Source organism: Nonomuraea sp. SBT364, from assembly GCF_001083785.1.
Taxonomy (GTDB): Bacteria; Actinomycetota; Actinomycetes; order Streptosporangiales; family Streptosporangiaceae; genus Nonomuraea.
Map to the genome: position 1 here is coordinate 1 of NZ_LAVL01000070.1, position 40697 is coordinate 40697.

Below are 40697 nucleotides of genomic sequence, written 5' to 3' on the forward strand. Positions count from 1 at the left end.
CAACTCTGGCCTTGGACACACCACCCACGCTGTTGACCAAGGCGGTTGCCTATGTCCCGAGACACACTCTGTTGAAGTTTCCTATGTCTTGCGACATGAGTTTCCTATGTCCTGAACCAGGACACTGCCGGGGGCACTCATCTCCACCAGGCTTTCCGCAATCTGACCTGCGGTTTCTCAGCCGCAGGTCTTTTGCTTTCCAGGCCCGGATAGGTCACTGAGGACAGCTGCATGCAGCCGTAGGACCTTGATCACGGGACATACGCGGGATGATCTTGGGCGTATATTTTCAGGTCATCTGCCGACGTGCCTCCCGATTGCGCCGAGTTGCCCGGCACAGATCGAGAGGCCACCGTCGTCGTCGACCGACATAGCTACTGCAAGGCCGATCGGTCGATCGAGAGCTCAGCATCTCTACCAGCTATCACGCGATCGGGCTACTCGAGCTGCATGCGTCTGGACGCGACATAGCGAACTCTCCGGCCGTCTACGCAAAGATGCTGCACCTTGGCAGCCACTCAATACTCCTGACCAGGATGACGCCCGATGAACACGTGATCCTTGAGTAAGCGTCAGATTCCCGTCGAACGGACACTCGGCGTCATTACGTACAGATTTAGCATCGATGCGGCATTCACTACCGCCTTGCTACAGCCTGGTGGCAGATGGTAATGGTTACTCACACTTGCCCGGATGTCCATCGCCTGAAGGGAGAGTCAACATGGAGCAGGCGATTTTTGGCTTAGTCGGAGTCCTGCTGGGCTCTATGATCACAGCATTCGTAACGATTTACGCAGAACATCAAAAGAGCAAGCGCGAAGCAGCGCAGAGCGATCGACAGTACGAGCGCGAACGCCAGTCTGCACGCGACACGTTCCAGCGGGACAGCATCCTCACCCTTCAGAATTCGGTAATCGATCTGATCAAGTCAGCACACGCCGAGCTCGACAGGATCATCGCCACTGCAGAGGAAACCCAGAAGTGGCCGGCTCGGCAATGGGAAACACCTACAGCTGTTGGATGGTCCGCCGCTTTGCTTCTGCTGAAGTCATCTCGGGCTCGGGTCTTCGACGAAGAGATTCGCTCGCTGGCAACGGAGCTCGAGAAGGCAGCGGGGGACTCCATCTGGGCCAAGAGTCCAGATGAGGCAGAACAGCACAGCAAGCGCCTCGAGCCACTGCTCGATCGCTTCAACGATGCGGTCGCCCGGACACTTCCTTCGTTCTACCAAGGCTGAGGCCATACCTGACCGGCGACTCAGACATCAGCTGACACGCTGGGCCTACCATCCAATCCACTGCTGATGTAACCTCACCGGCGAGGCAGCCCGAACATAGCTCAGCTATCGTCCGGACAGGCTTCCGAACACCTCTTGGAGGTCAGTAGGACATGGCCCGCAGAAATGCGGGGGAAGGCGGTAGGCAGGCGTGGACTGACCTGCCCACCAAAATCTAAGGACAGCAAAGACTCGAGTGGCTTATACCGGACATGATCCAACAAGGCCGAGGCGAGTCAACTTGCGCGTCTTTCCATCCAATCGGTGATCATCTATCAATTAGAAAGGGCTCAAGCTCCAGTTTCGTGACCCGAAAGAGCGCCGAAGAGCAGAGGACCGAAGAGAAGAATTTTGCACGCGGGGCCTGAACGAGTAGAGCCTGAACGAGTAGACGTTTCGAAGAGTAGAGCACCGAGAATCATTTAGCCTGCGAGCGAAGCCTCCCCGAGCATAAAGGGTCGAACGAAGAGTAGACGGGTGGCAGCCTCTGACGGTCATGCCGAGCGAGAAGGAGGGAAATGCTTAGCCCTAAAACCCAGGGCTGAGATAGCAAGCCATGGGCACAAATCCGGGAGCCTGGCTCTCGGGCTTGGGCCCTACCAGCGCGATCATTTTCGTAGGTGTATGCCTTCTTGCAGTCCTGGCGATTCGCTCATTTCTTGCAGCGATCCACAAGTACGGCATACCCGAAGGAGAGATCCGCTTTGGTTTGTTGAGAATCTCAGTCCGATGGAGCCAAACACCACCAGACGAACCGAACCCTTCCGATCAACCGGAAGATGACGAGACAGTGGGGCAGTCCTCAACGCCTCAGTTGCAGGAAAAAGTGACCCCTCCTTCAGGAGGGGATGCCCGCTGAGCATGCTGACCCCCCTCAATGGAGGGGGGTCTTTGCATCTGCCTCAGCGTGGCCACGGCGATCGTGCGCAAGGCAAAGGACATGCGGTGAGTGAGTAGTTGCAAGCCCGCCCCATCAGGCAGCGCTCTTTGGCGCAGCGTCGTTGAACTTCACCAGCAGGCGGACACACGTTGGCACCCGACACCGATGAACCTCAAGAGCTGATCGGCAGGTTGCGAGCGCGGGCACGTGCCGAGGCGCGGAGACCGCTCAGGTAGGGATGGAAGGCGTGGTGGCGGTTCTGGTCGAGGTTGAGGGGGAGATCCAGCTTGGCGATCAGCTCGGACTCCCCGGTCCAAGGCTCGTCCTGCTGGATCCAACACACACGGGCATGGTCTGCCATCCAGGCTGTCAGAGCCTTCTCGCCGGCCTGCCCGAAGGTCAGCCGCCTCCCGCTGCCCACCCGGCGGAGTTCGAGTCCGAGCAGGCAGCCAAGACTGAGCCGCAAAGTGGACCCCTCGGCTATTGCCCCGGAAGTGATAGCGAACCCTGCTACGCAGGTTCTGCTTGCTGGCCCGGGTCACCATGCGGCGTGGGGCGATCCCCACATAGAGGAGACGGTCGGCGGCCAAGCTGGGATGCGGTGGCTGAGTGAAGTACCACCCATAGATGCCCGCAGCAGCCGGCACCGGACCCGGACGACCCAGAACGTCGGCAGCCTCCCACAGCTTGGTCGGCTCGAGCAGTTCGGCGGAGTTCATCCTTACCTCCAGACCAGTTGGTACAAGGAGGCTAGAGCACGCCACCGACAAACGAGCAGCCTAGGCGCGCTGCTCCAACAGCCCTGCAAGGAAGTCCTGCGTCGCCGGGTCAACCGAGTACAGAGCGGTGCCCATCATGCCGCGCGTCAGCAGCACCTTGTATGTGTTGCGGATCAGCCGGTCCGCCTGCTCGTCACTGACTCCCCTCCGCATTAGCGCTGGGTCCTTGCTGGCGCTCCGAACGGTGACCAGTTTCCCGTCCCGATACACCAAGTCCGGTCCGAAGATCACACCATTCCAGTCGTACTCGAAGCCCTGGGCGGTGTAGACGCATCCGACCTGCTCGAACCCACCATCTGCGGTGGCCCACAAGGCGCTGGCCGGAGCGTTCCCCACGGCCCTGTCCCCCTTGACGTTCCACGGCCGTGCCCAATCGCCGACCCGTACGTCCGCAACCAGGCTGTCACCCGCCGGGTCGCTCCAGGACCAGCAGAACCCGGCCGTCATCCGCGCTGAGAAACCCGCTTCCAGCCTGCTCCTCAGCAGGCCATCCAGCTCGTAGGGCGACTCGGTGAGGGAAACGCCGAAGTGGTCGTCACCCGTCCACGCCATCGGAGCACCGCCGTCCAGGCCCAGCAGCCGCAGAACCCACTCCTCGTACTTGCGGCTCCCGCCACAACGGAACTGCGCGTCGAGATCGACTTGGTGCACGGCAAGTCCGAGCGATTCGGCGTAGGTGGTGATGTCGGCAACACGCCCCATCTCGCCAGGCCGTACCACTTGATGCTCATCCAACAGGAACACCGGCACCCTCGCCGCGTCGATCAGCTCATCCAGTTGCGGCCGGCCCGTCCGTTGCGTCGCCTTGGTGAACCTGTTCTCCGAGGTCTCGCGGATACGGTGAGCCTCATCGCAGATCAGCACGTCCAGTTCGTTCGGCTTCGCCGTCATGAAGTTGTTGAAGTACTTGAACATCCCCTTCAACCGGGTCGAGCCCTTGGCGACGACTCGCCTCATCGTCTCGGTGAAGGAACGTGAACCGGTGGCGTGCAGCGCCGAGTATCCCCGGTCGGAGAGTTCCCCGAGCAGGGACAGTGCGATGACGCTCTTGCCGGAGCCTGGCCCGCCGGTGATGATCACGACCTGCTTCGAGTTGCCCGCCCGCGCCTTCTCCACCGCGTGCAGCACCATTTCGTAGGCCAGGCGCTGTTCGGCCAGCAGGACGAACTGGTCGCGGTTCTTAATCTCGCCGGCGGCGACCTTCAGCAACTGCTTGGACGGGCGGATGGCGCTGGACAGCAGGCGATCGGCCGCTGCGGCGCCGGGTTCGGGCGCGAACTGGGCCTTGAGGTAGTCGACGAACTGGCCGCGGCGTGTCTTGCTGAAGAGCCTGGTGCGCTCGTCCTCGACGTGGTCGTAGAGGTCGTGAATGTCCGGGTCGCTGGCGTTGTGCAGGTACGCCACCCCGCGCACCGCGTTCCGATGCTGCTCCAGCGCCCCGACGAAATCGGCCAGATATTCGCAATAGCCCCGCACCTGGACGACCGGGTGCAGCTTGGGCCGATCCCCCATGCCTGGCACCAGGACGAGTTCGGCGTCGTCCTCGTACAGTTCAGCCTGGCTCCACTGCTTCAGCTCGACGATCAGGTAGGAGTCGGCTCCCGTTCGCCGGTCGCGCCCCGCAAGGATGACGTCGGCCCGCTTGCTGGTTAACGGGAGCTGATACTCAATGAGCATCTCCACCCGACCGAGGCCGGCCTCGACCAGATCCCGGGCCAGAATCGGGATGCTTCGGTCCCAGGACTTGCGTTCGCCCTTGCCCGGATTGATGCCTTGCGTGGCACGCAGGTTGTCGGCGATCACGTCGCTGAGGACGCGTTCAGCCACAGACTCGGACACCAGTTGGACCAGGCTTTCCGCCGAATGCCGGAAGACGGCCACGGATCTACCCCCAGGCAGCACGAAAGATTCGTGCGGTATGGGGGCATGTCCACCATCAGAGCGGAAGCCCGTCGGGCCGCATCACCGATACGTCCTGAAGGTTACCGGGATCTTCACTCCATCCAATGCCCGATCAATCAGTTCCTCCGACGGCGCTCTGTTACCGGGGAGATCTTCGCGTCTATGGTGGCCAGGTGCAGCACCTCGCCCTCTTCGACCTGGATAGGACTCTTGTCGACCTCGATGCCGCGTTCCTGCAGTGGGCGCACGAATTCGCCGAGCATCGGCGACTAGGGCCGGAGGGGACTGACTGGCTCGCCTCCCTGGATCGAGAGATGCATCCGCATCGAGAGGCCTTCTTCGATAAGGTCCGTCAGCACTTCGCGCTGCACGAGACCGTCGACGAACTCTGGGCCAGCTACCGCAAGCGCATGCCGCACCTCGTACGTTGTTACCCGGGTGTGCCCGCGGCTTTGGCCGAGCTTCGCGCCGCAGGATGGCGAGTCGGGATCGTCACGAACGGCATGGCCGACAACCAACTCGGCAAGCTTCAGCGGACCGGCCTCGCCGACGCAGTGGACGGCTACGCCGTGTCGGGCGTCGAGGGCATCCGCAAGCCGGAGAGCCAGCTCTTCCACATCGCTGCCGAACGGTGTGGAGCCAGCCTCGCCGAGGGCGGTTGGATGGTCGGCGACAACCTCATCGCGGACGTCCAAGGCGCCCAGGCAGCCGGCCTGCGCGCGATCTGGATCGACCGAGGAAAGTGGCCCGGCCACGAGCACCGAGCCGACCACGTCGTCACCGACGTCATCCCAGGAATCGCCTACTTGCGTAGTACGCAGTAGCTGAGCAGTTCGTTGCCTTCCATGCCTCTTCAGTAGTTCCTCTCGACGAAGGCCCGTGCACCCTTTATCGTCACATTGATCCCAGGGATAGCCGTCTCAAAGATCCGAAGGATCCGAGGATGATGGCGACACAGGAACAGATCAACGCAGCTCGACGGATGATCGAGCAATTACGTGACCAGCACGCCAACGACGTGCGCAAGCTCGTCGGCTTGCTCGAAAGCGGCGCGATGAAGGGCAGGGCCGCGGACCGGCTCATCGAGGACTGCAAGGCATGGGACTTGGCGTATAGAAGCGTCTTCCAGCGAGCACTCGCGCTGGTCGACTCCACTCCCGCGAGCCCCGAACCGGCGAAGCCGATGGATTCGCTGGGCCAGTGGCCAGGGCGGTCACCGGTCTTTCCGCCTGGGGAGTCACGCTGATGAGCCCACCTCCGAACCAGGTTGGCATCGATCCCTCCCTGATGACGCAGTTGATCGGCGAGATCAAGCGCCTGCAGCAGGCATGGACGGCCGCGGATGCCCAGCTCGGCAGGGCACTGAGTTCGATCGGCACGAGCATGACCGGCCCGGGACTACTGAGGGATATCGGCTTCCGGATCGCCCAGGAGGTTCCCGACCTACAGCGTCGCCTGGATCTCATCGTCGCTATACAGAAGATCGGTCTCGACAAGGGCGTGATCTGGGCGGATGAGACGCTCTGGGCCTCGTACTCGCCGGCGAGCGGCGCGGCAGCGGCTAAGTCAGTTGCCGACCAGCTTCGAAAGGCGGGAAAGGATGCCGCCAGCGTCGACGGCCGACTGGTCCTCTCCCGCCAGACGCTCGACCTGCTGGAGAACCACCAGCGCGATCCCTACTTCGCCGTCGCCTTCGCCAAGGAGGTACCGCCCAAGGAACTCAAAGCCCTTCTAGGGGATCTCTACTTCTCGGAGCGGCGTTCTCTCGAAGACATCTGGAAGAAGGCACCCTCCTCGGAGGTGGACCGGTTGGCGATGGCTCTGAGCGTGACGCTCGGCACGGCCTCGCGAGGAGTCGGGGACATGAAGCTCCCCAAGAGCTACGCGGATGAACTGATCGCAAGAGACGGCGATGTGGCGAGTGGCCGCGTTGTCGACCAACTCCTGAGGTACGGCAGCTTCGATGACGCCTTCCTCCTCGACGTAGCCAACAAGGTCTTCGACAACGCTTCCAAGCCGCAAGCCGAGCAACAGGACATCGTGGGGTTCGGGCCGGGGTTGGCCGCCGCCTTGGCGAACAACGCCAGAGTGGCCCAGGATTTCTTCACCGACCCTGTACGGAAGCCGCTGGCCTTCTTGATGAGGGAGAACTACTGGGGCAGTGGCAGTCGGGAACTCGGCAGAGCCATCGAGGCAGCAGCGACGACGTTCCGCGACAACGGTCAGCCTCCAGACACTTCGAGAGGGTACAAGTCAGCTCTGATCGCATCCTGGGCCGTCCACTTCTGGGCCGACCCCGAGGCGCAAGCGGCGCTTCCGGACACTCGACAGAGCGCTGCTCGCGTTTTCACCGCCTACATGAGCGATGTGAACCGGATCTCCCGCGAGACCGAAGAGGCCCCCGGCGTCACCCCGCTTCAAGACACAGACCCGGTGCTGCCGGGCAAACAGCCGTACGGAGCCCTGTTCGGCTACGAAACTGCGAAGAGCGCCATGACTTGGGCGTTCAAGGACACCGAAGCCCTCAAGACCGTCATGGAAGGCCACGGGAAGTACAGCGCGATGGTTCTCGACGCCCAGGCGGCGCAGATTGTGAAGGCCAATGAAGCGATCTTCGACAAGTGGCGCAGCAGCCATCCCGACGCGACCAAGACCGAGATCGAGGCTCAACGACAGAAGATCCTTGTGGACAGCATGGCAGGCGCCACAGGGGAAGATTTCAAGGCTAGAGTGCAAGACCTGGGTAGGTCGCTCAAATTCGTCGTCGACGCAGGCAATCTCTCCGAGATCAACGCTGCGGACGCCAGGGACAAGACGCGTGAAGCGTTGAAGGATGCGGCAACCAGCACGCTGAAGCTCGTACTGACGCCTGCGGGTGATTGGGTCGTGGGCGGATACGAGTTTGTGGAGAGCAACGTGGGCGACAAGGTCAAGTTCGAGGACGGGAAGAAGGCCCGGGACGAGGCGGAGACCACCCTCTTCACGAGCAAGAACATGTTCAGAGACCTGACCGCTGATGCCCTGATGCGGCACAGGCTTTTTGGGGGAAGCACGGCATCCACGCATCCGCACGCGTCTGAAAACTATGCGAAGAACACGCCGCAAGACTTCATCAAAGACGGCGATATCCTGCCCGGAAGCGCAATGACTTCACTGCAGGAGTATGCGTATCACGAGTGGCTGAAATTCTCGCCGGCCTCGGGTATCTTCCGTGATGTCGGCAATGCCGTAGAGGAAGGATTCCGGCCACAGCCGCCCCCATACCCCGAGGCAGACGAATGAGGGCACGCGCACCGATCTTTCTACTGGCTGCGACGCTCGGCATCATCACCGCATGCTCGTCACCGCCCCCTCAGCGAGATCAACGCCCTCTGGGAGTCGTCACCGCATCCCCGGGCGAATGCGGCCTGATCTCGAGCCAGGCCATTTCCCGGGCGACCGGCCTCGACGACTTCTACGCCAGCGGAACGAGAACGGTATCCCACTTCTCCCACTGCATCGTGTCCAAGTCAGCAGACATGCAGGAACCGGTGCGATTGTCGTTTGAGCTGCACGACCCTTTGCAGTTCTCTCTGGAGGGCTTGGAACGCAGAAGAGTCGCCGACAAGGGCACCGCCCTACCTGCGGAAATCGGCCCAGGATACAGTGCGCTCTTGAGGCGTGAGGACGGTGAGCCTGCTGGCGCTTACGTCTCAGCATGGACGGCCAATGGCACCAAAATGCTATCCATCAGACTCTATCTAGGAGCGTCCGGCAGAGATCACCGGGCAGACGTCATCGAGTTCGCCAGGCAATTGCGTCCCGTTCTGCTAACCAGCAGATCCTGAGGCCGACGGCTAGCGGTAGATCCGGTGACAAATTCGGTTCCTGATGCGGAAGTCTGCGCGGGACGGCGGGAAGAGCTCATCGCACTTGGCGACACCCCTACGATCCACTTTCCTGTTGCTACGTCCGCCGACGCCCTTGTTCCCGCCATACCTCTGGCCGGCGTTGTACGACGGTTGCCGCCGCGATCCGGTTTGCACCTTCTTGTCTTGTTGTCGGGGCGCCACTTGAGCGTCCGATCTGCCGCGCTTCTTGGGCTGCGACGTCTTGTAGGCGGGGCTGGACCTGGTTGAGGGCGAGGCACTTGGCGTGGGCCCGGAGAGCGGCAACGCGTCTTCGACAAGATGCGCCATCGCCGTCTGGATGGGTGATGCCTCTGTGGCGGCCCTCGGACGCGGAGAACTGTCCATGTCCCAGGTGCTCGACCAGACCCCCATGCCAACGCAGGCGAGGAAGCAGGCGACAAGCGTCAGCCTGGTCAGGCGATTCGCGGTCGTCAAGGTGACGTCCCTCGGAGGCGTTGGAGTTGCGTACCGCCGCCATCTGAGGCCGTCCGCTGTATCGGTAGGTTGCGCTCTCCTCCGCATCGGCATTCCGTACGGCGGGCGCCTGAGAGTAGGAGAGTCTCGGGGTGACGGGGCGAGGTGGTCGTGCTCTTCGCGCATAGTTCTCCTGGTCACTATCCGTGTCTGCCAGGGTGGCGCAGCGTGGCGCCGTTCTGCAGCAACGACTCGGTGTTGCGGGGCCGGAATGGGTCGGCCCCGGTATTCACCGGGGCCGATAAGGCTTGAACCTGGAGTTATGGGTCCAACGCATCGTTGATCTTGCTATTGATCTGCTCCTGTTGGCCGTCCATGCATTTGGCATAGACCCGCAGCAGGACGTCAACGCTGTGACCGGCTCGCTTGGCGACCTCGGGTGCCGGGACGCCGGCGTTCAACCAGAGCGAGACCGCCGCGTGGCGAAGGTCGTACGGCCTTGCCGCCAGCGACGAGGCGACCTGTGCCGGGTTCAGGGCGAGCTTCCGAGCCTCTTGCCACACGTAGGAGTGCGCGGAGCTGGAATAGGTCCCACCGGTACGCGTTTGGAAGATCCGTCCGTCCTTCGCGGTTCCGAACTCGGCGACGTGTTCGCGGAGCGTGGCGACCAGGACGGGCGGGATCGGAATCTCGCGCGTTTCTTTGTCGGCGCGGTGCTTCAAGCTGCGTGACTCGTGCGTTTCACCGGAGTTGGTCCAGCGCTTCGTCGCTTGAGGTCGCGCCCGCTCCAGGACGATCAGGCCCCAGCCCGATTCGGGCAAGGTGCAGTTCCTCAACCGCAGGTCCGCCGCTTCCTCTGGCCGGAGGGCGGCATAGTAGATGCAGGCGAACAGCGCTTTGAGGCGAGGGCCACGCCTGCGGCCGACCTTGGGTATGGCGTCGAGGAGCTGCCGGGCTTGGGCCGGGTTCACCACCGTTCGAGGGTCGACGACCATCACGGCCTTCGGTGGTGTCCACTTGATCGCGTCCAGCGGATTGCTGCCGAACACCTTCTGCTCGACGGCGTGCTCCAGGAGATGATGGAGAACGGCACGCTTCCGGCGGACCGTGTTCGCTCCCGCTGGTACGCCCGCGAAGGTCACCGAGATCGCATCGAGGGCCGTACGAAGAATGCGAGCCTCGTGAAGGTCTGACAACGGGAGGGACGCCCGCTCCAGCCAACCCAAGGCCGCGGCTTGTGCCGTCGTCAGCTCGTCCCGCCGCTTCTCAGGAAGGAGGGCATGGATCCGGAGGACCTCCCGCAGATCCTCGGCGGCAGGTCGGCGGGGTGCGTCTGATACGAGGGCGGGAATGAGGGATAGGAGCGCGTAGGCGTCCGTCTCCCGGGTGCGAGCCGCCGAGGAGTGCCAGCGTCGAAGGACGTACGCCTGTGCGAACTCCAGGAACGACGGCCCCATGGACTCCGGCGCCAACATCGACACCGGCAATCCGGTGGCGACGTCGAACTCCTCCCCCGTCTTGGCCGCCTGTCGTAGGTCGGACATGAAGGCGTTCGCGAGTCCCTTGGTGCGGAAGCTCTTCGACTTCTCCTTGCCGGCCACCCGCCAGCGCACGACGTAGGTTGGCGTGCCGCCGTTGGAGCGCTGCTGGATCTGGGCGAACTTTACGTCGTAGGTGGTGTTCACGCAGCCTCCCGTCGCGAGTCGAGCCAGGCCATGAGGTCGCTCCGCCAGATGCGGAGCTCAAGGTTGGGCAGTTGGATGCAGACCGGTGCACGGCCGAGTTCGCGCCAGCGATAGAAGGTGCGTCGGGAAACCCCGCCGAGTTCGGCGAGGACCTCCGGAACGGTCAGCAGTTCGTCACGCCTGCTCATCAGACGTCACCCCCGTCTGCAGGGAGTTGGGTGCCCGTTATGGCGGCGGCGAGGAGTAGTTCGCCAGCGGACAACCCCTGTCCGGCGTACTCCCAGTGCGCGATCACAAGGACGGTGTCCTCGTCGAAGAGAGGCAGGCGGCCGGTGGTGATGTTCTCGGCGCGCATGTGTTCCTCGCGTGCGGCGCGGAGTTTGCCGAGGGTGGTGGAGTAGCGGCGTGACTTGGTGGAGAAGTGACCGCGAAAACCAAGCATGTGGGCCCACTGGGTGAGTCGGAGGTCGGCCAGGTCGTCGAGGGCGCCGAGGCGCATGCATTCGGCGATCAGGCGGCGGGCGTGTGGCCGGATCGGGAGCGCATCGAGGTCGTCGAGGGGTTGGATGCGCCGGTCGAGAGTGCCGACGCATTCGGCGGCCTTGGTGGCGTACTTGGCGATGTAGGCGGCTACGGCCTGGTCAGTGAGGTCGCCGTCCATGGTGATTCGGCGGACGTCGAGCTGACTCCCCCAGCGGAAGGTACGGCCGAGCGGCTTCACGTCGGTCGTCACGACAGACGCCGCGTGCTGGACGGCGTCGGCCAGGGCGTCGGCGCTTGCCCAGGCCGGGGGCGGCGAGGTAGGGCCGTCCGGTCCGTCGAGGCGAATCACGGCGTGGAAGTGGACGACGCCGCGCCGCTGGTATTCGGCGACCTTGGCGAAGGAGATGACGGCCTGCTCACGCAGGGCTTTGAGGGTGAGGCCAGAGAGTTTGGCAAAGCGCCGGCGGAGGGCTTCGGTGAAGCGCCGCCACAGCTCCGGGCTGACGGCGTTGAACAGGACCGACCCTTCGTAGTCGTAGCAGTCCGGGCAGAGCGGCTCACCGAGGCACGTGTCGTCTGCCGAGTGCCGCCGGGTGCAGGACATGACCTGTCCGTGTGGGCAGGTCTCGGCGTTGCGGCGGGCGTGACACGGCAGGACCTTGCCGCTCTTCTCCCGCCGGACGTGCACGGCGCCGAAGGAAGGAGCGGTCAGGGTGACGAACAGGCACGGGTGCGCACTGACCGTTTCCGGCACGCCTTTGCCGCCAACCAGCCCTGCGCGGACGAGCTGGTACGTGTCGGCGCGGTACGTCTCGGCGCAGGCCGGGCAGCGAGAGGCGCGGCGGGTCTTGCAGGGAACGCGCAGGATGCCGTCGGGTTCGGTGCGGGTGGTGTAGCGGTGGAGGAGTTCGCCGGTGGCCTGGTCGTAGTGTTCGACTTTGCCGCGTAGGTGGATGGGCTGGCGGCAGCCGCCGGAGCGCTTGATCTGTGCGGCCCAGCGGTTGTAGTCGGGGTGGTTGAACCGGTCAATCATCCCGGCTACAGCGTGGGAGTGGCAAGGCAGGGCAAGATGGGACCGTCCTATCCAGTCATCTGGTGTGGGATGGCCCCCGGCCTGGCGCGGATCTTGGCGGATGTGTGGCCAGGCGGGGGGCGCTCAGCGCGGTTAGGCGCCGTGGTTGTCGAGGCCGGTGCCGTGGCAGTCGGCGCAGGTGTTGTTCTCGGTGAGGCCGATGCCGTTGCAGGTGCAGCAGCGGTAGCCGGCGATCGGGATGGCGTCGAGGATCTGGGGCCAGTCGGCCCAGGGCTGTTCGGTCATGGTCATCACCGGCTCTTGCGCGGGGTGATGGTGACGTACATGCGGTAGATGCGAGGCCGGGCGCGGTCCGGGTAGGCCCGCGACATCGAGGTGACGTCGAAGACCTCGCGCAGGTGAATCATGCCGAGGGTGATTTCGGCGCGGTTTCCTTCGAGGCGGATGCGCATGCTGGATACCTCCTAAGCGGGGTTGTCGGGCGTGATGCAGCCGTAGTAGCTGTCGTGGGCGGCGTGGCGGGTGCGGGCGTCGAACAGGATGGCCACGGCGCGGTATTCGACAGGGCCGAAGAGCTTCGACGTGCCGTAGTGGCCGCCATCCGAGTCGATCGGGGTGCCCAGCACGTCGGCTATGGCGTCGATCTGCGCGCGCATCTCGTTGTCGTCTACATCCCTGGGGAAGTGGTGGACGGTGGTGCCGCGCGGGGCGGGTACATCGGGGTTGGCCTGGAGGAAGGCCGCCAGGTGGATGAGGCCGTGAATGAGGGCGGTGCGGTCGTCGGTCATCGGTGATCTCCTGTTCATCGGGTTCCCAGGGTGCGGAGCAGGTCTGAGGCGAGCTGGTTGGAGACGCCCAGGCGGGCGCGGAGTTGGTCGCGGGTGATGGACCGACCGTGGGCGGTGTGATGGTCGTCGGCGACACGGCGGGCGTAGTCGACGAGTGCGGGATCGGGCGTCGGCCCGTCGTCCTGTTCGTCGTCCTCGTGGGCGGGGACGAGGGCGGGACGGTCCTCGTACGGGACGGCTTGGGGACGGTCGGGGACGGACGGGGATGCCGTCGTCCAGGACGGGGACGTCTGCGGGACGTCCGGGGACGGTTCGGGGCTAGGTGTGGTGGCGCGGCGTTCGAGCATGGAGACGGCGACGAGGAACGCGGCGGCCGGGGTGGCGGCGGTGATCCAGCCCCACACGGTGGGGTCGGCTTGTTGCAGGTTCGCGGCCAGGGACAGGACGATGCCGCCGGCCAGGACGAGGACAGGCCAGGACAGCGGGCCGCGCCGTACTCGGCCGGTCTTCTTGTCGCGCTGACGTTCGCGGGCGGCCATGACGCAGGTCAGGTCGATGCACACGGCTACGGCCCAGGCCATCCATCCGTGCTGGCCGTGCTCGGTGGCGGTGTCGCGGATGTGGGTGAACGAGCCCGCGCCCGCGATGAGCGCCAGGACGAGGACGGGGCCGGTGTCGAGCAGCCAGGCAGCGAAGCGGCGCATCATGGTTCCTCCCTTCTTGGTCAGGCGGTCTGGGAGTCGGGTGCTTGGTGGGGTTGGGCCGCCATGACGTCGGCCCAGCACGGGGCTTGGTCGGCGTAGGCGTGGGCGGCGTGTTCGGCTGCGGCCTCGCTGACGTAGAAGGAGCGGGCGCGGTACCACTGGCCGTCTTGACTGGCAACGATGGCCACGCCGGGTGTCTCGGCGGCGATGGCGCGAGCGGAGTCCAGGGCGGCCGGGTCGAGGTCGCCCAGCGTCATGGTCGCTGTCTCGGGGTCGTTGACCCGGTGGCAGATCCGGCCGGAGCACTGAGCGCGCAGAGCTGTGACGCCGGGGCCGAGGTCGGAGCCGATGCGCTGGCCGCAGCAGAACAGGTAGATGCCGAACGCCCGTCCGAGCTGCGCCACCCGCAGGAGCGCGGTGGAGGTCTTGGCGATCTCGTCCTTCTCTGACTTGTCGGCCATCAGGTAGAGCTCGGCCAGTTCGTCGACCAGGACCACGACCGGCACCGGCCGCATTGCGGGCGGCAGTTGCCAGATGTTGCGGGCCGAGGCCATCCGGCACACGCCCATGCGGTCCGTCATGAGCGCCACCAGGTCATCGAGCAGCCCGCCGCATTCGGCCCGGGTGGTGGCCAGGGCTGACAGGCGGGGCGCGTACGGGGTGAACTCGACGCCGCCCTTGAGGTCGAAGCCGACCAGGGCGACGGGTTGCGGCGCGAGGCCCACGATGAGCGCGTTGGCCAGGTTGGACTTGCCGGACTGCGTGGCCCCGGCGTTGAGCCAGTGCGGGACGGTTTTGAAGTCGACGATCCAGGGGCCGCCGGTCTCCAGCCTGCCGACGGTGACCTTGAGCAGTTCGGTCGAGGGCGGCAACTCGTCGACCTTGACCAGCGGGTCGCGGATGGTCGCGGCCAGCCGTACCCGTCCCGGCTTGTCGGAGGTGACCCGTACGGCGTGCACGCCCCAGGAGTGCGCGAGCCGTTCGGCTACGTCGGCGTAGTCGGCGGGGATCTGTCCTTCCAGGGTGTGCAGGGTGACCCGCCAGCCGTGCCGGGTCGGCATAGGCAGCCACATGAACGGCTTGGTGTCCACGGCGATGCGCTGGAACTTGCGCTTGACGCGGACGACGCCGGTCGATGCGACCAGGCCGGGGACGGTGGTGAACCAAAAGCGTTGCCGCTTCTTGGTCAGCCCGCAGCCGAGGGCGACCTTGCGCCAGGTGGCCCGGATGGTGATGGCGGTCAGTGGATAGCCGAGAGCCAGCCAGAACGAGCGGTGATGCCAGCGGCGCCAGGCCCAGAGTCCGGCCGCGAGTGCGACCAAGACTCCGAGCACCGCGTAGAACTCGTCAGGCATCCGCGGCCTCCTGTAGCGGGAGGAGCGCGGTGGCACGGTAGGAGATGCCCCACTTGCCGGCGATCTCCCAGACGTAGCCGAGCAGGCCAACCGCGTTGACGGCATGGCCGGCCTTGATGGGCGGCTCCCCCGTGATGCCGATCTTGACGAGCTCGATCCGGCCGAACTCGTCTTCCACGGAGACGGTGACTTCGTAGACGGTGTTGCCGTTCTTGTCGGTCTTGATCTCGCCGGTGTCGCGGTTGAGGACGCGAGGGCGCGGGGCCTTCACGCAGGTGATAGCGAGCTTGCTGGTGTCTACAGGGATGGGGACGGTGCGCATGATTCGTTCCTTTGAGTGGTCGAGGCGTAACGCTATGAATACATAGAACGCTTGGCATTCTAAGTTGTCAAGGGCTTCCACGAAGACTTGGTTGGCATGTCGGGACGGCTGTGCTGAACTGGAGGGGTAAGCACTCCACGGAAGGCGTTGGATGGTCGAGAAGTCCGGTCGGCCCGGCTACCTCCAGATAGCCGACGACCTACGCGCGCAGATCAGAACGGGCTCACTCTCCCCCGGCGCTGCGCTGCCTTCGACGGCCCAGCTCTGCCAGCGCTACGACGTATCCGCCAGCGTGGTCAAGGCGGCGATCAGCGTTCTCCGCACCGAGAACCTGATCGTCGGCCAGCAAGGCAAGGGCGTGTTCGTACGTGAAGACGCCGCCGCCGCGCTCTCCGCCGAAGAGCCGGCCTCGTCGGCGGTCATGGAGCAGCTCGCTCAGATGCGGAACACTCTGGCGGGCCTGGGCGACCGGATCGCCGATCTGGAGAAGGCTGTGTTCCAAGGGCCGAAGCGATCTCGCTGACTCGGCAGGCCAGCTCTTCCATCTCAGACCGAATGGCCTGAAGCTCACCCAATATCCGCTCGTTTATGGTCACTTCGGCACCCCATTTCTGGCTGGTCGTTATCCCCGGCGGGGATGCCGTAAGTTCATCGCGCATTCGCGCTGTTGAGTATCACGGAGCGTTAGCTAAGCTCCTTCATTGCTGCCTGCACGGCGGTTACACATGCGCTTACACACGCCCGCCCCTCGAAGTGCACAAAAGGATGCGATGAAGACAATTCACCGCCCCGGATGGCAACCCCTAGTCCTGCGGCAGCACCGCGAAGCCCACGGCCTCACCTTGGAAGCCGCAGGTGATCAGCTACGTCAGGTCGCACACCGGCACGGCCTGTCCGCCCCTGCCGCTAATTTCCAGACACTCTGGGCACACGAACAGGGATCGGTATATCCCGGACCTCACTACCGACGCGCCTATTGCCTCCTATATCAGGCAAATGAGCCAACCCTTGGTTTCCGGCTGCCGCTCCCCGGCGAAATAACCGAAGTGGAAAATTCCATCTCGGATTTGCCTCAACCCTCCGACCCCGCCGCTGACAACGCCGCCGCGCAGGTCATCGAACAGACCCTCGTCAAAGTCTCCGGCGCCCCATCCAACGCCGAGCAGACCGCTCTTCTCAACCGCGTCGTGGACGCCTGGCGGCGCCGGCACGGCAAGGGCAGTCCCAAGCCGATCCTGACGCTCGTCGGCGGCTACGCCGGATCGGGCAAGACGGAGTTCTCCCGGTTCCTGTCGGACATCACCGGCTGGGCGTTCCTGGACAAGGACTCACTGACCCGCGCCATGGTCGAACGGCTGCTCGTCTCACTCGGCGGTGACCCGCACGACCGGCACACAGAGCTGTATCTGCGCGAGGTCCGACCGCTGGAGTACCGGTGCTTGATGGAGACCGCCTTCGACAACCTGAAGGTGGGTACGTCAGCCATCCTGTCCGCGCCGTTCATCGCTGAACTGGCCGATCCCGATTGGGTGTCGAGGCTGACGAACCGATGCGCTGCCAAGGGCATCGATGTGGCGGTGGTGTGGGTGCGCTGCGACGTCGAATCCATGCGCGAATACATCGAGTTCCGAGGCGCCCCGCGCGACGCCTGGAAACTGCAGAACTGGAAGGAGTACGCCGCCGGACTCGACACGGATGCCGCTCCGCCCACTGCCCACGCCACCGTGGACAACCGTCTCGGGGCTGCGATCAGCCTTGCCGACCAGACTCGTCAGACGCTGAAACGGATTCTGATGTGAAGGGCATTGTGCTGTACGGGCCGCCGGCCAGCGGCAAGAGCACGGTGACCGCCGCGCTGACGGTTCTGGATCCCCGATTCGTGCTGCTGCGCAAGCTCAAGGCCGGCGACCGGCGGGGCAGCGAGTACGAGTTCGTCAGCATCGAACGCATGGCCGAGCTACGGACCGGCGGACGTCTGCTCGTCGAGACCCACCGATACGGGAACACGTACGCCGTCGACCGCCACCAGGTCGAGCGGATGACCACGGCTGGACAGGTGCCCATCGTGCACATGGGCAACATCCCCGACATCCGCCGTCTGATCGACGTAGGGCTGTGGCTCGTCGTCCTGCTCTGGGTGTCACGTGAGAGCTGCGAAAGGCGCTCTCGCCAACGCCGGGACGACGACACAGACCGACGGTTACGCGCGTGGGATGAAACCTTGGCTGATCTATGCGCTCACGGCGACAGCCTGTTCTCTTGTCGCTTTGAGACCGACGAAATCACACCGGACGGAGGAGCACGTCAGATCGCACGCGCCTTCGATGATCGGCAGGGCGGCGAGCTTCATTCACCGCGCCTGCCCATTCAAGATTCGCTCCCATAGGTCTCGGGCAACGCGCGCGGAGACCCGAGAACTCTCGACAGTGGCCGTGTCATCGTCGGTGAGGCGCCGAACGAACGAGAGCCCGCCTGCCGTGCACAGCTCGAAGATCGGGCTTCGGCAGGTACAGGTGTGCTCGCGAACCCGGATCCGGTCGGTGCGCTTGACGCTGGGTTCCCAGTCAACCGGATCAGCATGGTCTTGTGCAGCAGTCGCATGTGGGCCGTGGTACTCGAACTGCAGGGCGGGGCAGGTCACAGGATCACCGCCGAGCATCCTTGACCCCATAGCAGGGCACCGAGCGTTTCGCGGCGCCCTTCAAGCGCCCAGCGGTCATGCCTTGCGACCTCAGCGTACCAAGAATGATCACAGCGTCCGGCGACAGGGAACGAATCCTCGTCGCGATGGACGATGGACCAGCCAGGCCACGTAGTGTGAAGCGCGTCAAGGACGCAGCCGCGTAGTCGCATACCACGAGCGTAAGAGCGAAGCGTTGCCCTGTCTACCCCTAGGGATACCGAGGGGTCGCTATAGGCCGGTAGAGGCGAATGAAGACCTGTAGCGCCCCCTTCCTACCCTTACACCGTGATGGACTTCGAGCCCGACCGCCCTCGTTGGCAGCAGGTCGCCGACGTACTCCGCTCACGCATCGCCAGCGGGGAGTACCCGCCCAAGCATCTGGTGTCGGAGGTCCGCCTCGTCCAGGAGTTCGGCGTAGCCCGCGACACGATCCGCAAGGCGATACGCCAGCTACGCGAAGAAGGCTTGATCTACACGGTGGCCAACCTCGGAAGCTTCGTCAGCCCAGCCGGCGAGCCCGGAGCTAACGAGAACTGAGCCCCTCAGTAGACCAGCGTTGAGCTCCCAAGCACGAAAACCGGCAGGTCAGCAGCATGGTAGCCCTACCGGATGAGACTTTTCTCCACGGTTTTAAAGGCGGCCTGCCTGCGGCAGCCCGCCGCGCGTTGGGCGGTCACCGGCCGCGCTGCGGCTCTTCGGCCGGTCGCGACCGGCGCCGCCCACGCGCTGATGTCCACCGAGCAGGAGTCCAGGACCGGCAGAAGACTCCCCGACATCCTGGTTGAACCGTCCGTAATGGCTGCCGCGCCGCTTCCGGTGCTCGGGCCTGGCGGCCCTGCGCTCCGGGTCGGCTTGCCATCGGATATCCCGGCTGACGGTGGAGATCATTACGGCAGCGGTGTACGGCACAGACACACAACCCGCGCCGCCGTCCGGCGGACCCTGATTACAGCAAGGTCGGAGCCTCGGGTGATTCGGGGGCAGGGGCTTTACAAGCACCGGGGGGAACCGGGAAGACCTTCGCCCTCTCCAGATCGGCCACGGTGACGAGCGGGCCGCTGCAGATGCGCTCCAGAAGGTCGGCTTGGTCGGGCTCCAGTTCCACGCAGAGCGTGAGCACGTGGAGGAGCTGGAGGAGTTCCGTGGTGAACTCGACAGGCCATTTCTCGGCGTGGACGTCGTTGAGGGGCGAGGACTTGCGGCCCGCCGGGTTCTTCTTCCGGTAGCCGAACCACTTTTTGACGACGTTCATCCCGGACACCTCGTACATCCACACCTCGGGACGCACAGGTGAGATACGGCCGATGCCGACATGGAGGGTCGCCGTCTCGGCGTCATAGGAGATGTCATCGGGCATTCCCTCGACGGTTCCCGGAATCGCCACCTGGGACTTGGCACGCTGATCGGAAGCCGGTTTGGGCGGCCCCGCAGGACGGCCCTCGGCGGGATCGACGAAGCGTTCGCCATAGGTGTGCAGCCATATGACCCGCTTACCGATCCGAACGGCCTGCGCCCACAATTCGGGGTCCCCGGTGAGCGGGACGCGAACACCGGGGGTACGCAGACTATCCGCGAAGCGCACCGTGTAGCCGCCGTGCGCGGTCACCGCCGCGATGTAGGCCAGCACATCAGGAGCTGGCACGGGCAGGTCGAGGCGCTCAGACAGTAGGCGGACGAGGTTCGGGGCGAGGTTGACCGCCCCGGCGGCACGATCGCGGTAGAGCGGGAGCACTCGCCCGCCACCACTTCCTGCGAAGTGATGCATGTCGGGCACATAGGAGGAGAAAGTTAGTCCGGGTCCGTTGTATATGAGTTCGGTATGAAGTTCCGATGCAAATATTTGAGAGCAGCCCGCCACTCGCCACAATGACGGACGAGAATAGTCGATTACCCGAGGGTCGTAGAGAAGCTTCTGCCGGTCGAAACTCCGATAAGCAACTGTCTCCAAGTTCGGCATCAAAGAATTTTCCTTGGAGATGGGGAGTGCTGAAGGTGTCCCTCCGGGAAGCGCCGTCGCGATGGATTCGATAGTCCGATCTCGCGTTTCTTTGAAGAGACCGGCCTTATCGCCGACAGGAGCCTTGATCAGCCGTTCCCAGCGTGCGCGCAGAATCTCGGGGCTCGGATCGTAGACCCAGGTCCGGTTCGGATTGATGCCGGGAGTCTGCCAGGGCATCAAGTCGCCAAGCGCGGGATAACTCAGCCAATCGTCCGACCCCGCGGGCTTGAGCCGGTCGTGCCAGCCGGTCGCGCAGGTGGTCCACTCGGGATCGTCAAGGGCCAGGCTCGCCAGGCGGGCGACCTTCTCCGAGCGGTGCCCCGACAAGCTGACGTGGTGGATCAGTGCGGGTGTCTCGCGGTTGCCCGTGCCGTACTGGACGAAGACGCCGATGCACAGTGGTTGCTGAACATCAGGGGAGATCCGAGTGGACACATCGGGCTGATGGCCCTCCGGCGAGAGATCGATGATCCATCCCTCGTCGGTTGTCCGACGCAAGTACTCCCGCATGCCGGCGAAACCGTGGCCGGTTGTGTAACCCGACGTGGTGATGAACGCGACGATGCCTGAGGACTGCTCAGGGCGGGCGTCGAAAACCTTCCACGTGGCCCACCGCCAGAAGTACACGTAGAGGTTGGACAGGACGTACTCGTACTTGCGGCGGCGTTCGACGGCTTTGAAGGCGTCCAGCGGAACGCCATGCCCGGCGTTCTCCGCGCCCTGTTCAATCCAGCCGCCCATTCCCTTTGCCCGCTCCTGGTAGGGAGGATTGCCGATCACCACCTGAACCGGTGTCTCTCGCTTGACCCGGTTAGTCTCCCGGTGGGGCACGATCGGCTCATACATCGAGTCGAGATCAAGCTGAGTCTTCTCAAAGGGGCTGTCTAGGGTGTCAGCGACGTAGAGCTTCTGGTCCTCCGCGGAGATCTCCGCGCCATACGTGGACTTCAGCGTTTGGCTCAGCCGCAACTCGGCTACCGCGTACGGTCCGGCCTGCCGCTCCATCCCGACCAAGCGGCCGAACAGCTTCTTGAGCTGCGCGGGAACCGCCTCTTTGCCCTCTCGGTCTTCCACGGTCTGAGCCACCATGTCCACGATGTTGAGCAGGTAGGTTCCCGTGCCCATCGCCGGATCCACGATCACGACATCGTCAGCGGCGAAGCCACCTTCCCGCCCGAGCCGCTTCCTCAGGATGTCATCGACGAAGCGGACCATGAACGAGACCACCTCTTTGGCGGTCTGCGGAAGCAACCTCTGCAGGATCTCCTCAGCTGGTTCAAGCTCCTGGGCCGCCCGCGCCAACGTCACCAGTGCCCGCCGCTCTTGACGCTCGTCCAGACTCTTCAGGCACGCCGCCAGTAACTCCTCCGAACCGCTGAGCTGCTGGGTCACGTGCAGTTCCGCCAGCCGGTCCGGTTGCAGTCGCCCCAGCCACTCACCGTCATCGTCGGGAGGGTACAGCTCACGCAGCCAGTCGGCGACCGTCCCTGAGGCCGTCGCTCCGGGGACCCGTCCCATCGCCGTGGCCGCCTGGGTGCGGTCCTGCGCTCCGAGTAGCGTGCCGACCGCCACTGTCTGCTCAACCATCATCGTGTTCAACCCCTGAGTGCCTCCGAGGAAACCGTGCGCCTGCGCGCTTTGCACCCAGTAGCGCCGCTCATGATCGAGCAACTCTTCCAGTACATCGGCCACATCGACGGTGATCGCGCCTGTGCGCTGTGCCGAGCGCAGCACCACCACCAGCGCCGCCGCGTGCAGATCCAAGATCCGACGAGGTCTCTCGCTCAGCACCAACTCAAAGTGCTGCGAGACCTCCACTCCCAGGGCAGCGGCGAAACATGGCACCGCCTCGGCCACCAGATCGTGATCCGACTTGCCGGAGGCCACCTGTTCAGTCAGCGTCATCACCTCGGCCCCGGCCGCGGTCACCATCTGCCGTACCCGGGCCGACGCGCCTCCCAGTCGCCGCCACCAATCTCCAGCGCTGCGCGCCAGCAGGAGTACCCGCACCCGCCGCCCCTCGTCGGCGGCCACCTCGTGCAGCAGCGCCGCGAGACCGGTGCGGGTTTCGGCGTAGTCGACCACGAGCAGTACCTGCCGCTGCTCCACCGCCCGCCACTTGGCCAGGGCATCAGCCTCGGCGTCGTCGCGGACCTCCACCCATCCCCATTCGCGCCGCCCCAGGCGTGCGATCAACTCTGCTGCCAGTCGTGACTTGCCGACCCCACCCGGCCCGGTCAGCAGTCGCAGTCGCTCAGCTCGCGGATCGGCGCACCAGGTCAGCAACTTTTCGATCTCCCGCTCGCGGCCCTCGAACGGCACCACGCCCCGCGAAGGATGCAGCAGTAGGGCCGGGCCGGACACATCCGGTATCAGTTCGGCTGCCGCGTCGAGTGTGTCCTGCGCGTCCGCGCGCTGCCGCAGCCGGTCGAGCACACTCGGGGCAAACGCGGTGCCCACCGCGCCTACCACGGCCCCGGCCACCGTCACCCATGGCTTGCCATCCGTCAAAGCGGCCACGGCCGCCGTGCCGGCGGCGGCGCCGACGACAGCCGCCCCGCCCACACGCCACCAACCACCCATATCCCTTGTCTAGAGCGTGAGGCAGACCGATGCGATCCTCGTTATGGAATCGCAAGCCGATACATGGGACTGTAAAGATCACCCGCTTCAGTTACTGCCATACGGAATTGGGGCGATCGACGCGCGGCTTCCGGCGCTCGGGCCTAGCGGCCCTGCGCTCCGGGTCCGCTTGCCACCGGGCATGTGAGTTGCTGCAGCCCGGCGTACAGCAGGCAATTAGAATTCGCCTCGAACATTGGCTACGGCGTCATACGGCTGGGCAGCGACACACCGGCCCTCGAACCAGAGATGTCAGCATCCGCTTGTGGGCACAGGCTTATGCGCGTTTCTGGAAGACACCAGCTCAGGTCATACACCAACCTGAGTCACACCCTGGGTCGCGGGTTTCAGACTCTTGAGGAGCCAGCTGAATTGCGCGATTGAGCGAGGTCCCGTAACGGGTCAGGTAGGCGGCATCTCGCCCGAGCATTGCCCGCTTCTCATTCAGAGTGGCCTCGAGCTCCTCGGACTTGGCAAACAGCACCGGCTCATGGCGTCGCTGGTGCCGCCACGCATCCACTGTTTTGAAGGGACAGAAGAAGCATGCGCTCTTTGGAGGCACAGGAAGCCCGGCGGCAGTGATGATTTGTACGCAGTCATCGCGGCGGAGAGCGAGATCGAGGAGGGGATACTCGATTTGCTCATACGGGTCGCTTCGACGCTTGTTGGCTCGGTGAATCTCGTCCAAAGAGATCCCAATACCGACAGTCGCCGGACGGTTCGCTGTCGCGCCATGATCTTTCAACCATTTAGCTACTACCTTGATCTTGAAGTCTGAAGTACAAGATCGCCGGCCGGGCGCACCGTTATCCATGCGGATGGGTATTGGGATTGATCGCAATTGCGCCCGGTGGAGACGTTCCCAGAGGGTTTCGATGCTCCCATCCCGCCGTCGGCGCTGTATCTCATGTATGTCGATGCCGTGCTCTCTGGCGTACCCAGTAGCGATCTCGCGCACGTAAGCGAGCGTGGACGGATGCTCGCTATCGTCTCCGACGTTTGCGAACAGGAACGTCGGGAAGTCGATCCTGCGCTGTGCGGCAAGCACCAGCAACGCGGTCGACTGAACCCCTCCGCCGTACGAGATCACTCTGAGAGTCTCTCCCCGGTCTGTCTCCGTACGGTGATTTCCTCGACGGCCGGAGGGTGCTGCTTTTCCTGAACTGGCCATTCGACACCTCCTCTCTGACCATAAATTTTTATGGTCAGTGACGTCAAGCACTTTTCGCGATCGAGCGGCTACGCTTCGCGTGATAGCGGATGGATCTACGAGAGAGACGACCCAGATTACGGGTTCATACCGCTTAGTGAATCAGGAGCAGATTGACCGTCTTGTTTTGGCCTAAGCGATTTGGATGGGTGAGGTCTGATTTCGACGGCATGGCCAGCGGCAAGGACGCTTTCAAGAAAGCTGGTGGCAGCTGGACGCTCCTCGCTGGTGAAGGTTCGTGCCGCGGGGACGGCGCCCGGCTGTCCTGACTGAGAGCTAGCAAGCCGCCGGCGACTTGATTGCGCTCTCTCTCCGGCGCGGATTCGTGCGACGGCTGCTTGCGAGATGGAACGGTCTCGCCGTTCAGCGTCGGCAAGGATAGTCTCCAGGCTCCACAATGGCGAGCCCGACAGAATGAGGTCGGGATCAGGAAGAGTCCCACGGTTGCGCCACTGCCCGATAGCGGATGAGTTCTTGCCGAAGATCCAGGAGACTTCTTGGATTCCAATCAGAGAGGGCATTCGGTCCGTGTCTTGTGTGACGTAGCCACCCGGAATGCCCGCTTTATAGCCGTCAAGCCACTGCAGGTCTACCTCTCGGTAACCGGGTTTGGAGAGCGCGAGGACCGTAGGCAGCAGCCAGTAGGGGCTACCAGAGATTACCCAGTCCGGCTCTCGGAGCAGAGATCGCTTACGCCATTGCAGCGGAGCGTCACGGGCCACCTGAAAGAGGCGCGCAATCTCATGGTAGCCGAGCAGGTACGGAATGCGCTCGGTGCCCATGGCCACGTTCTCCCCACACCGTTGAGCCTCACGGCCCACCCAGGCCGTGCAGAGGTCACATTAGCGCGCCTCTGCGAAGACATGCTGGCACGTCGGCCGACACGGAACTGGGAGTATGCGTCCTGCAGGAACACAGGCGGAGAACCGTAGCTGATGTGGCACTTCAACCCCTTCCTGGCCGCCGTTACCGCTTTGGGAAGGGATCGAAGCTCACAGCGCATCAGAGATGGCAGACGGCGCATCCCACCTGATCGTCGTCTTCATCGTGCGCGTCGGACAGTATCTCGAGAAGGGGACGGTTCGGCTTCATGCGTCGGGCAGCGCGTTCCATCGCGTCGCGGTGCTTCGCCTCTATCTCTTGTCGTCGGTCAAGCAGTTCATCGAGTGACTCACCTTGAGACCAGGTGTACTTGCGCCCCTTCATGGCTGTCTGCTGGTAATTGACCTTCTCCTCGTAGGCGACGGCCTTCTCGAACAGCTCGGGATGGCGGTCCTTGAGCCCAACCCATTCGTGCTTACGCTGGAAGAAGCAGAAGTAGCAGCCCGAGCGGGTACGCCATTCGTAGTAGGCCGGCAGGCCGATGCCGGCCTCGTCGAGAATCCGGTCGACCCCGGCCCTGTCGATGCCGTCTTCACGGAAGGGGAAGACTGCGGTGATGTTGGGCTTGGTGCTGACGTAGCCGAGGCGGTTCTCATCCGCACGGATGGCTACATAGGAGATGACCTCGTCATCGCCAACCCAGGCCTCCAATGGCTTGATCTTGAGGTTCTTGGTGCACCAGCGCATCTGAGGACTTGGCAGGGTCCCCTGGTAGACCTCGAGCCAGTGATCGAAATCGCGACTGGAGTTGAGCCGTTCGATCGGCTTGCCAAGCGCGGCTTCCAGCCGGTTGAGGTACTCGTAGGTTTCGGGAAGCTCAGCGCCGGTATCGCAGAAGAAATACTCCATCTCGGGGACCCGGTCGCGCATGTAGATCGCCAGGGCTGAGGAGTCCTTCCCTCCAGAGATTCCCAGCACATGCCGAGTCCCTCTGCCAGAGTCGTTGGCCTTGGTCACAGCTTCTCCTCCTCCTGGGGGTCATGGTCAGAGTCCGTCGCGGTGAGACGCTCCGCAAGAGCGGCAAGCAAGATACGCGCACCGCCAGGCCCTAGCTCTTGCTCAGCTTGCCTTATGACACCGACAACCAGAGTCTCGGCAGTGTTCCTGACCTTCTTGGGCACATGGATGAGCGTGCGAACTTCTGTCCCTTGAGGTGTGGTGAGTGTCAGCAGGTGGGTGTCGATCTGCTTAGGTTCCGGCGCGCGAGTCTGAGGTGCTGGTAGCTCCTGCACCTGATAGAGGTGGCCGACACGGTCAAGGCGACGGGCCATCTCTCTGACACGCGGATAGAAGCTGTCGACGTCCTGGTCGGTCCAGTCGCCGAGCGCCTTGTTGGTGAGGCGAATGATGATCGGATCGAGCCAGTCCTCATTCGGCAGGCTGGTATTGAGGACACGGGAGACGAACCCTTGCAGATCAAGCTCGAGGCCGGCGTCGGCGAAGCCGCTCAGTGCCTCTGCTAGCTCTGACCGCAGTTGGGTGAGGTCCCCGGCGATACCGAAAGCCTGGCCTATCGCGGCTACGACGTCTCGCCGCAGTGCTGTGCTGGCTCCGGAGATAGCGTCCAGGGCGTTGGTCACCCGAGCGACGTACGACTCGGCGGCCCGCTCGTCTTTAGCCGCGTTGGCAGGAATGGCGTTGAGTGCAAGTGCCTGTGGCAGGGCAGTGAAGACCAGTTGGTCGGGGTCGGTTGCCTCGGAGAGGACTTTTCGTACCTGCAGCGCCTCCGGAGTGAGGCGCTTGGTGTGGAGCGCGTAGGGAGTAAGCACCATGACGCGTTCGAGCATGGCCCGAGTCACTGCCAGCAGCGCCGGGTTGCGGGCGGTACGAGAACGGGGAGCATCAACGTTGAGAGCCACAGCAAGGCGCTCAACAATCAGGCTGCGCTGCCCTTCCCCGATAGGTACGGCCTTGACCGTGAACCGGTCGGGACCCGTATCCGCAAGCAGACGCTCGATGATCTCCGGGTTGAGCCGCGGACAATAGTTTCCCTCTTCGAACAGCGCGACGTCGGAGCTGCGGAGAATCAGCGCAGCGACCATCAGGATCGGGACAACGCCGGACTTGACGCCGAAGGGCGGCGCCATCAGCTGCTCATAGATGTCGACAATTGGAGTGGGCTGAGCAGCATCAGTGAGTGCCTGCTCTAGTCGCCTCCAGGTAGGGATGACCTCTGGATGCTTCTTTGGATCCGGCCGCGAGACACCGTGGGTGGCGATGGTCTGGGCCTGTATCGCCTGGCCTACCTCCTTGGCAGCACGATGCAGGCCCAGGTACTCCACGACGCCGTGGTACATGGCCCGTTCCTGCGAGTACTTGGTGGTGTCATATCCCAGCACCGCCAGCCCCGTGTTAGTCACCAAGTCAGACAGAAGCACACGTCGTGCACGCGCGCCGTTGCTGGTGAGTTCGTGACGGCCGGCCATCTCGTTGCGGATGTGCGGTGTCTGCGGGTACACCCGGTCGCAGGCAGCCGACACCAACGCACCGTAGCTGCGAGCCTCGATAGGCTCGCTCCGTTCGGAACGGGTGTCCTGCCCGCTCTGCCACAGGTACCAGGAGGACTCTTCGCCCTGCGGGTTGAATGCCTCGTCTAGCTGGGTTCCCAGCTCCTGTGAAATCTCCGCGATGCGTTCTTCGATCTCGCGTCCCGCCACGAGATCGATGTCATCCTGGTGTCGGAGGTCTTCAAGAGCTCTGAGAGTGATCCCTGCATCGAGGATGGCGGCAGGATCTTTCGTGGTTCCGATGAGTACGGGCAGTGCGGAGTTGACCAGTGGCCGCGTACCGGGCTCTCCAAGATGGAAGATGATCATCCCGTCGGCCGCGTCGCTCACGACACCAGGACCGTCGAGCTTGTCGGCCTGAAGACTGATGGCGGTGCGGAAGTACCGCAACATCCCAGTGCGCTGCATGTGCGCTCCAGCAACCACCTCTCTGGGCAGAACCGTTCCGAGATGCTCACCCAGGTGGTCGACGACATGGCTGGGGGCGACGTGGCCGGCGATTTCCTTGACACGGGCATCGATGTCGATGTTGGTTCCCTGCCAGACCCTGTACTCATTGCTGTAGGTCCGGTGGGTGAGGAACCCGGTTTCAACGAGATGCTGCAGTCGCTGCTGCAGCATCTCGAATCGCTCAGGATCCGCGGCGTTGCTCGGATCGTTCATGGCGAACTGGATCATCGCCGGGGTTGCCCGCAGAACGCCGTCGACATCGATGAGGTTCAGGATGCCGATCGTCTTGAGGATGTCTCGGTCCTCAGGGGGAAGTCCGTGGGCCTCGTTGAGCCGGTTATCGACCTCCAGCCAACGACTGGCGTTGGACGAGGCCAGGATGGTGGTCCGACCGGAGGCGAAGAAATAGTCATACAGCTGGGGCAGCAGGATGGTGGAGGCCCGCTCCGGTTCAGAGCTCGAGGCATCATCGATGGTACGGCGGACCGTGTTCGGCTCGTCGTTGGTGAGGAACCCGACGAGGCTGCGGTCGTGCTGACCGATCTGGAAGGCAAGGAGCGGTGCCGCCACGGCAGTAAGGGGATGCAAGGGGTAGAGGCCGGCTAGCATCTCCGGGGAGATGTGGACCACAGAATCGAGGCCGTGCTCAGTCCAGGCTTGGGCAGCCGCTTCCGCCTGCCTGCGGATGAGCTGCTGGCCGGCTTCGGCGACGGCGGACTGATCGAGGCGTCTTTGCAGGAGGTGGACGGCATCGCCGAGATTCGGCGTAAAGGTGATGTCTTCGAAGCGGCCTTGGACCTTGGCCCATTCCTTGGTCTGGATCAGGCTGGATCGCGCTGCATAGTCGCTGAAGGCCAGGTGCTGCAGGGTGAAGATGAACAGCGGAAGTCCTGACCGTCCCGCGCCCTTCTCAGCGAGCATCTGCAGCAGGAAGACATCGTTCTCGGCACTGCCAGAGTCGCCCGAGGCGGCAAGGTATTCCAACGACTTGCCGAACTCATCGAGAATCAGCAGAACCGGGTGGCCGGTGTCACACAGCGCAGTGAGCGCGTCCAGAAGGTTCTCGGTCGTCGGAACTTCACGCTCTGCACAGGCATGGAGGGCTTGTGTCACGTCCTTCGGCGGCTGTTTCCCCCACCTGCGTTCCACGGCGGTGGCCAGTGCTCGATGCACGGTGGCGGCCAAGGGTTCACGGCGCGCAGTCGCCACGGCACCCAGGAACCCCTTCTCGGCACGTTCGTCACGTGCCTGCTCCATGCGCGCAGCGAGTCCTGAGCTCGTGGCCTCCACGGCTTGCCGAGCCTCGTCTTGCCGGTCCGGGTCATGACCCAAGAAGGCGTCGAGCAGGTTCGAAAGTGTCGACTTTCCTGAGCCGTAGGGGCCGGTGAAGGACCATGCACGTGTCCGTTTAAGGTCTGCCATCGCGTTGGCGACACGATCCAGAACGTCCAGCGCCCTGGCACCCACATAGGGAGAGTTCAAGTGCGGGTCGCGGACATCGCGCTCGAGGTTGGTGGAACGTAGTTCCGACCCAACCAGCGTGACACCGGCGGGAAGCTGAGCACCGGCGCGGTCCTTACGAACGCTATGAAGGGGGTTGGTGGCCATGGTCACACCTGCTCCTCGGTCAATTCCAGAACTTCGGGCTGCTCGGACTGCTGTTCGCGTTTGCGGCCCTTGCTGGCGTGCCCCAGACCGGGATAGCGCTGTTTCCACTCCTCAGGAGTCGGAAGGTCGGCTTGGCGACGGATGTCCCCATAGTGCCGATCCAGGATGTCCCAAGCCAGCTGCTGAGGATCTACGGCAAAGGACAGGCTCCGCTGGCCCAGCGAGTCAGTGATCTGTAGATCATCCTGTTCCGCGACGAGCGGTTCTATGACCTTGATGAGCTCGGGCTCTCGCATGCGGAAGGCCCGCCCGGGAGCACCTGGCTCGTTGGCGAGCCGAGCCAGAGAGATGGAGTTGCCGCCAGTGACGTGCGAGGCGTAGTCAAGGCATGCGTAGAGCAGCACCGCTGCTGGAAGATTGACCCGGGACCGGGTAGTGAACCGCCAGACGCGGCTCTTGCCCTTGCCTTGACCTTCCAGCAAGCCGAGCTCCCGGAAGGGACTCATCAGCTGATCTTCAAAGCTGCCCTGCGACTGCGGATTGGGCTCCAGATCGAGGGCGTACATCTTGATGAGGCAGTCCACGTCTCGCTTGATCGACTCTGCGGCCGGCACAGCGTTCTCGGGATAGCTCTCGTGTACATGCCGCGTGATCAGAGTGATCATCTCTGCGGTGGTGACCTTGGAGAACGGCGCCAGGTGGAACATCACGTACCAGCTGGGCACCATGCACTTGCCCCCCTGCTCCCCTGGTTCACTGGACAGCAGCCACCAATGCAGCAACCACAGACTTCCGGTGTCCTCCAAATAAGGGTCCGCGCCGTTCTTACCGAGCAGCCACTCCGCCCTCCAAGTCGGAGAGGCGATATAGGCCCGGTTGGAGGGGTCTCGGTGTGGGTGTTCCCGGGTGAGCTTAAACGCCTGCGACCAGAACCGGATAGCGTTCACCATGTTCCGGCCGACGCCCAGCAGCACAGGCGCATTCTCCCGGTGGAAGATGTCGCTGCCGCCCTCGCCGTCCCGAACAATCTCGGTGTGAGCTTTGTAGAGCCAGCCATAGCGAGGAGCGAAGGTTTCGTGCCGGGCGAATTTCGGCTCTGTCGCTGCTGCCAGCCGGCTGTCGGACATGCGCTGGGACCTTTCGGTGGGTGGTAGGGCTAGTTCCGCTTGATGGCGGATGATTAGGGCTCCGCGATAGATGCCATGGCCGCTCGAACGTCTGCGACGGCGCGGGCCGTGGCCGCTACGGCCCGTTCGACGTCGTTCTCGGTAGTGGCATAGCCCAGGGAGAAACGCAGCGTCGAGTCAGCGTCCTGACGGCTTAGCCCCATCGCCACCAACACGTGGCTCGGACTTGGAGCACCCGAAGCACAGGCGCTGCCGTCAGAGGCGGCGATCTCAGGCATCGCGGCCAGAACCGCATCCGCGGGAACCCCTGGAAAGGTGACACTCGTGACACCAGGCAGCCGGGCTGAACGGGCACCATTAATGCGGCAGTCGCGTAGGCGCGACGTCAATCCGTCCTCAAGTACATGACGCAGTCTGGCAATACGAGCGGCTTCGTCATGCAGTCGAGTTCGAGCAGCCTCGGCGGCCGCACCCAGACCGGCAATGCCGGGCACGTTCAATGTGCCTGCGCGCCAACCTCGCTCCTGGCCGCCTCCGATCAGAAGGGGGCGGTGAGGCATAGATACGCCGCGACGGACAAAAAGTGCACCAATCCCCTGCGGGGCTCCAAATTTGTGACCAGACAGCGACAGCATGTCGACATCAAGTTCGTTCAAATCCAGCGGAAGGCGACCCACATACTGAGTTGCATCGCTGTGCACGAGCGCCCCTGCCTCATGCGCCAGCTTGATAATGGGCCCAAGGTCGGTTAGTACGCCTGTCTCATTGTTAGCCAGCATTGCCGAGACGATCGCCACCTTGCCCTGACGGCACGCCACTTCCAAAGGTGCCAAATTGACGGCGCCATGTCGGTCTACCGGCAGCTCCACCAGCGTGCCAGCGCCATCCTCAGTGACGGCGCGGGCCACCTCCAGAATCGCGGGATGCTCAACAGCAGTAGTGGCAAGGGTCTCACCGCTCGCATAGCCCGCACGAAGCGCTAGGTTGTTCGCCTCTGTCGCGCCAGACGTGAAGATGAGTTCGCCGGGCGTACAGCCGAGCAGGCGGGCAAGTCGTTGACGGGCAAGATCGACACGCGATGCTGCATCACGACCTGCCATGTGGATACTGGAAGCATTGCCGACGCTTCCCAAGGAGTCCAACATGGCTTCGAGCGCCTCCGGACGCAGAGGAGCCGTGGCGTTGTAGTCGAGATACACCACTTCCGCACGATCAGTATCAGTCGACACGTTCAGCTCCCAACGCCGGCACGCCTTCCCCTCGTGACTCCTGGCGACGAGGTTCGCAGGCGGCTCTTGCCTCGCCAGGAGTGCAGTGAGATCCTAGCTAACCCCTCCGACATCATGGGCTGTCTCGCAGATAACGAAGTAAATCCCTAGGGCAATCCGGCTTCTCGCCTGCGACCGACCACTACATGGCGCTTCTTCCACCACAGCGCATCCGGTGGCTCAGCAGGCCGGCTCAGAGGTAGATGGGCGATCGACCATGGGTTGTCATGACAACCTGACTAACCTAGACCTCACTGAGACCAAGACTGCCGCTGGATCATGCTTAACCCAGGGACGAGAAGCTGACGCACAGGTGGAGCGATGCACGATTAATCGCGACTTGGCACACTCGGGGAACGATCAGCAGAAGCTGGCCTTGCCGCTTAACCAGATGCGTCAAGATCGCTCCAAGCTTGGCCGTCAGCATCTCCACGGTCTCTCCGAGACGCTCATACCAGACCATCAGCTGCGAACCCGGAATGCTACGAGTTTTCCCAGCGGCCCATAGCTTCACGTGCGCATCTACGCCGACATGCGTTTTCACCCTACGCACTCGCCCCGACGGGGGACGAAGATCTCACGTTCTTCCGTTAGGCCCAACCCATATGCATGCGCCCATGGCCTCTCCGCTTATAGCCTCGTCATATCAAAAAAATTCATCAGAGCCAACGTAGGTTCGTTCTGCCCTGTCAGCGCGTTGACCAGAACCTCAAGGCCGTAGTTCGCGTGCTCCGTGGCTACTTGCACGACCTCACGAGGACGGGTAAGGATCTCCTCGCCATGCAAGCCGAGTGCGACCAGTTCCAGATGGACTATTCGCCAAGGATCGCTACTCAGGATTGTGCCTTCCATGAACTTGGTACGCCTTTCCGGCATAGGTCGCTTTTCCTTGTGTCGGACACCAAGACAAAAGGCGATCCACCAAGCATCGACCTGGCGAGGAAACGGCTGGCCGTGACCGACATGCTCACGAATTACTCGATGAGAGTCCTCGGGCATGTACAGGTCAATGGGGGCGTATCGATTGATGATGTCTGCCAATTAAATCGCTGCCTCCATATCGCGAAACGCGAGACCATGTGCATTGTCGATGTTGCGTGCGCAAATTCGGCATGCCTGTTCATGCGTACAGGAACACGCTCGGACGTCCGGCTCTTCTCCGGGCCACTCATACACAAGGTCAGTGGGGTAATCCTTGCTACACGAGATCGTCGCGAACGCGCCGGCATGCTGATTCAGCAGCTCACCGACCTCCATGATCTCGGACCGGGTCAGAAGAAGGATGACCTGGTACGGCGGCTGGTCACCCGTTGGAGGATGAGTGATGGTGTTTACCATCCGCTGCTTCACTCCCCCTGAAACCATACCTAGAGGTGTGTCGATCAGGCGTGGCGCGGTGATCCCAGCAACCTCCATAAGCGACCAGATGAAAGCGAGGGTTAGTGCACGCTGCGATGCACCATTTAGCTCATAGTCTGTATCAAGATTTGTCCCATGCTGGCTCTCGACCACGATATCGAACTTCTCCGTGATAGAGACGCGTCGGAAAACGCCGAGCTGGGCATCCGGCTCGGCACCGACGATCGACAGGAAAATATCCTGCAAGCGTGCCGAAACCATCTGCACGTACTCGCCCTCAAGGCGGCGCTGAACTCGTTCCGCTAGAGATCGCAGCTCCTCAGCCACATCACGCTTGATGATGAGATCTCGATTGGCCTTGTTCTTTTGCGTAACCTTAGCAAGTTCTTGTTCGCGCTCCGCCAGCTGGGTTTCAAGGGAGCTTATGCGCTCCTCGATACGCCCTAGCTCGAGAACTCCATCACCGATCTTCTTGCCCACAGCTGCAAGTTCATCTGTGAGGGTACGCACACGAGTGTCATCGATACGGCTGCGCTTAGTTTCGGCCTGCTTTAGCTCGACATCAGCACGTGCCAGATCATCCCGTGCTGATGTATACGCCAGAAGCGTCGCCTCGCGCCTGGCAGCGAAGTCTTCACTGTCCGCAGCGGCAACGGCGAGACCTCGCGCAGAATAGCGCAGCTCCGTCAGGCGCTCAACCATTTCAGAGTTCTCGCGCTGGTCGTCAAGCAGATGCTGAACGTGGTCCCTCAGAACGGAACCAGGACGCAGGTCTCCGCCGCAGATGCACTCGCCGTCTTCTAGTCGGTCTTCGAGGACCTTAAGGGACCTGTTGGGAATCACACGCCGATCGGCGAGTTCTTCAAGTTTCGACCGACCCTCATCGATACTCGTTGCCGCAAGGGCCAAGGAAAGTGCCTGGCTCTTAAAAGCAGTCCGCATATCAGCAAGGGCGGCTTCTACTCGATTGCGACATCCCTCAATGCGCTTCTTGAGCGCATTGATTTGCATATTCAATTCATCGAGATCGCCGATACCGCGCAGCTGATTAAGCTCACGATTCCACTCGTGCTGCTGGACCTCCATCGATTTCTGGCGGCTTTCAAGATGTGCGCGTTTTACCTCTTGCTCAGTAATCTGGCGGCGGAGATTCTCGCACAGGTTCTCCAACTCTTCAGCGTCCTTACCGCTCTCTGCGGATACTCGGCGTTTAATGTTGCCGTGGACATACTTCAGGTCGGCAACCGAAGACGTCAACTGATCGATACCAAGGAGCTCTCGAATTGCCTGATGAACTTTGCTCTGCCGCTCATGCGAATGGACACGCCCAGAGATAAACTTTTGGATGTCGTCACCGTTTGTGAAGAAGAGGTCGGACAGACGCTGCGGAACTAGCCGCTCGATCCAGGCTTCTGCAGGATTTACTGGCTTGTCGCCCTCTGGGGTGAGCCGGAATAGGGTAACTTGGTCTTGTCCTCGTCGCGGAGGGGCATCGACCATCGGAGTCTCTAGAACCATACGACGCAGGCGGTAGTCGCTACTCGTGCCTAGATCGTCCGTGTGCTCGAAAACAATCTCCACCTCTACGTTTACGGGTACGCCAGGAGCACAGAACGTAGATGTAAGGCGTGGTGTGTCGACGTTTGCTACTTTGGTCAAGCCCTGCATTCCATACAGGCCCCATAGCATCGCGTACAACAATGTCGTCTTTCCGGAGCCATTCTCACCGCGAATGACTGTAAGAGGTTTGGCAGGGTCGACAGAGAAGTGAATCGTGACGTCACGCATGAGCTTGAAGCGGGCGATGTGCACGGACTTGATGAGCATTAGCTTTCTCCGCCCTTAGCGATGACAGCCGATCGACTGAGTACTTCGACTACCTTGGTTACATCTTCTCGACGCTGAGTGGCGTGCGCTTTTGACTGCAAGCCGACCACGTCATCGAGAGCTTTCACTAGCGCTGCTCTGTATCCAGGATAACGCTCTTCTATCGCGCGCACTTCTTGCTTGGCGACATCATTAATGCGGGGGGTGACTGCCATTCTAAGACCTCTGCCTTAAAGGATGCGCTCCAGCCTGTTAATGACCGTCCGGGGACCGTCCGGGTCGTACTCGTTCTCAGCTGCACCGGCAAATTCGCGAGCACGCAGAAGCTCGCCGGTGAGAATCGTACGTCCTTCACCTGCTTCGTCATCCGGTGGCACCACGATGAAGTCATGGAGTACCGCATGCGTCTTACCCTCTGCCCGTCGAAGAATCCGTCCGCGCCGCTGAACCCATTCTCGGCGAACAGTGCTCGACGCCAAGAGATAGGCCGTATCAGTTTCTGGCAGGTCAATGCCCTCGTCGAGCACCTTCATTGCAGTCAGCACCTGATACTCTCCTCGACCGAACGCTTCGAGGTATCGCTCCGATCCACTACGACCGGTTTCCGTATTTGTAAATTCATGAAACCGGATCCCGAGCCGGCGGAGAAGGGCATTCGCTTCCTCGAGTTGCTTTACGCCTCCGAGAACCTGTTGCTTCGCCGAGGCATATATAAGAGTCCGAGAGACACTGCGTACGCCAGTCTCAACGAGGAGAGCCTCAAGCGCTGCTATTTTCCCCGATGCTTGTTCGAGAACAGCACGTCGCTTACGCAACAGGTGTTCAATCTGATCGTCTTGCCCTTCGGTAGAGCCATCATCCTGCCTAGAGAAACCCTTGCGCCGGAGCTGCCGACTCAAGTCAACATAAGCCGCAAATTCATCCGACGTCATATTCACTTCGTGCAAGTGGTATCGATACGGCGTCAAACATCCGCCTGCGATTGCATCTGCAAGCGTAAATTCGTAAATCGGCGAGCCGAAGTAGTCGAACAATTGAGCGCTTCCGGATTCGTCGTACTGACGCGACGGCGTCGCCGACAAGCCGAGTCGTATATCGAAGCGTTGAGGTGCCACGCGCATGAAAGCCGGCGCACCCAAGTTATGCGCCTCATCACCGATGATCATAGTCTGCACATGCGGTGCGAGGCCATCTATGGCCTCGCGCAATGCAGTGTCGCCAGTGAACAGCTTCTGGGTACACAAAACGACAGACGTGTATCTTGCTTTAGTTGCTAGGCTTGCTTTAAGCTCTTCGAGCCACACGCGCCGTTTGGGAACCGTCATATTGCTCGGCATGGCAGGCTCAACACCGAACCGACGGATCACCTCTACCCATTGCCGCATTAGTGGCGCTGTCGGCACGATTATCATCAAGAGCATCGGGCCACTATGGCGATCCTGCTCAACCACTGACGTAATGAGTGATGTTTGAGTCTTGCCACCACCAGTGGCAATGGCAAGAATTCCGCGGGAACCGGCTCCAAGGAATGTCCTAACAGCGACTCCCTGATGTTGATACCGGCCGGTTTCCCATTCAAGGCCATCCGGTATCCGCAGGAGACGAGGAGGCTCTATTGTGACTCCGGGTGGAAGGTCCGGCTCAAGTCCACGCATGTGGTCTATCTGCCAGGCTTTCCAGAAATCCTCGATCGTGGGAATGGACTGCAGCGCTCCCCGCTTGCCGATTATTCGCAAGCCGTCCACGATTTCAATGGCGAGCACATGTGGGTTTTGGTTGTTCCAGTCTCGTTCCCAACCCATGAGCAGCTTAGCTACCCGTGCCTCAGCTGCCCGACCATCGACCCACGGCCGGTCGACAGTCATCTGCTCACCATTTATAAGAAGGCCACGCGCGGTAGCATTGCCTGAGCCGTGCACGGCAAGCCACTTAGTCCCACCACGTAGGAGCCACTTCTTCTTGTGATACTGTCCACGCGTCATCAAGGCGAAGCGGACTCTCAAGCGTTTCGTGGCTACGAGGTATGCAAGACAATCTAGAGTGTGCTGTACAAGAGCCGACGACGAGACCACCGCTTCAGTAAACAACCGCTGTTCGAGTTCATGGATGACCTGCTCAGGAGATTTGGCCCCCCGTTCGAGCGCCTCGCGATCGGCATCGTCAATCTCTGGGCTGATCAGGAGACTCAAGCGACGCTCGGGATCAGCTAGAAATTCGGCCAATCCGGGTGCTATCTGCGCAAAACACCGAGAGCTGAAGAAGCCAGCTCCAATGCGGGCCTCATCTGCTGCCGCCATTGCCGGTATCAGAACATCGCCGACCAAGTCGTCTTCAGGAATCTGGTAGAGGGGTTCAGCCTTGGCCATCGCGGCGATCAGGGAGGAGCTCATGCTATCTCCTCCCTTCTTCCCTGCTCGCAGGCACTTGTGCGGCCTTAGCCGTCTGGAGCGTTACTTGGGCCCGTGGACATGTCCCGTCCTGTACTAGAGGGCAGCATAGCCGCCTTTCCGCGTGGCCGCGCGGCTGTGAGCGATCACATTTCGGCTCAGAGATGTCCGCTCCCAATCGAGTTACCCACTGGATGCGAATCTTCACAAATCGTCGGGGATAAGCATGGAATCTGCGGACGAACCGACCATCGGCTATTATCCAACGAGAAGACATCGCTGCTACGCGAACCGCGACATGGGCGCTACCGTTGCCCTGCGAGCGCTCGTTACAGTGGGGATCTAGCCGGAGAGATGCGAAGGATGATCTTACGCGGCTCATGTCCTGCCTAGGCCATTTGCCTAGCTCAGGCTGCCTACGCGGACAGGGAGACCCTCACCCTCTTAGTACTCCAGTGAGCCCATGGGCGTAGCCGTGCTCGAGGGCTGAGGCGGTGCGTAAGCCGGATCGAAGGCCGCTGGAGATCGCTGCTGCCCGATGCGGTGCTCTGTTGGCGCTGCCGGTCCAGCAGCCGAGGTGCGTAGCGGGTGGCGGCTCAGGCTGCCGCGCCTCTTCCGGTGCTCGGGCCTGGCGGCCCTGGGCTCCGGGTTTCTTGCCACTGGACGACATAGTTGCTCTCAGACGGAGGCCGGGGACATGTGCGGGATGATCTTCCGCTACCAATACGACGTACTCGCTATTTCCCCAGCTCAACGCACCCAGACGGGCGGAGTAACCCCCACTCTCCTAATGTGGGTACCGCAGGCTCGGATGCTGCTGAAGACACCACCCTCCACGTCGGCGTTCAGCCCCTGACCAGCGGCTTCTCGGCCGCAGGTTAAGGTGATCGCTCATTCGCTGTCATGCATGAGCGGTAATTGCGCCGCTGCCGGTCGTGCTGGGTGTCGTTCAGGGAATCGAGCGTGAGGGTGAGCTGGCGGATGCCTTCCTGGGGATGAGGACAACCAGGAGCTAATTACTTCTTGTAGCCGCCTGGACTGCCACGCATGGGCGTGTGTGATCGGACGAGTGGGAGCCTCGGGTGAAGACGTGCAAGATGACATGGCTCTCGGTCAGCCTCTAGCGCCGCAACGCCTCTCCGAGGGGCACCTTCCAGTCGCAGTCCAGCCAGTCAGCTATCTCCTGTCGCATGGCTTGTCCGTCATCTGCGCGGGCTACCGGCGCAGGGCAGCCGGGTAGGCCGTCCAGGTCCGGTCACCTCGAGGTGGTCGGCGGTGCTCGTCTGACGGTTTTGACGTCAACCGTGTTGGATTGGCCGGTAGGTCCTGGGAGTGGGCGACTGCACCGGCTGTGATCAACATCGTCGTCCCGATCCCCGCGCAGCGCAGCGCAGAATGGATGGCGAAGGCTGCTCCGGCCAGCGGATGCGGACCGCGGAGTTGGCCGTCGTAGCAGCACCGCCGCAGGCCCGTGGAAATTGCCATGGAAGATCTTTTGGCCTTCCTGCCAACCTGGCGATGGACGTCCTCCACACTGAAGGCCGTGACGGACGATCTCACCTCCGCGCGGAACCGCCTGCTCCCGCCCGGTCGGCTCTATCAGGTCGCGGCGCTGCTCAACATGCCTAACCTGGAGGAGACCGTCTCCTACGACGATCACCTGCAAACCAGGCGGCAGGCGGCGCTGTACGCCGGCATCGCGAACTGGGCTCGGCTCTCGGCGAGGGCGGCCGAACAATTGGGCGAGTCGGACTTTCTCGAGGTTGCCGACCGGTTCGTCTACCTCGTCGAATACACCGAACAGCATGCCAAAGACTGGCACCAGGCTCCCAGCGAGCTCAGCCAGGGGATCGTCATGGCCGATTCGGCTGAGATGGTCGCGCGAAACGTACTCGCTCAGTACATCAGCCATCTGGCCGAACATCACGACGACTACCAGTTGTGGCTGGTGGATTCGCTGTCCCTGCGTGCGAGCGTGTGGCACATGGACACCGCCGAGGCGCACCGGCGTGACCTACCTGCCAACTGTTCCCTCGCATGGCACACGTTCAAGAGGGCGGGGATCTTTCCCCATGCCATCGAAGTCCGCACGCCTAGCCAAATACGCCAGATCATGGAGCACCACATCGCCCGTACCGGCGAGCCGACACGGAACGATGACCTGAGCGATTAGGACTCTGCCGGCGTTTCGGCGGGAGGGCGGGGCCGAGTTCGCCAGAGGATGTGCGGCTCAGACAGGAATGAAACCCAGTACCGCAGGTCGCTGATCCCACCCCGTTCGCGGCCTTCTAACGGCCGCTTTCGACGACGTCGGTATCCCGCCAAGTTGACCGGTTTCGTCCGCTAGACTCCTGGCCCTTCGCAAGGCTGGGGCATGGGAGCGTTCTCGGTGGGCGTGGAGATCAGGATCCTGGGGCCGTGGGAGATCGCGGTGGACGGTGCCGTTCTGCGCCTTGCGGGAGCGCGGCGGGTGGGGGTGCTGGCCCGGCTGGCGTTGAACGTCGGCCAGGTGGTCACGACCGAGCGGCTCCTGGCCGACGTCTGGGCCGGCAGTTCGGCGTCCACCACGGTCAAGCAGTTGCACATCGTGGTATCCAAGCTGCGGGAGGCGCTGCCGGACAAGGTCATCGCCACGGTGCCGGTCGGGTACCGGCTCGACCTGCCGCCGGAGAACGTGGACGCGAACCGGTTCTCCATGCTGGTGCGGCAGGCGCGCGCCACTCGTGACCGGGCCGCCGCGATCCGCCTCTACGAGCAGGGGCTGGCGCTGTGGCGCGGTGCCGCGCTGGAGGGCGGGGGCCAGGTGTGGGCGCAGATCGAGGCGGCGCGGCTTGAGGAGGAACGGCTCACTTCGCTGGAGAACCTCATCGACCTGCGCATCGCCGCCGGTGACCATCATGTCGTGGCGGGTGAGCTGGCCGCGCACGTCGAGGCGCATCCTTTGCGGGAGCGCCCGCGGGCGCAGTTGATGCTGGCGCTGTATCGTTCCGCCCGGCCTGCCGAGGCGCTGGCGGTGTACCAGGAGGCGCGTCGGGTCATGGTGAACGAGCTCGGTATCGAGCCGGGCGTCACGCTGCGGCGCCTGCAGCGTGCGGTACTGGCGGGCGATCCCGTTCTCGACCTGGCCACCGACTCCGCCCCAAGCACCGTTCCCGACCCGACCACCGTTCCCGTCCCAAGCACCTGTCTCTTATTCAAATCCTACGCCGCCGCCGCAGAGGAAAGTGTAAAGCACGGTGGTCTGCGTATTATCAAAA

The 40697-nt window shown here is 62.8% G+C and carries 31 protein-coding genes; 10 read left to right on the forward strand and 21 right to left on the reverse strand.

Annotated features, from left to right (window positions below):
• Positions 1–721 precede the first annotated feature (721 nt).
• Positions 722–1237, forward strand: coding sequence for a hypothetical protein (locus ADY59_RS26900; protein ID WP_049567292.1), 516 nt, complete (start codon positions 722–724; stop codon positions 1235–1237).
• A 1091-nt stretch (positions 1238–2328) separates the two neighbouring features.
• Here ADY59_RS26900 and ADY59_RS53750 read toward each other — a convergent pair.
• Positions 2329–2655, reverse strand: a complete 327-nt coding sequence (locus tag ADY59_RS53750) for a GIY-YIG nuclease family protein (protein ID WP_331459525.1) — start codon at positions 2653–2655, stop codon at positions 2329–2331.
• A 280-nt stretch (positions 2656–2935) separates the two neighbouring features.
• A complete protein-coding gene (locus ADY59_RS26910; RefSeq protein ID WP_049567294.1) occupies positions 2936–4816 on the reverse strand; it encodes a DUF2075 domain-containing protein in 1881 nt (626 codons plus the stop codon).
• 194 nt (positions 4817–5010) lie between these two features.
• Between ADY59_RS26910 and ADY59_RS26915 the strand changes: the two genes are divergently transcribed.
• From ADY59_RS26915 to ADY59_RS26925, 3 genes are all read left to right on the forward strand, one after another.
• Positions 5011–5661, forward strand: coding sequence for an HAD family hydrolase (locus ADY59_RS26915; protein ID WP_049567298.1), 651 nt, complete (start codon positions 5011–5013; stop codon positions 5659–5661).
• A gap of 119 nt (positions 5662–5780) precedes the next feature.
• Complete coding sequence (locus ADY59_RS26920; protein ID WP_049567301.1) at positions 5781–6083, forward strand: hypothetical protein; 303 nt, start codon at positions 5781–5783, stop codon at positions 6081–6083.
• A 41-nt stretch (positions 6084–6124) separates the two neighbouring features.
• Positions 6125–8119, forward strand: a complete 1995-nt coding sequence (locus tag ADY59_RS26925) for a hypothetical protein (protein WP_049567303.1) — start codon at positions 6125–6127, stop codon at positions 8117–8119.
• Positions 8120–9461: 1342 nt separating this feature from the next.
• Here ADY59_RS26925 and ADY59_RS26930 read toward each other — a convergent pair.
• The 9 genes from ADY59_RS26930 to ADY59_RS26960 all read right to left on the reverse strand — a co-directional run bounded on the left by ADY59_RS26930 (position 9462) and on the right by ADY59_RS26960 (position 15511).
• Positions 9462–10826, reverse strand: coding sequence for a tyrosine-type recombinase/integrase (locus ADY59_RS26930; protein WP_049567305.1), 1365 nt, complete (start codon positions 10824–10826; stop codon positions 9462–9464).
• On the reverse strand, positions 10823–11014 hold the full coding sequence (locus tag ADY59_RS26935) for a helix-turn-helix transcriptional regulator (RefSeq protein WP_049567308.1): 192 nt from the start codon (positions 11012–11014) through the stop codon (positions 10823–10825). The genes ADY59_RS26930 and ADY59_RS26935 overlap by 4 nt, the downstream gene beginning before the upstream one ends.
• A complete protein-coding gene (locus ADY59_RS26940) occupies positions 11014–12342 on the reverse strand; it encodes a replication initiator (protein WP_049567311.1) in 1329 nt (442 codons plus the stop codon). The genes ADY59_RS26935 and ADY59_RS26940 overlap by 1 nt, the downstream gene beginning before the upstream one ends.
• Positions 12343–12474: 132 nt before the next feature.
• Positions 12475–12633: a hypothetical protein gene (locus ADY59_RS50340; protein ID WP_156325757.1), complete on the reverse strand. Its 159-nt coding sequence runs from the start codon at positions 12631–12633 to the stop codon at positions 12475–12477.
• Positions 12633–12794 (reverse strand): hypothetical protein, encoded by a 162-nt coding sequence (locus ADY59_RS50345; RefSeq protein ID WP_156325758.1) that lies wholly within the window; start codon positions 12792–12794, stop codon positions 12633–12635. The genes ADY59_RS50340 and ADY59_RS50345 overlap by 1 nt, the downstream gene beginning before the upstream one ends.
• A gap of 12 nt (positions 12795–12806) precedes the next feature.
• Positions 12807–13130: a hypothetical protein gene (locus ADY59_RS26945; protein ID WP_049567312.1), complete on the reverse strand. Its 324-nt coding sequence runs from the start codon at positions 13128–13130 to the stop codon at positions 12807–12809.
• A gap of 14 nt (positions 13131–13144) precedes the next feature.
• Positions 13145–13834 carry a DUF2637 domain-containing protein gene (locus ADY59_RS26950; protein ID WP_049567315.1) on the reverse strand — a complete coding sequence of 230 codons (690 nt, stop codon included), beginning with the start codon at positions 13832–13834 and terminating at the stop codon, positions 13145–13147.
• A gap of 20 nt (positions 13835–13854) precedes the next feature.
• Complete coding sequence (locus ADY59_RS26955) at positions 13855–15189, reverse strand: FtsK/SpoIIIE domain-containing protein (RefSeq protein ID WP_049567318.1); 1335 nt, start codon at positions 15187–15189, stop codon at positions 13855–13857.
• A complete protein-coding gene (locus ADY59_RS26960; RefSeq protein WP_049567321.1) occupies positions 15182–15511 on the reverse strand; it encodes an SCO3933 family regulatory protein in 330 nt (109 codons plus the stop codon). The genes ADY59_RS26955 and ADY59_RS26960 overlap by 8 nt, the downstream gene beginning before the upstream one ends.
• 151 nt (positions 15512–15662) lie before the next feature.
• Between ADY59_RS26960 and ADY59_RS26965 the strand changes: the two genes are divergently transcribed.
• The 4 genes from ADY59_RS26965 (at position 15663) to ADY59_RS26980 (ending at position 18731) form a co-directional block, all read left to right on the forward strand.
• Complete coding sequence (locus tag ADY59_RS26965) at positions 15663–16034, forward strand: winged helix-turn-helix domain-containing protein (protein WP_049567323.1); 372 nt, start codon at positions 15663–15665, stop codon at positions 16032–16034.
• Positions 16035–16557: 523 nt separating this feature from the next.
• A complete protein-coding gene (locus ADY59_RS26970; protein WP_231618906.1) occupies positions 16558–17310 on the forward strand; it encodes an AAA family ATPase in 753 nt (250 codons plus the stop codon).
• Complete coding sequence (locus ADY59_RS26975; RefSeq protein WP_053175186.1) at positions 17307–17897, forward strand: hypothetical protein; 591 nt, start codon at positions 17307–17309, stop codon at positions 17895–17897. The genes ADY59_RS26970 and ADY59_RS26975 overlap by 4 nt, the downstream gene beginning before the upstream one ends.
• 585 nt (positions 17898–18482) lie before the next feature.
• The gene (locus ADY59_RS26980; protein ID WP_231618908.1) at positions 18483–18731 is read left to right on the forward strand and encodes a GntR family transcriptional regulator; all 249 of its coding nucleotides are present in this window, start codon (positions 18483–18485) and stop codon (positions 18729–18731) included.
• 409 nt (positions 18732–19140) lie between these two features.
• Here the strand turns inward: ADY59_RS26980 and ADY59_RS26985 are convergent, their stop codons facing one another.
• The 10 genes from ADY59_RS26985 to ADY59_RS48995 all read right to left on the reverse strand — a co-directional run bounded on the left by ADY59_RS26985 (position 19141) and on the right by ADY59_RS48995 (position 37443).
• Positions 19141–22776, reverse strand: coding sequence for a type ISP restriction/modification enzyme (locus ADY59_RS26985; protein ID WP_156325759.1), 3636 nt, complete (start codon positions 22774–22776; stop codon positions 19141–19143).
• 343 nt (positions 22777–23119) lie between these two features.
• On the reverse strand, positions 23120–23905 hold the full coding sequence (locus tag ADY59_RS48980; RefSeq protein ID WP_082310427.1) for a phosphoadenosine phosphosulfate reductase: 786 nt from the start codon (positions 23903–23905) through the stop codon (positions 23120–23122).
• A gap of 197 nt (positions 23906–24102) precedes the next feature.
• A complete protein-coding gene (locus ADY59_RS50350; RefSeq protein ID WP_156325761.1) occupies positions 24103–24807 on the reverse strand; it encodes a hypothetical protein in 705 nt (234 codons plus the stop codon).
• Between the two features lie 220 nt (positions 24808–25027).
• A complete protein-coding gene (locus ADY59_RS26990) occupies positions 25028–25864 on the reverse strand; it encodes a phosphoadenosine phosphosulfate reductase family protein (protein WP_049567334.1) in 837 nt (278 codons plus the stop codon).
• Positions 25861–29472 carry an ATP-binding protein gene (locus ADY59_RS26995; RefSeq protein WP_156325764.1) on the reverse strand — a complete coding sequence of 1204 codons (3612 nt, stop codon included), beginning with the start codon at positions 29470–29472 and terminating at the stop codon, positions 25861–25863. The genes ADY59_RS26990 and ADY59_RS26995 overlap by 4 nt, the downstream gene beginning before the upstream one ends.
• A gap of 2 nt (positions 29473–29474) precedes the next feature.
• Entirely contained in the window at positions 29475–30599 is a 1125-nt protein-coding gene (locus ADY59_RS27000) for a DUF4007 family protein (RefSeq protein WP_049567340.1), read from the reverse strand.
• A 53-nt stretch (positions 30600–30652) separates the two neighbouring features.
• Complete coding sequence (locus ADY59_RS48985; protein ID WP_231618907.1) at positions 30653–31828, reverse strand: cysteine desulfurase family protein; 1176 nt, start codon at positions 31826–31828, stop codon at positions 30653–30655.
• A gap of 669 nt (positions 31829–32497) precedes the next feature.
• Complete coding sequence (locus tag ADY59_RS50355) at positions 32498–32908, reverse strand: hypothetical protein (protein ID WP_156325763.1); 411 nt, start codon at positions 32906–32908, stop codon at positions 32498–32500.
• Positions 32909–35053 carry an AAA family ATPase gene (locus ADY59_RS48990; protein WP_082310429.1) on the reverse strand — a complete coding sequence of 715 codons (2145 nt, stop codon included), beginning with the start codon at positions 35051–35053 and terminating at the stop codon, positions 32909–32911.
• Positions 35054–35283: 230 nt separating this feature from the next.
• Entirely contained in the window at positions 35284–37443 is a 2160-nt protein-coding gene (locus tag ADY59_RS48995; protein ID WP_082310430.1) for a DEAD/DEAH box helicase family protein, read from the reverse strand.
• 1480 nt (positions 37444–38923) lie between these two features.
• Between ADY59_RS48995 and ADY59_RS27025 the strand changes: the two genes are divergently transcribed.
• Both ADY59_RS27025 and ADY59_RS27030 read left to right on the forward strand, forming a co-directional pair.
• On the forward strand, positions 38924–39613 hold the full coding sequence (locus tag ADY59_RS27025) for a hypothetical protein (protein ID WP_049567350.1): 690 nt from the start codon (positions 38924–38926) through the stop codon (positions 39611–39613).
• A gap of 216 nt (positions 39614–39829) precedes the next feature.
• The coding region (locus tag ADY59_RS27030; protein ID WP_197093876.1) for an AfsR/SARP family transcriptional regulator at positions 39830–40697 on the forward strand (868 nt) is incomplete at its 3' end.

Excerpts from the sequence above, each read along its gene's own strand:
- ADY59_RS26900 (WP_049567292.1), top strand. The coding sequence starts at position 722 with ATGGAGCAGGCGATTTTTGGCTTAGTCGGAGTCCTGCTGGGCTCTATG.
- ADY59_RS26920 (WP_049567301.1), top strand. The coding sequence starts at position 5,781 with ATGATGGCGACACAGGAACAGATCAACGCAGCTCGACGGATGATCGAG.
- ADY59_RS26925 (WP_049567303.1), top strand. The coding sequence starts at position 6,125 with ATGACGCAGTTGATCGGCGAGATCAAGCGCCTGCAGCAGGCATGGACG.
- ADY59_RS26935 (WP_049567308.1), bottom strand. The coding sequence starts at position 11,014 with ATGAGCAGGCGTGACGAACTGCTGACCGTTCCGGAGGTCCTCGCCGAA.
- ADY59_RS26940 (WP_049567311.1), bottom strand. The coding sequence starts at position 12,342 with ATGATTGACCGGTTCAACCACCCCGACTACAACCGCTGGGCCGCACAG.
- ADY59_RS50340 (WP_156325757.1), bottom strand. The coding sequence starts at position 12,633 with ATGACCATGACCGAACAGCCCTGGGCCGACTGGCCCCAGATCCTCGAC.
- ADY59_RS50345 (WP_156325758.1), bottom strand. The coding sequence starts at position 12,794 with ATGCGCATCCGCCTCGAAGGAAACCGCGCCGAAATCACCCTCGGCATG.
- ADY59_RS26945 (WP_049567312.1), bottom strand. The coding sequence starts at position 13,130 with ATGACCGACGACCGCACCGCCCTCATTCACGGCCTCATCCACCTGGCG.
- ADY59_RS26950 (WP_049567315.1), bottom strand. The coding sequence starts at position 13,834 with ATGCGCCGCTTCGCTGCCTGGCTGCTCGACACCGGCCCCGTCCTCGTC.
- ADY59_RS26955 (WP_049567318.1), bottom strand. The coding sequence starts at position 15,189 with ATGCCTGACGAGTTCTACGCGGTGCTCGGAGTCTTGGTCGCACTCGCG.
- ADY59_RS26960 (WP_049567321.1), bottom strand. The coding sequence starts at position 15,511 with ATGCGCACCGTCCCCATCCCTGTAGACACCAGCAAGCTCGCTATCACC.
- ADY59_RS26965 (WP_049567323.1), top strand. The coding sequence starts at position 15,663 with ATGGTCGAGAAGTCCGGTCGGCCCGGCTACCTCCAGATAGCCGACGAC.
- ADY59_RS26980 (WP_231618908.1), top strand. The coding sequence starts at position 18,483 with ATGGACTTCGAGCCCGACCGCCCTCGTTGGCAGCAGGTCGCCGACGTA.
- ADY59_RS26985 (WP_156325759.1), bottom strand. The coding sequence starts at position 22,776 with ATGGGTGGTTGGTGGCGTGTGGGCGGGGCGGCTGTCGTCGGCGCCGCC.
- ADY59_RS50350 (WP_156325761.1), bottom strand. The coding sequence starts at position 24,807 with ATGGGCACCGAGCGCATTCCGTACCTGCTCGGCTACCATGAGATTGCG.
- ADY59_RS26995 (WP_156325764.1), bottom strand. The coding sequence starts at position 29,472 with ATGGCCACCAACCCCCTTCATAGCGTTCGTAAGGACCGCGCCGGTGCT.
- ADY59_RS27000 (WP_049567340.1), bottom strand. The coding sequence starts at position 30,599 with ATGTCCGACAGCCGGCTGGCAGCAGCGACAGAGCCGAAATTCGCCCGG.
- ADY59_RS48990 (WP_082310429.1), bottom strand. The coding sequence starts at position 35,053 with ATGCTCATCAAGTCCGTGCACATCGCCCGCTTCAAGCTCATGCGTGAC.
- ADY59_RS48995 (WP_082310430.1), bottom strand. The coding sequence starts at position 37,443 with ATGAGCTCCTCCCTGATCGCCGCGATGGCCAAGGCTGAACCCCTCTAC.
- ADY59_RS27025 (WP_049567350.1), top strand. The coding sequence starts at position 38,924 with ATGGAAGATCTTTTGGCCTTCCTGCCAACCTGGCGATGGACGTCCTCC.